Raw genomic sequence first — 55,848 nt, 5'->3', positions numbered from 1 at the left:
GACGGGCCGACCCGTACGGCCCCTGGTCACGACGGTGCGGCCCGGGTCGGCCGCCGGCCTGGCGGAACGGGCCGCCGAACTGATGGGCGCGCAGTTCGACACGGTCGCCGCGGCGGCCGAGGGGTGCGACGTCCTCGTGGCGACCGGGCCGCTGCCCGTCGTCACCGGCGCGCGCTCGGTGGCCGAGAAGCTGGGCATCCGCTACGTGCATGCCGGGCACCAGCCCGTCAGCCTGCCGTCCCCGCACCGCCGCCCGCCCGGCCGGCGGGGCCGGACGCTGCCCGAGGGCGAGAGCGACAACAAGGCGCTCTGGGACGAGGACGCCCACATCGCGGACGAGATGTTCGGCGACATGCTCGCTGCCCGGCGGGCCGCGCTGGGCCTCCCGCCGGTGGAGAACGTCCGCGACTACGCCTTCACCGACCACCCGTGGCTCGCCACGGACCCTGTCCTCTCCCCGTGGCGGCCGACCGGCCTCGGCGTCGTACAGACCGGTGCCTGGCACGTCACCGACGAACGCCCGCTCCCCGCCGACCTGGTGGACTTCCTCGACGCCGGCCCGCGGCCCGTCTACGTCGGCTTCGGCAGCATGCCCGGCGGCGCGGTGGCGGACGTCGCCCACGGTGCCGTCGAGGCCGTCCGCGCCGCAGGCCACCGCGTCGTCGTCCTCAGGGGCTGGGCCGACCTGGCCCCCGCCGACGGCGGGGACGACTGCTTCGTCGTCGGCGAGGTCAACCAGCAGGCCCTCTTCCGCCGGTCCGCCGCCGTCGTCCACCACGGCAGCGCGGCCACGACGACGACCGCCGCCCAGGCCGGCGTACCCCAACTGGTCGTCCCCCGGGGAGCGGACCAGCCGTACTGGGCCGGGCGCGTCACGGACCTCGGCGTCGGCACCTCGTGCGCCGACCCCGAGCCGACCGTCGAGTCGCTGGCCGCGGCCCTTCGGCAGGCCCTCGCCCCCGCACTCCGCACCCGCGCGGCCGCAGTGGCCGGCGCCCTCCGCACCGACGGCACCACGGTCGCCGCGAGGCTGCTGCTCGACGGCACGGGCTGACGGGCCCGAGGGCCCGCCCGCTCACCGACGGGACCGGCGGGCGGACCCCCGTGACCATGGGGACCGGCGGGCGGACCGCCTCCGGCCGACCGCCCTTCCTGTCATCCGAGGACGTCCTTCAGGACCCGAGCCGTCGCCCGGGGGAAGGCGGTGTTCCCGTTGTGCCCGCCGGGGAATTCGACCGGCCGGGTGTCCATCCTGGCCGCCAGGGCCAGGGCGCAGCGGTACGTGTGGACCTGCGGCGGGGTCGTCCGGCCCGTCGCCGGGATGATCCGCGTACCGGCGAGCGCGGCGGCCCGCAGGGGCTCGTCCGGGTGGAGGGTGTCCGAGGTGACGGCGGGGAACTCGGTGCCGATGAAGTGGCCGAAGTTGGCCTGGCGCCGGGGCGTCATCGGCTGGGGGGTGAGGTCGGCCTCGGTGTCCTCGTGGGCCGGGTCGATCCCGAGGTGGCGGGCGATGGCCGGGAAGGCCGCCGCCAGTCCTCCGTCCGCGTAGGCGGTCCGGATGGCGGTCAGCTCGGCGATGTGGTCGTCGCGGTCGGCGTCGGGCAGCAGGTTCGGCATGACGGGCTCGTGGGCGACGAGGGCGCCGAGTACCCCCGGGTGGCGGGCCACGACCTGGAGGCCGATCGCCGCGCCCATGCTGAATCCGGCCATCAGCGCCGGCTCGTCGGTGACCTCCGCGAGCAGCCGGGCGACGTCGTCGGCGTGGTCGGCCATGGTGACGGGCCGGGTGGGGGAGTCGAGCGTGCTGCGGGACAGGCCGCGGCGGTCGTACGTGACGACGGTGAAGCGGTCCGTCAGGTGCGGGACGAGGTCGACCGTGCGGTCCGCGTCGCCTTCGCCGCTCTGCGAGAGGAGGAGCACGGGCCCGCTGCCCTCGACCCGGTAGTGGAGCGTGGCGCCCGGGACGTCGAGCGTGCGGGTGGTGGCGGCGGCCGTGGCCATGGTGGTTCCCCCTTGCCTGCTGTCGTCGGCGTCTCCGACTGACACCACGACAGTAACCCATCTATCTCGATGTATCAATATCGATGCATCGATATTGGTGTAGTCTGGGGTCATGAACGGAGTCGAACTGTTCCTCCTGGGACGCACCCTCATGAAGATCGGCGAACAGGCGATGCCGCAGGCCGAGTCCGGTTCGCGAGGGTCCGTTCGCTCGGTCCTGGTGGTCCTCGGCGACCTGGTGTCCCACCCCGGCACCACGGTCGGCGAGATCGCCACCCGCACCGGCCTGCCCCAGAGCCAGGTCTCCACCGCCGTCGCCCGCCTCCAGGAAGCCGGCTCGGTCGACACCCGCCCCGACCCCGCCGACCGCCGCCGGCGCCTCATCCACCCCGCCGCGAACCCCTCCGCCCGGGTCGCCGAAGTCCGCGCCGGCACCATCGACGACGCCCTGGCCGCCGCCCTCACCGCGCCCGACGGCACCCCGCCCCACCCCGACACCCTCAGGGGCCTCACCGAGGCCCTCGACCTCCTCTCCCGCCACCTCACTCCCGAGGCCGTCGGACGTCATCCGTAAGAAGATCGGATTGATGGGTGTAGGGACGCGTGAGGAGGGGGAGGACGCGTGTGGGTGTCCGTGGAAGGGCGCCCCAGAGGTCCGGCAGAGGACCTCTGCTGAATTGACCAGAGGAACGAGCATGGCCAGCGGCACTGTGAAGTGGTTCAACTCCGAGAAGGGGTTCGGTTTCATCGCCCAGGACGGCGGCGGTCCGGACGTCTTCGCCCACTACTCCAACATCTCGGGCAACGGCTACCGCGAGCTGACCGAGGGTGAGTCCGTCACCTTCGACATCACGCAGGGCCAGAAGGGCCCGCAGGCCGAGAACATCGTCCGCGGCTGAGCTCCGGTCACGACTTCTCCACCGAAGGCGCCCGCACCCCGTGCGGGCGCCTTCGGCATGCCCGGCCGCGCCCGTCAGTCACCGGTCGGCCGCTCCGCCTCCTGCGGGGGCTGGAGGCGGAGCACGACGAGGGCCGTGTCGTCGGTGCTGCCGCCCGGCGGGAGGAGGCTGCCGAGCAGGATGTTGGCCAGCGTCTCGGGCGCGGTGGTGTGGTGGTGCGCGAGGGCGTCGGTGAGCCGGTCCAGACCGGTGTCGATGTCCTCGTGGCGACGTTCGACCAGTCCGTCGGTGTAGAGGACCAGGACGGCGCCGTCCGCGAACGCGGTCCGGGCCTGGGGGCGTGGCGTGTGCTCGGGGTGCGCGCCGAGCGGAGGATCGGTCGCCCGGTCGAGCAGCACCACCGTGCCGTCGGGGTGGCAGAGCGCCGGTGGGGGATGCCCGGCACTGCTGTACGCGAGGGTGCGGCTGTCCCAGTCGATGAAGACGGACACGGCGGTGGTGGACTCGGCGCCGTAGATGTCACGCGCGTACAGGTCGAGCACGTCGAGCGCCTGCGCCGGGCCGTCGGCGACCCGTGACGCCGCCGACAGGGCGCTGCGGAGCTGCCCCATGACCCCGGCGGCGCGCAGCCCGTGGCCGACGACGTCACCGACCGCGACCGCCGTACGGCCGGGCAGGTCGACCAGGTCGTACCAGTCGCCGCAGACGTTCAGCGCACCCGTCGCGGGCCGGTAGCGCACCGCGGCCTGGTGGCGCCCGAGCAGCCGCGGCGTCGGCAGCATCGCCTCCTGGAGATGGAGCGCCACCTCGCGTTCGCGGGCGTGGGCCCGCCGCAGCCGCTCGTTGACCTCCTGCAACTCCCTGGCCCGCGTGTACAGCTCGGACTCGAGCACCTGCGCGCGGTCTCCGCCGCCGCGGGCGCGAATGAGCTCGGTGACCTCCTCCACCCGGTGCAGCAGCAGGGCCACGGAGCCGTCGGGCGCCAGCACCGCCGTGTTGACCGGACTCCAGTACCGCTCCCGCCACTCACCGGGCCGGTCGGGATCCTCGACGTCGTAGCGCTGCACCGCCATGCTGTCGCGCTCCCCGGTCGCCACGACCCGCTCCAGCGAGGCGCGCAGGTTGCGCATGCCCGTCGCCGACGGATCCTGGGGGTTGTCGGGAAACACGTCGAACAGGTAGCGGCCGACGAGCTGCTCCCGCGTACGCCCGGACACCGTCAGGAACGCCTCGTTCACGTCGGCGTACACCAGCGCCGGGGTCAGCAGCGCCAACGCGCCCGGCATCGCCTGGAAGACCACCTGATAGTCGATCCCGGGTCCGCTCACCATCCACCTGTCCCCGTGCCGCCGCTCCCGCCCTGAGGCTGCTCCCACGCTAGGCGCGGGCCCGGGGCGCGGCCTGCGGTGTTACGCCGTTCGGACTCCTGGCCCGCGTACGCCCCCGCAGGTGCTGCGGCACCTGCGACACCCGCGGCACCTGCGACACGTACAGCACCTGCGGCACCGGGCGCACGCCGCACCGCACCCGTGCGGGGCCTTCCTGTGGCCGGCCGACCCAGCGGCCCTATATCGCTTGCGCGTTCTTCCGTTCACCGTCGCGGGTGGTTCATCGGATGACCGCGCCACCCGTGAACCGCGGAGCGCGTTGGGGTTGCCGTGACGCCCGTGCAGTGACGGTTCTGCAATCAGGACCTGCAGGTTTCAGTGCCGACCCGCGGCCTTGGCGGGGCGGCGGCGTCCGGCGACAAGAGCGACGACCTGGATGGTGGGCAGTGCCGGAGATGTGGACTCGCGCCGATGGACACGACACCCGGTTCGTGGACCGCTTCCCGGGCGGTCACGGCCTGGTCGGACGGGACGGCGAACTCGCGGCACTCCGCGACGCCCTCTCAAAGCACCGCCTGGTCACCGTGACGGGAGCGGTCGGCACGGGAAAGAGCAGCCTGGCCCACACGGCCCTCGCCCCGCCGTCGCGCGACCCCGGACGGACGGTCGTCCGCGTGCGCTGGCACGACGGGATTCCCGTGGGCCGCCGCGCCCTGGCGGGGAGGGTCGCCCGATCCCTGAACCCCGGCGTCCCCCCGCCGGACTCGGCGGATACGGACATCACGACCGTCGCGCGCACCTTCCCGCCCGGCCGGGTCCTGCTCTTCCTCGACGACGTCGACCCCGTGCACACCGAATGCGTCGGCCTCGTCCAGGCACTCCTCATGGCCCTGCCGGCCCTGCGGATCCTGGTGACCGCACGCCGCCCCCTCGGGCTCGGCGACGAGAAGGTCGTGCGCCTGGGCCCGCTCCGCTTCGAGGCCGTACGCGTCGAGGTCCCGGCCCAGCCCGCCGGGGCGCGCCGAACCGAGGACGCGCCCGGCCGGGGAGCGGGAACCGAAGGGACACGAGCCGTACGAGCACGCGGCGAAGGCGTACGAGCCGAAGGCGCGCGAGGCGAGGGCCTACGCGCCGACGGGCCGCGAGCCGAGGCGGTACGAGCCGATGGGCTACGCGCCGACGGGCCGCGAGCCGAGGGCGTGCGAGCCGCCGGAGCGAGGTCCACCCCCGCCGCAGAACTCCTCCTGTCCCGCGCACGGGAGCGGGGGTGGACCGGTGAAACCCCCGATCCCGCGGCCGTGGCACGTGTGTGCCGACTGCTCGAAGGAGTACCCCTGGCCCTCGAACTGGCCGCGGCCCGGCTGGGGGAGTGGACCATGGACGAACTGGCCGCCCGCATCGAGGCCGACCAGTGCGGGCTCGCCGACCCGGCGCCGCTCCTCCGACGGCACCGCTCCCTGCGGACCGCCGTCGGAGCCGTGCACGCCCTGTGCGGACCCGCGGCGCGCAGGGTGTGGCGCCGCGCCGGCGTCTTCGCCGGGCCGTTCACGGAGGCGGCGGCGGTGTTCGTCTGCCAGGACTCGGGGCTCGCACCGCACGAAGTGCCCCCCGCGCTGGCGATGCTGAGCGCGGCGGGAGTGCTCCAGGTGCTCGGCGATCCGGGAGGAGTGAGCAGGCCCCGCTACCGCATGGCCCGTTCCGCCCGTGACTTCGCCGCGGAACGGCTGGCCGCGGCGGGCGAACTGCCGGTCACACGGGACCGGCACGCCGTCCACTTCAGAGGTGTCGCCGCGGTCGCCGAGACCCTGTGGAACACGGGCCTCCAGCGGCAGGCACTGCAGACCGTCCAGGACGAGCACGACGACCTGATGGCCCTGGTCCGCCGCGGGGCGGCCCACACCGAATCCGCCCACACCGGAGTCGAGCACTCCAGAGCCGACCATTCCGGAGCCGACCGCTCCGGAGCCGACCCCGGCCGGGCGGGCGGCGACGCCGCGGACCCCACCGGTCAGGCCGAGACCGCGCTGGAGACCACGCTCCACCTCTGGTTCTGGTGGGCGGTCCACGATCACGCCGCGGAAGGCAGCGCCCACCTGCGGGCCCTGCTGCCCCTGTTCCCCTCCGACAGCGTGCTCGTGGCGCAGGGCCGGTGGCTCGAGGCCTGGCTGTGCGCGGCAGCGGACCCCCGTACGGCGCACGACCTGCTCTCCCTCGCCTGGCCGGTCGCCGTCCTGCACGGCGACGACGCGCTGATCGGCCGCATCGCCCACGTCCACGGCACGCTGGCGTGGGAGCGACGGGATCCGGAAGCCGCCGCCGCGTACTACCGCCAGGCCGCCGACACCGTGCCCGGCGGAGCTCCCGGGGGCCCGCCGCCCATGGTCAGCCTCGCCGCCCTCGCCGTCGTCCAGGCCCACCACGACCCCGCGGCCGCCGCCCGCACCGCCCGCCGCGCCCTCGCCCAGCAGAACGGCCGCAACGACGCCTGGGCCGCCGCCCTCGCCCACTACGCCCGAGCCCTCGCCGACCACCGCGCCGGCCGCACCGCGCGCGCCCGCCACCGGGCCCTCCGCGCGCTCGCCGACCTCGAATCCCGACTCGACGCCCCCCGCGCCCGCACCGCCCTCCGCCACCTCCTGACCGCCCTGGACCGCCTCGCACCGCCGCCCGGCACCCCCGTACCCGCGCCCCGTTCCCAGGTGCGCCCGATGGGCGGGCCACTGCCCTGGCCCACGGTCAGGACGACGGTCCCGACGCCGTTCGACCAGGCCGAGTAGCGCGCCCCCGGTCAACCGCGGCCGTCGGCCGTACGCCCGTTCACCGGGCGATCGGGGTGGTGCCGGTCGCCGCGAGGGAGAGTTCCCAGAGCCGTGCGGCGGCGTCGGGGGCGACGGCGTACTCGCGGACGCCGCCGTCGTCCATGGGCTCGTCAGGGGCGGAGACGCGGGCGACGTCGCAGTCCTCCAGGTAGAGCCCGCCGCGTGCGTCGAGGAGGGGGGACGTGGCTGCCCACAGGCCGGTGGCGGCGCCCTGGGAGGGGGTCTTGAAGCCGGCGCCGACCACGGTGCCGTGCTCGTCCACCCACCCGCGGTCCACCTGCTCCTGGAGGCTCATCTCCCGCTGGAGACCCGTGATGATCCTGCCGGGGTGGAGGGCGAACGCCCGGACGCCGTCGTCGCGTCCGAGGGCGTCGAGGTGGACGGCGAACAGGGCGTTGGCGGTCTTGGCCTGGCCGTAGGCCAGCCACTTGTCGTAGCCGGTACGGAAGTGCGGGTCGTGCCAGCGGATGTCGGTCAGGGTGTGCCCGGCGGAGCTGTTGACCACGACGCGCGCGCCGTCCGCGGCGGCCAGGAGCGGGTAGAGCTCGCCGGTGAGCGCGAAGTGCCCGAAGTGGTTCGCGGCGAACTGGCTCTCCCAGCCGGGCCCGACGAGCCGCTCCGGGGTGGCCATGGTGCCCGCGACGGCCATCAGGACGTCGAGCCGGTCGATCCGTTCGCCGATCCGTGCGGCGGCGGCGCGCACGCTGCCGAGGTCGGCCAGGTCCATGGCGACGACCTCGCAGCGCTCCACGTCCCGGAGAACGGTGCGGGCGGTGTCGGGACGGCGTGCCGGAACGATGACGCGGGCCCCGGCGGCCGCCAGGCTCCGGGTGGTCTCCAGTCCGAGTCCGGAGTAGCCCCCGGTCACCACGGCGGTCGTGCCGGAGAGGTCCAGGCCGTCCATGACGTCCTCGGCGGCGGTGGCGGCGGAGAAGGGCGAACCGAGCGGCCGCTGATCAGTAGGGGTCATGCCGCCGACGCTACGATCTGGAGCGAGGTCTAGATCAAGTCCTAGACTGCCCGGCATGACGACCGCCGAGACCCATGAGGAGCCGCTGAGCATCGGCGAGGTGGCCGAGCGGACCGGACTCAGCGTGCACGCCCTGCGCTTCTACGAGCGCGAGGGCCTGCTGGTCGGACCCGTGCACCGCACGTCGGGCGGCCGACGGCGGTACACCTCCTTCGACGTGGACTGGCTGCTGATCTGCGTCAAACTCCGGGAATCCGGCATGCCGCTCTCCGACCTCGGCCGGTTCGCCGACCTGGTGCGGCAAGGTCCCGGCAACGAGGCGGAACGCCTGCGCCTGCTCGACGCCCATCGCCGGCGCGTCGACGCACAGATCCGGGCGCTGGAGGAGTGCCGTTCCGTCATCGCCTGGAAGGTCGGCGTCTACGCCGAGCACCTCGCCCGCGGTGAGGCCGGGGGGCTCTGGGACCCGACCGCCTGAGGCGAGCACGGACAGCCTGTCGGTGTCGGTGTCGGTGTCGGTGTCGGTGCCGGTGTCATCGCCCGGCGTCCGGCCTTCGGGAACCGAAGCGTCGACGGCGGCGGCGTCGACCACGTCCCGGCCCGCTCCGGCCACGGGCCTCTTGCCGATCGTGGCGGCTCAGGACGCCCCCTCGTCCTGCCGGCGCAGTCGCGTGTTGAGCCGGGCGGCCTCGCGTGTCAGGTGGTCGCGTTCGGCGAGGTTCGGTGCTTTGCGTGCGGCCTCGGCGTACAGGCGCGCGGCCGTCGTGAGGTCGCCGGCGCGTTCGTGGAGGTGGGCCGCGACGGCGGTGTGGCGGGGGAGGGAGTCGTCGAGGGCGGAGAGGGCGGCGAGACCGGCACGGGGTCCGTCGGCCTCGCCGACGGCGACGGCGCGGTTGAGGCGGACGACCGGGCTGTCGGTGAGGCGGACGAGTTCGTCGTACCACTCGACGATCTGCACCCAGTCGGTCTCCTCGGCGGTGGGCGCGTCGGCGTGGAGGGCGGCGACGGCGGCCTGGGCCTGGTACTCGCCCAGCCGGTCGCGGGCGAGCGCTGCCTGAAGGATCTCGATGCCTTCGGTGATCGCGGCCTCGTCCCACAGGCCGCGGTCCTGCTCGGCGAGGGGCACCAGGCTGCCGTCGGGCGCGGTCCTCGCGGCGCGCCGGGCGTGGTGGAGGAGCATGAGGGCGAGCAGGCCCGCCACCTCGGGGTGGTCGACGGAGGCCGCCAGCTGCCGGGTGAGCCGGATGGCCTCGGCGGAGAGGTCGACGTCGCCGGAGTAGCCCTCGTTGAAGACCAGGTAGAGGACGCGCAGGACGGTGCCGACGTCGCCGGTGCGGTCAGGCGTTCCCCGACCTTCCGGCTCCGTTCGGGCGGAGGGGAACCCGACGGCGGACACGGTGCGCTTGGCGCGGCTGATCCGCTGGGCCATCGTCGCCTCGGGCACCAGGTACGCCCGGGCGATCTGGCGGGTGGTGAGCCCGCCGACGGCGCGCAGGGTGAGCGCGACCGCCGACGACGGCGTCAGCGACGGGTGGGCGCACAGGAAGTAGAGCCGCAGGGTGTCGTCCACCGCGGGCACGGGCCCGGGCGCCGGCTCCTCGTCCACCCGGTCCTCACGCCGGCGGCGCGCGGTGTCCGCCCGGGTCGCGTCGAGGAACTTGCGCCAGGCGACGGTGACCAGCCAGCCCTTCGGGTCCTGCGGAGGGCCGGCCGGCCAGACGCGTACGGCCTCGACCAGGGCGTCCTGCACCGCGTCCTCGGCCGCCGCGAAATCCGCTCCGCGGCGGACGAGGATCGCGAGGACGACCGGGGTGAGGCGGCGGAGCAGGGCCTCGTCCATCGGCGGGGTCACTCCGTGACGGTGGGCGGCTCGGCCAGGAACGGACGCAGCTCCAGCCATTCGTGGATCGGCTTCCCGCCCGCCCCGGGGGCGGCCGAGAGCTCCCCGGCCAGCTCGACGGCGCGCTCGTAGCTGTCGACGTCGATCACCATCCAGCCGGCGATCAGGTCCTTGGTCTCGGCGAACGGGCCGTCGGTGACCGGCGGGCGTCCCTCGCCGTCGTACCGGACGAACGTCCCCTCGGGGGCGAGCGCCTGCCCGTCGACGAACTCGCCGGTCCCTTCGAGCCGGGTCGCGAAGTCCCGCATGTACCGCATGTGGGCCGAGATCTCCTCCGGCGTCCACCGCTCCATGGGCACGTCGTTCACCGCCGCCGGGGCGCCGCGGTAGTGCTTGAGCAGCAGGTACTTGGCCATCGTCTTCTCCTCGGTGCTCGTGCGACCCATTCTGGTCGCCTTCACACCGGGGACGGAGCGGGCCACGGCTTCTCGACATCACCGCGCGGACTTTTTCGGCGGATCGCCGCCGTCCGGCTCACGAGGGGTTGAGGAGCCGGAAGACGATCACCCGTCCGGCGGGGTCCAACCGGAACTCCGCGTCCTCCGCCGACGCCCCAGAGACCGCCGCCGCCTCGAACGCGGCACTGGTCTGCCACCGGGTGCCCGCGCCGGCGCCCGGCGGGGGCGTCGGCGGAGGCTCGGCCGCCTCGGTCCACGCGTACTGCTTCGTGAGCCGTCGTACGTCGGCCTCCGTCAGGCGGGCGAACCCCTTCAGCTCGAGGTCGGTGGGCCCGGGCACCCTCGGATCGGCGACCCCCAGCGGCTCGTACGTCCACTCGACGCTCTCCACGTCCCCGAGCTGCGGCAGCGACGAGGCGATGGGCGCCTCGTCGTGGCGCACCTTCGGCGGCGCCTTCTCCGGAGCCGCCCCGGACCGCCGCTCCCCGGTGCACCCCACCGCGGTCGTCAGCGACAGCACCACGAGCACTCCGGCGCACGCCTTCCTGGCCCGCATGATCGTTCCCCCTCCGATGCCCAGCCCGCGCGCCCGGTCGGCGCGCTGCTCCACGGGACACGCCCTCCCGGACGGTGACGGTTCCGACCGGGGCTCCGTGACGACGGGCCGGGCTGCAAGGCCGTGGCCGGCCCCGGAGGGCGACGGCCGTCCCCGCGGCGCACTTTCCTGCCCGGATCCCCTTACCGGCAGGGGGGTTTGCCCTTAGCCTCACCCTTGCGCGCAAGTTACCTGCCAGTTAATGAATCTGTGATGGGCGCACCGGGCCCGGAGGTCGACATGAGTTCCGCGCAGTATCCGCTGGAAAGCCGCCCGCACTCGGTGGCGCACCTCTTCCTCTCCAGGGTCGAGGCCACACCCGGCCGGGAGGCGTACCGCTACCCCGTGGCGGGCGCCCCGGGGGCGCACGGCTCCGAGGAGTGGCGGTCCCTGACGTGGGCGCAGACGGCGGAGCGGGTGAACGCCATCGCGGCCGGCCTGCTGGCGCTGGGGCTGCGGCCCGAGGAGCGGGTGGCCATCTCCTCCTCGACGCGTATCGAGTGGATCCTGGCCGACATGGGGGTGATGTGCGCGGGAGGCGCCGCGACCGCCGTGTACCCGAGCACCAACGCCGACGAGACGGCCTACATCCTCGCGGACTCCGACAGCCGGGCGATCTTCGTCGAGGACGCCGCGCAGCTGGCCAAGGTGGCCGAGCACAAGGACCGCCTGCCCGGCCTCGACCACGCGATCCTCTTCGACGCCGAGGCGGACCCGCCCCTGATCGAGGGGATGGAGACGCTGACCCTCGCCGAGCTGGAGCGGCGCGGCGCGGCGCACCTGCGGGACCACCCGGACGCGATCGGGGTGACGGTCCGGGCCATCGAGCCGGACCGACTCGCCACCCTGATCTACACCTCCGGAACCACCGGCCGCCCGAAGGGCGTGCGGCTGGTGCACGACTGCTGGTCCTACCAGGGCGTCGCGCAGGAGGCCACCGGCCTCGTACGCCCCGACGACGTGCAGTTCCTGTGGCTTCCGCTGTCCCACGTCTTCGGCAAGGCCCTGATATCCGGTCAGATCACGTCCGGTCACGTGATGGCCGTGGACGGGCGGATCGACCGCATCATCACCAACCTGCCCACCGTCCGGCCCACCGTGATGGCGTCCGCGCCGAGGGTCTTCGAGAAGGTCTACAACGGCATCGCGTCCAAGGCGAGGGCCGAGGGCGGGGCCAAGCACAAGATCTTCCTGTGGGCGGCGAAGGTCGCCCGCGACCACGCCAGGACCGGGCAGGAACGGATGGTCGCGACCGGGCGCCGCACCGTGCCCCTGTGGCTCTCCGTCCAGCACGCGGTGGCCGACAGGCTCGTCTACGGCAAGATCCGCGCCGCCTTCGGGGGCCGGCTCCGCGGCAGCGCCTCGGGCAGCGCCGCACTCGCCCCCGACATCGGCTACTTCTTCGCCGGCGCGGGCGTGCCCGTACTCGAAGGCTACGGACTGACCGAGACCAGCGCCGCCTGCACCGTCAACCCCGCCGACGACTTCCGGGTCGGCACGGTCGGCAGGACCCTCCCCGGCACCGAGGTCCGCATCGCCGAGGACGGCGAGATCCTCCTGCGCGGCCCCGGCATCATGCGCGGCTACCACAACCTCCCGGACAAGACCGCCGAAGTGCTGGAGGCCGACGGCTGGTTCCGCACCGGCGACATCGGCGACGTCGACAAGGACGGCTTCGTCCGCATCACCGACCGCAAGAAGGACCTCTTCAAGACCTCGGGCGGCAAGTACGTGGCCCCCACCGAGATCGAGGGCCGCTTCAAGGCCGTCTGCCCGTACGTCAGCAACATCCTGGTCATCGGCAACGGCCGCAACTACTGCACCGCCCTGATCACCCTCGACGAAACCGCGATCATGCCCTGGGCGGCGGCCCACGGCCAGGCCGGCCGCGACTACGCCGAGGTCGTCTCCTCCCCGGACACCCACGCCCTGATCGACGGCTTCGTGCAGCGCGTCAACGGCGACCTCCAGCGGTGGCAGACCATCAAGAAGTTCTCCGTCCTCCCCCGCGACCTCGACGTCGAACACGGCGAGCTCACCCCCAGCCTCAAGGTCAAGCGGCCCTTCGTCGAGAAGGAGTACGCCCACCTCGTCGAGGCCATGTACGAAGGTTCCCGCGAGGCCTGACACCCCGGCCGTGCCGCCCCTCCGCCCACCGGGGGAGGCGGCACGACCGCGCCCCCTCGGCCCGTGCCCCGGTCAGGCGCCGTGCGGTGCCACCAGGCCCGACTCGTAGGCGAAGACGACGAGTTGGGCCCGGTCGCGGGCCCGGAGCTTGGTCATCGCCCGGTTGACATGGGTCTTCGCGGTCAGCGGGCTGATGACCATGCGGTCGGCGATCTCGTCGTTGGACAGGCCCTGCGCCACCAGGACGACGGCCTCGCGTTCCCGGCTCGTCAGCTCCCGCATCCCCGCGTCCGTGCCCGTGGGGACGGGCCGGCTGACGTACCGGTCGATGAGTCTGCGCGTGATCGACGGTGCGAGGAGCGCGTCCCCACGGGCGGCGACGCGCACGGCGTGCAGGAAGTCCTCCGGCATGACGTCCTTGACGAGGAACCCGGCGGCGCCGGCCCGCAACGAGTGGAAGACGTACTCGTCGAAGCTGTAGTTCGTCAGGATGACCACGTGCACCCCGGCCAGGTCGGGGTCCGCGGCGATGCGCCGGGTCGCCTCGATGCCGTCCACGGCCGGCATCTGGATGTCGACGAGCGCGACGTCGGGCAGGTGCTTCCTGGCCAGCTCCACGCCCTCACCGCCGTCGGCGGCCTCGGCCACCACCTCGATGTCGTCCTCGAGGTCGAGGAGCGCGCGGAACCCGCTGCGGATGAGGGGCTGGTCGTCGACCAGCAGCACACGGATCACGACGTCCGGTCCACGGGGAGCTCGGCCCGGACGGCGAAGCCGCCGCCGTCACGCGGCGCGGCCCGCAGCCGGCCGCCCAGGGCGGTGACGCGCTCCCGCATCCCGAGCAACCCGAGGCCCGGCATCGGGACGGCACCGGACGCGGCCCTTCCGTCGTCGACCACGGCTATCACGAGGGCGTCCGGACGGCGGTCGATCCGGACCGACGCCGTGGTGGCGTCCGCGTGGCGGGCGACGTTCGTCAGCGACTCCTGCACGATCCGGTACACCGTCCGGTCCACCGCGGCCGACACGTCGAGGGGCGCGCCCTCGACCGTCAGCGTCGCGTCCAGGCCGAACGTACGGGCCCGACGCACCAGTTCCGGGACGTCGTCGAGCCCGCGCGGCGGGGTCGTGTCGTCGTCGCGCAGCGCCTCCAGCGTGGCACGCAGCTCCCGGCTCGCCTCGCGGCCGGCCTCCTGGATCGCGAGGAGCGACGCCGGCACGTCCTCGCCCCGCTTCCGGGCCACGTGCACGGCGACCTCCGCCTGGACCTTGATGACCGAGATCTGATGGGTGAGCGAGTCGTGCAGCTCCCGCGCGATGCGCAGCCGCTCCTCGTCCGCACGGCGCCGCGCGGTCTCCTCCCGGGTCCGCTCGGCCTCGTCCGCCCGCTGCTCCGCCTGCCGCAGCGCCTCTCCCGCGGCGCCCGCCGCGACGAGCCAGGCGATCTCCAGGGCGCCGCGTGCCTGCGCGAACGCCTCGCCCGTGCCGTGCGATCCCGACGCCAGGGCCGCGAGCGGCAGCAGCGCCAGCACGACGACGCTCACCACCACCGCGACCGTACGGTGCCCGGCCCGCACGGCCGCGTACACGGCGAACAGGTACGCCACGGCCGCCACGTCGAAGCCCGCCGCCTGGTACCCGACGGCGCACGCGCCCGTGGCCCCCAGCACGGCGACCGGAACCCTCCTCCGAGCGGCCAGCGCGAGCCCGCCGACCGCGAGCAGCGCGTACCCCGCGACGGCCCGCCCGCCCGAGGCGGAACCCTGCTGGGAGAGCCCGGTGACCACGAGCGTCGCCGCCAGGCCCACCGCGACGACCCCGTCACCGAACCGGGCCCGCAGCCGGGCCGCACCTGCACTCATGCGGGCACCCTAACCGGCCGCCGCCGCGGGCGAGTCAGCCTCGGAGACGAGCCACCCGCTACCACGTGCGCAGTAGTTCCCCGCCGTCTGCGGCATCCGCGGTAGCCGCGTGCCGCGCCTGCGGCAGCGCGAAGTGTCCGCGCCCGGCGGACGACCGGGGCCGCCCCCGCCGGACATGCTCAGGTGACGACGAGCCGTCCGCGAAGGCGACGACGCCCCGTCCAGCGAACGCGACCAATGCCCGGTCCCGCGACCGCGGCCGTGACCGACGCCCGCGACCGTGACCGATGCCCCGTGCCGCGGCCGCGACTGCGGCTGACGCCCCGTGCCGCGACCGCGACCGCCGACCCGCCCCGAGAAAGAGGAGTCCTTCCATGTCCGCTCGACTGCCCGCCCGCCGCCTGCTCGCCGCCGTCTCCACCGTGTGGCTCGCCGGCATCGCGCTCGCCGCACCCGCGACCGCCCGCGCCTCGGCCCCGCCGCTTGCCGCCGCCGTCTACGACTTCGGCCCCGGGCGCGCCGGATCCTCCGTGGGCGCACTGCTGGGACTGGCCGGCGCGGTGATCGGTTGGCTGGCCGTGTCCCGTCCCGCCGGCCGCCTCGGTGTCGCCCGCGGGCAGCTCGGGGCCAGGGCGGCCGTGGCGGCCGGGCTGGTCGCCACGGCCGTCGGCGTCCTGGTCGCGGCCACGGCCGACGGGGGTCTCGGCACCGGCAACGGGCTCGGCGGCGCCTACGTGGCCATCCTCGTGGGACTGGCGAGCACGACCCTCGGCGCACGCGCGACGTCCCGGGCGCGGCGTACCCCCTGACGGCCCCACCGGGCCGGCGGTCCGCGCATCGAGGGCGTGTATCGCGGACGTATCGGAAACCGCATACGCCACCGCAACAGCGCGTCGGCTCCCCTGGGAGCATGAACCCCAACCCACCCCCGTCGACGCCGCCCCGTCGCACGCGCGGGATCGTGCTCCTCGGCGTGGCGATCCTCGCCCTGGCGGGAGCCCTGTTCGCCGTGCGCGGGCCGCTGATGATGTCCGCCCCGCGCTGCATGGCCGGGCGGTGGCACGGGTGCTACGACACGTTCAACGGCGTGGTGCTCATGACGCTGGTCGCGCTGCCCTTGGCCGTACTCGTGGCGTGGGCGCTCGCGCGCCGTCGGCGTGCCGGAGGGGTCGGGTCGGCGTGGCGGCTGTCGCTCGCCGAGGTGGGCATGGTCCACGGGACGGTGCCGTTCCTGTGGCTGACGATGATGCCGGGCGGCGCGGCGGGCACCGCGCCCGCCCGGGTGGCCCTGGTGCCGCTGAGGGACCTGGTCTCGATGGGGGCGCTGGGGATCGCCGGCAACCTGCTGGTCTTCGCGGCGCTGGGGTTCTTCGCCCCGATGAGGTTCGCGGCGCTGGCGTCCCTGCCGAGGATCCTGGCGCTCGGGGCGGGCTGCTCGGCCCTGGTCGAGACCGCGCAGTACGCGCTGCGGCTCGACCGGGTGTCCTCCGTGGACGACGTCCTGGTCAACGCGGCCGGCGCCGTACTGGCCGCACTGGCGTCGCGACGCTGGTGGCGCACCACGCGCGAGGCACCGCGATCGGACCCCCGTCGCCCCGTGCCGGAACCGGTGGGCTGAGGGCGCGCCCGCGGTCGACACGTCCTCGCGCACGCCACCGCATACGGTGGCGATATGCGGTGCTGCTTAGGCTTCGGACATGCGTGTACTGATCGTGGAGGACGAGCCCTACCTGGCCGAGGCCGTCCGTGACGGTCTGCGGCTGGAGGCGATCGCCGCCGACATCGCCGGCGACGGAGACTCCGCCCTGGAGTTGCTGAGCGTCCACTCGTACGACCTCGCGGTCCTCGACCGCGACATCCCCGGCCCCTCCGGCGACGAGGTCGCCCGGCGCATCGTCGCCTCGGGCAGCGGCATCCCGATCCTCATGCTCACCGCCGCCGACCGCATCGACGACAAGGCGTCCGGGTTCGAGCTCGGCGCCGACGACTACCTCACCAAGCCGTTCGACCTGCGCGAGCTCGTCCTGCGGCTCAGGGCACTCGACCGCAGGCGCGCGTACGCACGCCCCCCGGTCCGCGAGATCGCGGGCCTGCGGCTCGACCCCTTCCGCCGCGAGGTCTTCCGCGACGGACGCTACGTCGCCCTCACCCGCAAGCAGTTCGCCGTCCTCGAAGTCCTCGTCGCCGCCGAGGGCGGGGTCGTCAGCGCCGAAGAACTCCTCGAACGCGCCTGGGACGAGAACGCCGACCCCCTCACCAACGCCGTGCGCATCACCGTCTCGGCCCTGCGCAAACGACTCGGCGAACCCCGGCTCATCGCCACCGTCCCCGGCGTCGGCTACCGGATCGACACCGGTGGCGGCACCGCCACCCCGGACGGCGACGCCCCGGACCCCGGTACGACCGCCGGCAGCACGCGTGCGTAGACGCCCGGGGCCCAGCGCCCGCCTCCGCCTCACCCTCAGCTACGCCGGGTTCCTCGCCGTCGCCGGCGCGCTGCTGCTGGTCGTGGTGTGGGTCTTCATCCTGCGCTACGTGCCCGACAACTCCCAGGGCCTCCTCGGGGTCGCCCCCAACCGCTACCTGCTCGTGCGCACCTTCGCACCCGCCGCCGCGGCGGCGATGGCGTTCCTGCTCGTGTTCGGCCTCGTCGGGGGCTGGATCCTCGCCGGGCGGATGCTGGCACCCCTCACGCGGATCACGGACGCGGCGCGGCTGGCCGGGGAGGGCTCGCTGTCCCACCGGATCCGCATGGAAGGCCGCCAGGACGAGTTCCGCGAACTCGCCGACGCGTTCGACACCATGCTCGGACGGCTCGAATCGCACGTCGCCGAGCAGCGCAGGTTCGCCGCGAACGCCTCGCACGAACTGCGCACCCCGCTGGCGATCTCGCGGACCCTCCTGGACGTCGCCCGCAAGGACCCCACGCGCGACCGCGGCGAACTCGTCGCACGCCTGCAGGCCGTCAACACGCGGGCGATCGACCTCACCGAGGCCCTCCTGCTGCTCAGCCGCAGCGACCGCGGGACCTTCACCCGCGAGGGCGTCGACCTGTCCCTCGTCGCCGAAGAGGCCGCCGAGACCCTGCTCCCGCTCGCCGAGCGGCGCGGCGTCACGCTCGACGTCACCGGCGGCACGGCACGGACCAGCGGCTCCGCGGAACTCCTGCTGCGGATGGCGACGAACCTCGTGCAGAACGCCGTCGTCCACAACCTCCCCACCGGCGGCACCGTGTCGGTCCGCACCGAGGCGCATGGCAGCACCGGTGTGCTGCGGGTCGAGAACACGGGCCGCCGGCTTCCGCCGGAACTGGTGCCGACCCTCACCGAACCCTTCCAGCGGGGAACGGAACGCGCCCGCACCGACGAGCACCCCGGCGTCGGGCTCGGCCTGGCCCTCGTCCACAGCATCGTCCGCGCCCACGACGGAACCCTCGACCTCGAACCCCGCGCCGAGGGCGGTCTCGTCGTCACGGTCCGGCTCCCCGCCGCGCCCTGAGGCGAGGTCAGGGAGCGAACGACAGCATGCGGGGCTCGTGCTGGGCGTCGTCGCCGCTCACGCCCGAGGGCGTGAGCACGAGCCGGTCGCCCACGTAGGCGTTCGTCCCGGTGGCTCCCATCCGGAACTCGACCGGCGCGGTGGACGCGGGCAGTTTCAGCACGTCCTTGATCGTGTCCACGCCTCCCGGACCGACCCGGAAGACCCGCCCGGGTCCGCCGAGCGTGCCCACCTGGTAGACGGTCCCCGTCCTGCCCGGTCCCGCGCGCAGCGGGAAGTAGCCGTACGAGGTGCCCTCCGACTTCACGCCCCACACCAGCTTTCCGGTGGCGAGGTCGTACGCGCCGACACGGTCGTCCCCGCCGAGGAGGACGAGGCCCGACCCGACGACGGCCTCCCGGCACGCCTGCGCGTCGCCGCTGGTGTCCACGGAGTCCCCGCAGTGGGTGAATCCCTTCGCCCGGGGGTCGATGGTCCTGCGCGCCCGGCCGTCGGGACCGAGGGCGACGACCCGCCAGTCCGCCCCGCTCGTCTCCTTGCGCACGGTCGTGACCACGACCGGGTCGACGGAGAGCACCTGCCCGATGACGTGGCCCGGCTCGGTCCGGTACCGCCACCGGACCTTGCCGGTGGCCGGATCGATCTCCCGGAGCTGGCTGTACGACTTCTCCAGCGCGGTGATCGCGCAGTCCGCGACGACGAGGAGCCGCTTGCCGCCCGCCACCCTGCCGGGGTGGCACTTCCCGGGGTTCTCCATCGGGATGTCGTACAGCCTGGTCCCGTCCGCCACCCGGTACGCGGCGGCCTTCATGCTCTGGACGATCGCGACGGTGCCGGCGCTCACCGCGCTGTCCACCGTGATCGTGCCGTCGCCGGCCCCCGTCTCGGTCAGCTGCGCGCGCCAGCCCGCCTTCCCGGTGCGCAGGTCGATCATCTGGAGCCGGTTGCACCGGGTGCCGGTCCAGGCCTCCACGTTCTTGAGCACGATCACGACCTTGCCGTCGGGCGTCGGGTCGGCCGGTGTCTCGCAGACGGGGGTCGGGAGCGTGACGCTCCACAGCTCGGCGCCGTCGCCGAGCCGGTGCGCGACGACCTTCTTGTAGACGGCCTGGACCGCGGTGTCGCCCACGATCCACAGGTTGCCCAGGGCGATGTTCCGGCGGGGCAGGTCGGTCCGGTCGTCGACGATCCAGCCGCTCGCCTCGCCGGCCCGGCGCCGTTGCGCGATCTCCCCCGTGCCGGGGATGTGCGAGGCCCGCGCCGCGGGCTCCGTCGACGGGGGAGTGGCCGCCGTTCCGGGAGGGCCGGCCGTCCCCTCCGCGACGGGCCGCGATGTCCCGTCCTCCTCGCCTCCCCGTTGCACCAGGTACCCGCCGGCGCCGGCGAGCAGCAGGAGGACGAGACCCACCGCGACGGCCGGCCACCGGCGCCGGCGCGGCCCCGGCGGCGGTGGTCCGTACCCTTCGGACGCGTACGGGTTGTCCGGCACGGGCCAGGGCGGTGGGCTGTGCCTGTACCAGGGTTCTTGCGACTGCGACATCCGGTTCCCCCGCTGCGGTGTGAACGACCCTGTTCTAGAATAGAGTTCCAGAAATTTGTTCTGATTCCGGGTCAGGTTGGCGACCTCGGGGGAACGGGTGATGCCCCGATGGATGCCAAGCGGCTTGTGTGCCATCGTGTCGAGGGTCGTCGGACATGGGCGCTGAGGTCTGGGGTGGTCGTACGTGGATTGGCTCGATGGGACGGACTTCGGTCACTACGCGCTGTGCCCGGCGCCGTACCTGAAGTCCTGGAACGGCACCGAGGCGGATGCGGTGACCCCGGAACATGTCGGGAAATTCGTACTGCCGGACCATGGGGACGTGCTCACGCTGGGAGGGCAGGGACTCCCGGTGGCCTGTCTGGAGAGGATGATGACCTTTGTCCGGTGGGTCGCCTGTGATGACGACGCCGGGCTGGAGGACGCCGTGGAACAGGCCATGAACTCGCACGAGTGGCAGGACGCGTTCGAGATCACACTGGGCGGCCCCTACGTTCTGCTGGATTCCGGGGCGCTCGGCGCCGAAGTCGGTGAGGACGAGGTGATCCGGGTGAATGTTCCCCACGGGCGCTACCGGGTGCGGTCACTGCTCATCCGTCCCGCCATGGGCGAGTTCTTCCTGGAGAGGCTGATCGCGATCTGAACCCGTCCCGTCCGCCGTCGGGGCGAAGGGACCGCTCAAGGCGGCCCACTGGAGCAGCAGGATGGTCTTGCCGTCGGCGATGCGGCCGTCGTGGCACATGGCGAGGGCGTCGGGGAAGGGCAGTTCGAGCACTTCGATGTCCTCGCCTTCCTCCTCAAGGCCGCCGCCGTCGCCGGTGAGGTCGGCCGGCGTGTAGGGGGCCGCGTAGAAGTGCAGGCGCTCGGTGACCGAGCCGGGACTCATGTAGGCGTCCAGGACGTGGGTGAGCGGGCCCAGCGTGACGCCGAGCTCCTCGGCGCTCTCGCGCCGGATGGCGGAGAGCGGGTCGTCGCCGTCGAGCAGCCCCGCCGCGGCCTCGACGAGCATGCCGTCCGGATGGCCGTTCACGTAGGCCGGGTAGCGGAACTGGCGGGTCAGCAGCACGCGCCCGCGCTCCGCGTCGTACGGCAGGACGACCGCGCCGTTGCCGCGGTCGTACGTCTCGCGCTGCTGGGTGACCCAGCGTCCGTCGCGGCGCCGGTAGTCGAAGGTGGTGCGCCGCAGGACGTGCCACCCCTGGGAGGTGAGCTCCACGTCGCGGACCACGACGTCGGGGTTGCCGTCCAGGTCGCGTCCGGCGCGGTCGAGGCCGGTGCGGCCGCGGTGGTCGGGGGAGTCGATGCCGGGGCGGGTTTTCACACGGCCTCCTGAGGGGCGTGACGGGGGATCTCGGCCACGTCGTGGTGGACGGGCAGGCCGCGGCCGAGGGCGGTGGCGACGTCCTGATCGGCCCCGGTGGACTCACCGGGCAGCCGCAACACGGCGTCGAGTGGGCGCATCGGCTTGTCGGTCATGGCGCGCTACGATACATGCAGAAACGTGCAAGAACAGGAGAGAACGCGAATGCTGGCTGCCGAACGGCGCGACCACCTGCTCGCCCTGCTCGCCCGAGAGGGCAAGATCGTCGCCAAGGACGTCGCTGCCGAACTGGGCATCTCCGAGGACAGCGTGCGGCGCGACCTGCGGGATCTCGCCGCCGAGGGCCTCTGTCAGCGGGTCTACGGCGGCGCGCTGCCCGTGTCGCCCGCGGTGGTCGACTACGCGGCCCGGCAGGCCGTCGCCCCGGACGGGAAGCAGCGGGTCGCCTCGATCGCGGCCGGGCTCGTGCCCCCCGGCGGCGCGGTGATCCTCGACGGCGGGACCACCGCCCTCGCCGTCGCCCGCGCGCTCCCGAACGACCTCGACTGCACGGTCGTCACCCACAGTCCGACGATCGCCGCCGCCCTCCTCGACCATCCGCGGGCGGAGCTCTTCCTGCTCGGCGGCCGCGTTTTCAAGCACTCGGCGGTCACCTGCGGCGCCGCGGCCGTCGAAGCGGCGCAGAACGTCTCCGCCGACCTCTGCCTCCTCGGCGTCACCGGCGTGCACCCCGAGGCGGGACTGACCACGGGCGACGGGGAGGAGGCGGCGATGAAGCGCGCCCTGTCCGCGCGGGCGGCGGAGACGTACATCCTCGCCTCCTCCGAGAAGATCGGCACGGCGTCGCGCTTCCGCGTCCTGCCCTGGGAGGGGGTCAGCGGGTTGATCACCGACGCCGACCCCCGCGACCCGGTCGTCGTGCGACTGAAGGCGCTCGGCGTGGAGATCCTGACGGCCGGCGTCTGAAGGCCCTCGGGCGGGGTCGCGTGGCAGGGGTGCCCGCGGGGCGGGAATTTGTCAACCAAGGTTGACGCGACATTCGCTGTCAACGTAAGTTGACGTCATGACCGATGCGACCGATCTCGCCGCGCGAGCGGGCGACCGCGACCCCCGGGTCGGGCTGCGAGCCGTCTCCGCGCTGCGGCGACTGCTCGAACAGCTGGAAGCCGTCCAAGTGCGCAGCGCGCGCAACCAGGGCTGGTCGTGGCAGGAAATCGCGGCCGAACTGGGAGTCAGCCGACAGGCCGTCCACAAGAAGTACGGGAGGCAGTGATGTTCGAACGGTTCACCCAGGCCGCACGTGCCGTCGTGAAGGGAGCGGTCGAACGCGCGGAGCGCGACGGCGCCGACGTCGTCACCAAGGAACACCTGCTCCTCGCCCTCCTCGACCGGGACGACACCCGGGCCGCCGCCGCCCTTCGGACCCTCTGCCCGCCGGACCGCCGCCCCTCCCTCGTCGCAGCGCTCGCCGACGCCCGGCGCCGGGCAGGACTCTCCCGCGCCGACACGAAGGCCCTCGCGGACCTCGGCATCGACGTCGGCGCGATCGTGGCGCGGGTCGAGGAGACCCACGGCACCGGCGCCCTCGCGGGCGACCGCAAGGGCTCCGGCTGGTGGCCGGGCCGCCGGACCTTCTCCCGGGAGGCCAAGACCGTCCTGGAGAAGTCCCTCCGCGTGGCCGTCTCCCGCAAGGACCGCGAGATCGGCGACGAGCACATCCTGCTGGCCCTCACCCTCACCGGCGGAGTCGTCGCCGAGGCACTGGCCGACCACGGAGTGACGTACGCCGCCGTCGACAGCGCGGTCTCCGGCCCGAAGGTCCCCTGACCAGGAGCCGCCCTCCGGGGCCGCGTACCCACCGCGAGCGAATCCGCTCGACCAGGACACCCCTGCGAAGAGATCATCAGGCATGGAATTCCTCTGCTACCACCGCGACCGGCCCGATTCGCTCCCCCTGCGCGACGCACTCCTCGCCGACCACTGGGCCTACATGGACGGCTTCGAGAAGGAACTGATCGCCCGGGGCCCGACCTTCTCCGACGACGGCACTGTCGTCACCGGCAGCATCCACATCGTCGACCTGCCCGATTCCGCCGCCGCCCGCGCGTTCGCCTTCGACGAGCCCAACTACCAGGCCGGCGTCTACCGGGACGTGCTGATACGCCGGTGGCGCAACCTGCTGGGGCGCACCATGTGGGACTTCCCCGGCGGCCGGACCGGCGGCAACCGCTACCTGGTGATCGGCCTCGGCGAGGGACAGTCCGCCGACCTCGCCCTCCCCTCCGACCTGGACGACCTGATCGCCTACGGTCCGCTGCTGGCCGACGACGGAACCACCTGGCTCGGTACCGCCGCACTGGTCCGGGCACCCGACCCGGACACGGCCCGCGCCCTCCTGACCCAGGACCGGTACGCGGTGATCGAGGTCCACAACTGGCAGTTCGGCGGACGCGCCTGACGCCTCGGAACACAGGAGAAGGCCCCCGGCGCAACACTCCGGGGGCCTTCTCGCCGACAGGGGCCGCTCAGCCGGACGCCGCGATCCAGGCATCGAGCTGCTCCTGCGCGGTGGCCGGATCGACCACCGGCTCGACGAGCGTGCAGCCGGCACCCCGACGGTTCACACGGCCGCTCCACCGCGCTCGCGAAGCCCTCCGACCTCCCGTCACTCGGGCCGGTTGAAGCGGCGGACGGCCCACAGCAGGGCGAGGACGCCGCCCGCCAGGAGCAGTACGGCTTCGAGGAGCAGCGGCGGCGGGTGACCGGCCCACGTGAGACCGGCGGTGGCCGTGTGGTCGGACACCCGCAGGGTGATGCAGCGGCGCAGGAGGTCGACCGCGTAGGCCAGGGGGTTGGCGGCGGCGAGGGCGTGGGCCCAGCCGGGGAGGGCGGTGAGCGGGAAGAAGCCGCCCGAGAGGAAGAGGAGCGGCATCATCACCAGCCCGAGGAGCGTGTGGAACGTCTCCGCCCGGTCCAGGCTGACGGCCAGGGCGAGGGCCAGGGCCGTGATGGTGAAGGAGGCCAGGATCATGCAGGCGAGGAGCAGCGCGAGGAGCACCGGGTCGTAGGGCAGGCCGGCCACCCCGGCCAGGGTGAGGAGCACGGCCCCCTGGACCGCGGCGACCAGCGTGCCCCCCGCGCAGTTCCCGAGGAGCAGCGTCGACCGGTGCACCGGGGCCATCAGGAGCTCGCGCAGGTAGCCGCTCTGCCGGTCGGTGATCAGGCGGACGCCGACCATGATGGCCGGTGTCTGCACCGTCATCATCAGCATGCCGGGGAACAGGAAGGTCTGGTAACCGACGCCCAGTTGGGACCGGGGGATGAGGGAGGCGAGCCCGCCCCCGAGGATGACGAGGTACAGCGCGGGCTGCAGCAGCATCAGCGCGGTGTGGGTGCGCTGGCCGGCCAGGCGCAGCAGATCGCGGTGGACCAGGGCGTGGATCGCGCGCAGCTCGTGCCGCAGCCGCGCGGGCCGACCGGAGCCCGGAGCACCGGGGCTCCCCACGGCGACGGAACCCCCCGTCGAACCACCGGCATCGGCCGTGCCGGAGGCGCTCCGGCTGAACGTGGTCATCGGCCACCGCCGGATGCCGCCGAGCCGTCCGGCACCCCGGGAGGCAGGGGCGCCCGGCCGGGCTGCGCCACGTCCAGACTGCGGCCGGTGTGGTGGAAGAACACGTCGTCGAGCGTCGGCGCGGTGGCGGACGCGGAGTGCACGGCGATGCCGTGCGAGGTCAGCGCCGTGCACAGGCGGGGGATCCAGGCGCTGCCGTCGGGCACCCGCAGGCAGATGCCGCCGCCCGGGTCCGTGGTGACGTCGCGATCGGGCGGCGCGAGCGTACGCACGACGTCGTGGGCCTTCGTGTCGTCGCCGGTGCGCAGGACGATCCGGTCGTCCCCGATCGCGGTCTTCAGCGCGAGGGGCGTGCCCTGGGCCACCAGGCGGCCTCGGTCGATGATGGCGATCCGATCGCAGTTCTCCGCCTCCTCCAGGTAGTGGGTGGTGACGAAGAGCGTGCTGCCGTGCCGCTCGCGGAGGTGCTGCCAGACCTGGGCGCGGGCGTGCGGGTCGAGACCCGTGGTCGGTTCGTCCAGGAACAGCACACCGGGGGCGTGCAGCAGTTGGCGGGCGATCTCCAGGCGGCGGCGCATGCCACCGGACAGGGTGCGTACGAGGGAGCGGTGCCGGTCGCCCAGTCCGGCCGTCTCCAGCACCTCGGCGACGCGTCGACGCGCGTGACGGCGGGAGATCCCGTACAGCCGTGCGTGGATGAACAGGTTCTGCTCGGCCGTCAGGTCCCCGTCCACGGCACTGTGCTGGAACAGCATCCCGACCCGCCGTCGCACCTGATGGGGCTCGGTCAGCACATCGGCCCCGGCCACCGTGGCGCCGCCGGAAGTGGGACGGGCCAACGCGCACAGCAAGGCGATCGTGGTGGACTTCCCGGCGCCGTTGGGCCCGAGGAACGCGAAGGTCTCCCCCTGCGCCACGTCGAGGTCCAACCCGCGCACGGCATGGGTGACGGTGCCCTCCGGCCCCGGGTAGCTCTTGCCCAGGGAACGCGTGCTGATGGCGTACGCGGGCCCCGGCGGGTGCCGGGCGGTGCGCGCACCGGAGGGGGCGGCCGTCAGAAGGGCCGCTGGGGAGAGCTCGGCGTCGCCGGCGGGTGGCTGCATGGGGTCCGGTCCTCGTCTCCTGGTCCACGTCCACGGGTTCGCCGACCGCGGCCACCGGGCGCACCCGCGAGTCGCGGCGCGCGTCCGGTGTGCCGCGGGCGGCACGCCTCAGGTCAGGCGGGGTGTGTGCGGTGGAGGCGCGGCCGCCGGGCGGCCGCGCTGTCGAGCGGGTGGGTGTCCGGCCGGCGGTCGTCCCGGGTCCTGACCGCCGGCCGGATGGTGCTGCACGTCCTACGCGCAGCTGATTCCGATACAGACCGTGTTGAGGAGCGTCAGGAGGCCGACGCACTCGCAGGTGGCGGCGAACGGCGCTCCGTCGACGCCGACCGGGTCGGTCTCCGGCAGGGCGTGGAGCTGGGCGAGCAGTTCGATGTCGTGGTTCTCCATGGTGTTTCTCCTTCTTCTGTGAGGTGGCGACAGGACGTGCTGCCGCGCACACCGGCACATGGACGATCCAGTGCCGGGGGTCGAGGGGACGCGTCCGCGGGGTGAAGACCGGGATTCCGGTGCGGATGCGTCGTTCCAGCGGGACGGGACAAGCCCGTACCCGTGGGGGATCGGTGCGAGAGGCACCTGGGGAGGGCCCGTGCGGGCTCAGGAGGGCGGCTGGACCGTCCAGTGCCGGGAGGTCCCGGGATGGCGGAGCCGCAGGAGGAAGGCGAGGATTCCGGCGGACCCGTCGCTCCAGCTGGTCGACACTTCCCCGTACTCGTTGGGGAAGACCGCGTGGCCGCGGCGGTCGGTCCTCTCGCACACGATGAGGCGGGCCAGGTCCCCGGCCATGGAGCGGTAGACGGGATCACCGGTCGCGTCGGCCATGTCGAGGAGGAAGTCGCCGTTGCCCGCGAGACCGTGGCACTGGGTGAGCGGGGCGCGTGAGGCGCGTTCGGCGACGGCACGCGTACTGCGGCGGGCGAGGTCACCGAACCTGTCGTCCCCGGTCGCCTGCCACAGTCGGACGAGGAAGCCGCCGATACCCGCGGCACCGTGGCACCAGTACGGGGCCGTCGGCACGTCGCCGGCCTGAGCCGGCCACTGCGCCGCATCGCCGGACAGCACGGCACTCGCCAGCAGGTCCTCACCCACCCGCACCGCCAGCTCCCTGTGCGCGGGGCGCAGCGAGAGGGCAGCCGCGCCGAGGAGGAAGCAGCCGATGCCGGCCGTCCCGTGCGCGAAGCCGAGATACCGCTTGCCCTCCCCGGCGGATTCGGCCCCCGCGGAGTCCCCTCCCGGTGGGCCACCCCCCGAAGGGTCGCCCTGCGGAGAGCCGGTCTCCGGCGCGCCGGCCTGACCGGGAACCGCCCAGCCCACGCCGTCCGGCCCGTGCCGCACGGCCGCGGCCAGCCGGTCGGCCGCTTCGACGGCGCGCTCCGCCCACCGCGCGTCCCCCGTGCGCTGCCACAGATGGAGGGCGGCCAGCCCGCTCCCCGCGGAGCCATGGGTGATGTCGTGATGGGGCGTCGCCTGCTGCGGCGCCAGAGCCAGGGCCAACGCCCGCTCCGTCAGCGCGCGGTCGTCGACGGCACGTCCGGCGTCGTACAGCGCCCAGGCCGTCCCGCGACCGCCGAAGTGCAGGCCCGGCCGAGTCGAGCGGGTGTCGACGCGCTCCGCGATCCAGCGGCCCGCCGTGGAGATCACGCCGGGCAGACGCGCGTCGCCCGTGACCTCGAAGTACCGCGTCAGGACCGCCAGCACGCCGGCCGCGCCCTGCTGGACGGTGCAGGGGTCGCTCTCTCCGGCCATCGTCGACACGGGCCACAGCCGCCGGTCGTCGGCCGGAGTCATCGAGCCGATCAGATGCTCCACGAGCCCGGCCACGACGTCAGGCCCCACCGCCGCCTCGGGCCCGGCGGGATCCTCCGCTGTGGCGATCGGTGCCGCTGCGTCCCGAGCCGCTCCGTCGCGTGCCCCGTCCCCCGGTGCGGGGCGGGTGACGGCTCGTGACGTCCGCCGTCCTCGCGTCGCCGTCCGCAGGGCCTCGCGCGCTCGGGCGGGCTCCCACCGCTCGGCGGGATCGTCCCTCATCAGCCCGAGGATCGCCTCCGCCACACCGTCCGGCAGATCCAGCGGCCCGGCGCAGGCCGCGAGCCATGCGGCGAGCCGCTGCTCTGCCGCCTCGCCGGCGGGCTCCTCCGGCAGGAGGTTCGGCACCTTCCCGGCCAGGACGAAGCACACGGTTGCGCCGAGGCTGTAGTAGTCGGCCGTGGCGGACACGGGCGCGTCGGCGAGGCGCTCGGGGGCGCTGAAACCGGGGGTTCCGACGCGGGTCGGCAGGGCGGAGTCATCGGAGTGGACGGCGAGTTCGAGGTCGATGAGGCGGAGTTCACCGTCGGGACGGACCATGACGTTCGCCGGCGTGAAGTCCCTCAGCACGCAGCCGCGGGCGTGCGCCGCCTCGACCAGGTCCACCAGCCGCGCGGCCTGGAGGAGCGCGTCGGCGCGGTAGCGCTCGAATCCCGCGTCGCGGAAGTGCTCGGCCACCCAGGTGCGGAGCGTCACCCCGGGGATCTCGTCCTGGGCGAGGAACAGGTGCCCGGCGTGCTCGAACACGGCCAGCGGCTCCGGAGCCAGTCCCCAGCCCTTCAGCTTCTCCAGCATCCGGGCCTCGGCCCGCAGCCAGTCCCGTACGTCGGACCCGGAGGAATCGGCCTCCACGTGGGGCCTGGCTTCCTTGATGACCACGCGGGAGCCCGTACGCACATCGCTGCCCCGGTACACACCGCCCTTGTTGGTGTGCCGGATCGCCTCCTCCACCGCGAACCGGCCGCCGAGCACCACCTTGCCCCTGCCCGCCTCGCGGCTACGCGATGGAGCGGGTGCCGCGGCGGGGAACGGAGAGACGGCCCAGGAAGGCGGCGCGTACTGACCCGTCCGCTTGTCCTCCACGGGATTGCCGTCCGGGTCCTCGATGAACCACACCAGCAGGCCGTCGTCCGACAGCCGCCGCCGGCCGACGAACGACCCGTAGCGGTAATGCACCAGACTGTGCACGGCGTAGGGCTGGTCCGACAGGATCCGCGGCCCGGCCATCCCCGTTGTCACCTCGTGCAGCTGCCGGGCGAGGGTGGCCGCCTCGGCATCGGAACACGGATAGACGGTGATGAACTTCCCCGAGCTTCCCCGAGGCGTGCCACGGGAGTTGAGCGCGCTCACCTGCTCCAGGGACCGGGCGAACTTGAACCCCGAATCCCCTCGCAGCAGCACCCCCAGGGCCTTGTCGAGAACCGCCGGCGCGGACGCGGTCGTCGCCGACACATGTAACTTCCACCCCTGCTGGCGTCGTGTCCCGGATCCGGTGGCCGCCACCCGGCACCACATCTCGTCCGCCTCGGCCGTCCAGCGCTCACCCGTACCCGTGGCCCGCAGCGCTCGGCGCAGAAGGCCTTCCAGCTCGACTTCCCTGATGTGGCTCGTCATCGTGTGTCCCTCTCAACGGTGAGTACCGCTGGCGAGTAAGTGCCCAGGGGCATAACCACATCAACACACCTCCTGTCATATTCACTTGATTGAGCGAGCGCAGGGAGCTCATCACCCCTCCCAGAGCGCGCCCGGCGCAACACAAGCCGCGCCCAGCGCAATCCGAGACGCCCGCGCACATCCACGCAGCCACGCCGGCCGCCAGGGAAGACGTCCCCGTGCGGGTGTGTCTACGCCCCCGGTTCCGAGGGCGAGGGCGAGGGCGAAGGCGATAGCGAAGGGGACGGGGACGGCGATGCCGATGCGGACGTCGATGTCGACGTCCGCGCCGCGGGCCCGGGTGCACTCCAGCTGCTGAGCAGACGCAGCGCCCCGGCGGTGTCGGAGCCTGGCTCGACGCCGTACACGCACAGGGTCTGGTCGGAATCGCCGGGGACCTGGAAGGACTCGTAGGAGAAGTGCAGGTCGCCGACGAGCGGGTGGTGGTAGTGCTTCGCGCCGTGCGTGCGCCGCAACACCCGGTGATCGTTCCACCATCCCGAGAACTCCGGCGACTTCAGGGTGAGTTCGCCGACGAGATCGGCCAGCCTGCGGTCGTTCGTGTGGCGGCCGGCCTCCAGGCGCAGCATCGCGACCGTCTCGGCGGCGATCCGCTCCCAGTCGCCCACGCGCTCGCGGGCCTCGGGGTCCAGGAGGTAGTACAGGGCCAGGTTGCGGCGGGGCGCGGGCAGCGCGTCGAAGTCGGTGAGGACCGCGCGGGCCAGCCGGTTGGAGGCCAGCACGTCGGTGCGTCGGCCGAGGACGAACGCGGGCACGTGGTCGAGCGTCTCCAGCATCAAGTGCAGCCCGGGACGCACCCGCTGAGGCCCGACCGGCGCACGGCGGCCCGGAGCGGGCCGGGCGAACAGGTCGGTCAGGTGCTCGCTCTCGGAGGGGTCGAGGCGCAGCGTGTCGGCGAGGGCCTGGACGACCTCGGGGGAGGGGTTCTGCGCCCGGCCCTGTTCCAGGCGGGTGTAGTACTCGGTACTGACCCCGGCCAGTCTCGCGACCTCGTCACGGCGCAGCCCGGGAACACGGCGCACCCGGCCGTCTTCGGGTAGCCCCGCCTGCCCGGGTGTCACCCGGGCGCGGCGGGTACGCAGGAAATCGGCGAGCTCGCGACCACGATCATCCATGTCATCCAGTGTGCCGGGCGCCCGAGGCCGAGACGGCGGCGTGGGTGGTACTGCCGGTACCTGCCTCGGCAGTACCGGCCTGGTCAGGGCACTTTACGGCGCTCAATGAGGCATCCGCGGGTGGTGTTCTTGAGAAGGCGCCGACGGGAACCGCACGGCGCCCCGCCCCCCCCAACTCCAGCCCACTCCGCTTTCTTCAGTTCCACCCGGCCCCCGCCACCCACTGGCGCGCTCCTTCACCCGTTCACGCACCTCGAAAGGCGTACCCATGACCACGCACACGACCTCCCACCCCCTCGCCGGCCGCGTCGCGGTCGTCACCGGCGCCTCCAGCGGCATCGGCGAAGCCACGGCCGAACACCTCGCAGAGCTGGGCGCCAGGGTCGTCGTCCTGGCTCGGCGCGCGGACCGTCTCCACGAGCTCGTCGCCAGGATCGAGAAGAACGGCGGCGAAGCCCTGGCCCTCGCGGTCGACGTGACGGACACCGAGGCGGTGCGCGCGGCGGCCGACCGGGTCGCGGCCGAATTCGGCGGCGCCGACCTCCTGTTCAACAACGCGGGCGTCATGCTGCCCGCACCCGTCGAAGAGCTGGCCTCCGACCAGTGGCAGCACCAGATCGACCTCAACATCAGCGGCCTGATGAACGCCATCGGTGCCTTCACGCCGCAGCTGGTCGAGGCAGCCCGCGAGCGAGGCGTCGCGGACCTCGTCAACACCTCGTCGATCGCGGCCCGGAACATCTTCCCGAACTTCGCCGTCTACTCCGCGACCAAGGCGTACGTCACCCACCTCTCCCGCCACCTGCGCGCCGAACTGGGCTCCAAGAACGTCCGCGTCTCGGCGATCGAACCGGGCATCGTCACCACCGAGCTCCAGAGCCACGTCACCGACGAAGGAGCCCTCGCATGGCTGGAGAGCTCCAAGGAATCCATGGAGTGGCTCACCCCCGCCGACATCGCGCGCACCGTCGGCTTCACCGTCGGCCTCCCGCCGCGCGTGAACCTCCAGCAGGTCACCGTCATGCCCACCGGGCAGCCGAGCTGACGCACCCTGCCCCACGCGGAAAAGGGAGCGGGTCCGAGGGCGTAGCCTGCCCCCGGACCCTGTCGATGCCGCTCACATTCACACGCCGGCACAGTTGAGGACCCGGGTCATTCGTCATTGCGTCGCGTCCTGCCATTGGACCACCGCCGATCGAGCTCGGCGGACCAGATTCGAACTGGCATTTCGACGCACCTGGGCCCGGGCCCGGTCGATCCGGCGATGAGCGGCGCATGCTGAGTCTGGAGCAATAGTCTGAGATTGACCGCGGTCTGCCTCTGCCTGTTGGGCCATCCCGGCGCGAAGTGCCGGGAGGAGGACTCGAACCTCCACTGGAACCGCAGATGTCACGACAAGGCTCAGCTTCAGCTTTGCGCTCCTCGCGCACCCCGGCCGTGTTCTGTGGCCGGGGAGTTCATGGTGTCCCCGCTACCCGAAGAGGTAGCCGAAGACGGCGTCGCCGACCCGCTGGTCGGTGACCTCGGCACTGTTCGCCTCCTCACGGGCGAACTTCACCGCCTGCTGCAGCTTCTCCACCCGCGCCAGCAGCTCGTTGACCCGGCGCGCCGGCAGCGCACCCGAGAACTTCACCGTCGTCCAGTACCCGACCGGCACGTCCTCGTAATAGACCTCGACCTGCGCCGGATGCTTGTCCGTCGCCTCCGCCTTCACGTGGTTCCGCGGCACCTTCTTCGTACGCACCGTGCGCACGACCTCCGTCTTCCACGCATCGGTCGACGGGTCCTGCGTCCACGACTCGGCGGCGTCCAGAACCGGAAGCTTGCGGACGAACGTACTCACGTCCGTCAACTGCTTCTCCAGGAAAAGCAGATAAGCAACGGGCACCTGCTCCACGAGCACGCGTCCGTCCACCACGACGTCCGCGCGCGCCTCGCAGTTCGCCCAGTCCTTCGTGGCCGTCACATCGAACAGACGCGTCAACGCCCTTGCCGTGTCCCGCAGTACGTCCTCGGCCTTCACCTGAACCAGCGTCGACTCGGGCGGCAGCTGCTCACCCTCCTCGTCCTTCGGCTGGTACGTGCGCGAGATGCCGGCGAGCAACGCGGGCTTCTGCAGGCCGTGATGAGCCGCCGTCAGGTCCTGGTGCGCCCGGGACTTGACGCCCTTCTCCACTGCGATGATCTGATTGAGTTTCGTTGCCACGTCGCCGACCCTAGACCGGGGGACCGCAGCCGATCGACCCATTTTCCCTCTGCAGGATCATCCTCCGCAGAAGTGCGCCCCCGCCGCCCCTGCCGCTCCCGTCGCTGTCGCCACGGACCTCACCGTCTACCGCACCACCGCAGTCAGGGCCGACCGCACCGCCGCCTTCACGGTCGACCGCACCGCCACCGTCAGGGCCGACCGCCCCGCCAACCGCACCGCCGACGGACACACTGGCCGGCCTCGGAAGGACCTCGGCCGCCCCTGCCCGACCTGCGATGTCAGTGGCGGCTGGAAAGCTGGAGGAATGAACGGCGATGAGCAACTGCTGCGCGGCCGGGTCTACGGCCACGACCACGACGACCCCGACCCGGGCCCGACCCCCGGGCAGAGCTACGCCGTCCTCATAGGCGGGCCCTTGGACGGCCTGCTCCTCGACGTCACCGGCTGGCGGCCCGAGGAGGTCGAGGACGGCGCGGCACTGGCCACCGAGCTGGGGCAGTGGCCCGGCGGACGCTCCCTGTACGACCCGCGCCCCGGCGAGCCCCGTACACCCGGACCCGGCATCGTGTGCCGCTTCCACCATTCGGGGGACACGCCCTGACGTGAGGTGCGCACCGCACGTCAGGGCAGGCTCCGGGAACGACGTGCCCGGAGGTCAGCGGGCGCCGAAGACCTGCGTCCAGTAGGGACCGCCCGAGCTGTGGATCCCGATGCCGATCTCCTTGAAGTCGCAGTTGAGGATGTTCGCGCGGTGGCCCGAGCTGTTCATCCAGGCGTCCATCACCTGCTCCGGGGTCTGCTGCCCCATCGCGATGTTCTCGCCGTACGTCGACCACGGGTAGCCCGCGGCCGTCACGCGGTCCCCGGGGCCCTTGCCGTCAGGGTTCGTGTGGTCGAAGAAGTCCCGCGCGGCCATGTCGTCGGAATGCCCCTGGGCCGCCCGCGTCAGCGTCGCGTTGGCGGTCAGCGGCCCGCAGCCGGCCTTGGCCCGCTCGGCATTGACCAGCGCGATCACCTGATCCGCCGCCGAAGACTGGCCGGTGTCCTGCCGCCCGCCGCCCCCGCCACCGGTATCCGTCCCGCCCGTCGGCGAGGCACTCTTCGACGGCGCGGACTTCGTCGTGGCCGGGGCCGTCGGGCGCCGCGTCGCCGGCGCGGTGGTGGAACGGGGACTCTTGCTGGGCGTGGCCTTCTTGGGGGCGCCCGGGGTCGCGGTGGCGGAGGCCGACGCGGACGCCGAAGGTGACGCGGAGGTCGTGTACGGCGCGGCGGTCAGCGTGCCCGGTTCGTTCGCCAGGGGAAGGTCGAGGTCCGGGGCAGAGGCCCGGTTCGCCTCCAGCCGGTCCTCCCCGTCGCTTCCCGACTGCAGCGAGAAGGCCCCCGCGGTCACCGCGGCGACGGCGATCCCGGCCGCGACGGCGGCCCGTCGGCGCGTACGTTCGTCGGCCTGCTTGCGCCGCCGCCGAGCCGCACGGGTGCCGCGCGCTCCGGCCGCCACGCCGCCGGCGCCCCGTTCCGCGTGAGCGAACGAGTCGACGTCCTGGGGGAGCAGCACGAAGGCCTCAGTGACATCAACGTCATCAGGGATATCAACGGAATAAGCGACATTGGCGGCATTAGCGGCGGCATCGTGGACGGTCGGCACCCCGATCAGACCCGCGGCCGGACCGTGGGAGGGCGCACCCGCGAAGCCTCCGGTGGCGCAATGACCGCACTGCACGGTGTGCCGGGCCAGCTGGTCACGCCAGAGCGCACCAGGCCGCCCGTCCCAGGCGCCCGCCTCCCGGCCCAGGACGGGGCAGCGGGGCTCCCGGGCCAGCGCCGCGGTCACGGACCGGGCCGCGTCCACACGCCCGCGTACGGCCTCCATCCGCATCTCGGTGTCATACGGGGACCAGCTGAGCGCCGCAGCCGTCTCGAACCTGCTCAGGCACCCCTCCTGCTCCAACGACCACAGCGCCGCCATCAGCGCATCCTCGACGTCCAGCCACCGCAGCGCCTCCGCGAAACCGCCCCCCGACACGGCGGCGGCACCCGGATACACCTGGACGGCAGCCGCGTGAGCAAGCGTGCTCTCCACCGCGACCGCGACGATCCACGGACGCAACCCCTCCGCGGACACCACACCGCTCAGCCCGTACTCGACGCGCCCCAGCGTGTCCCCCACCACGCCCCGCACGGCCGCCTCCGCGCCGGCCCTACCCTCCAGCGCGCGAGCCGCCAGCGCCTGGACGAGCGGCTGATATGCGGCGGCGAGCTGCTCACGCACCCAGGGAGCGCCCCACTGCGCCCCCCGTATCAGCTCCGCATCCGTCAGCTGCTCAAAACCCATGGTCCGCTGCACGCTGTCCGTCCTTCACTTGCCTGGTGGAGTTCCTTGCACAGGGGAGAGCCTCGGCCAGGCGCAGCGATAACGGAAAGGCGAAAACCGAAGTCGTGACGTGGGTCACAGGGGCTCCCGGTGGCTCTGATCACGACAAATGCGACGTGCCAGGGGTCATGTGCCGTGCGTCATGGTCCATGCGCCATGTGATCGTCCGGCACTCGGTGCGGCCGCCGTCGTGGCCCCTCCGCGACGGCGGCCGCTTCGCCTCTCAGTCGAGCCGGGCGGCGGCGAAGGCCTCGATGGCGTCGCGCTGGTACGCGGCGAGCCCCGGGGCAATGGCCTCGTAAGCGGTGCGCCACGTCTCGTTGTCGACGACGGCGCGCCCGATGGCCCGATAGTCCTCGGCGGACACAGGCCGCATTTCGGTCAACGTCCTGTACTGGATGTCGATCTCGGCCTGAACGGGATCGGCGTCGGCCCGAAGCCCCGCGGCCATGAACTCGGCCAGCCGGATCATCCGCGCCGTGCGCTCACGGTGCGCGGCGTCGGCATCGGCCTGGCTCATCGTGGCGGCGCGGCGTCCGACCTCCTGAGCGAGCTCGGGGAAGTCGCGCATGTTCTCCTCGTACTGGGAGGGCGTCACGCCCTCGAAGAGGTTCTCCGGTCGGTTGATGCTCACGGCACGGCCGTCCTTCCTGGACTTTTCCAGTTCGGCGATCGTGAGGGAAACGCTGCCCGCCAACACGTCGAGCCGGTCCCGCTCCGCCAGAAGCCGCCGATGGTGGCCACGCAAGGCATCCACCTCGTCGACCTGTTCGGACAGGATCCGCCCGATCTCCGGCACCCCGACGCCCAGCGCCCGCAACACGAGGATCTGCTGCAGCCGCAGCAGCTGCGCCTCCCCGTAGTAGCGGCGCCCACTGGCCCCGATCCGCGCCGGCGGCAGCAGACCGGTCTCGTCGTAGTGGCGCAGCGTCCGGGCCGTAACCCCCGACATCCGGGCCACCTCCGCAATCGACCAGTCCATCACGACTCCCACACCTGTGTCGCCGGGCCGGAGTCTCCGGCCCTGGTCACGACCGTAGAAGCTGCCGCAGCGACAGCTTCAACCCCGAGCCCCGAGATCCTCGCGACCGAACCGCTGCCGCTAGTGGAAACCCTCCAAGCGCAATAGGGCATCCTTGTGCCGGTCAAGATCACTGCGCTTGGCCGTACGACCGCAGACTGGCAGGGCGCGGTGGCCCGAGCGGGCGCCGCGTTCTCGCCGTTGCGACAACACACAGGGGACACCTCACCGTGAACGAACGCGTCATCGAGCCCAAGAGCAGGGGTTTCCTGTTCCTCGACTCCCACCCCGGCGGCTGCCGGAAGCTGGTGGAGGACATGTGGCAGGCCGTCCCGGCGCCGGTCGAGGCCGGCGGGGAGGGGCCCGTGGCGCTGGTCATCGGCTCGTCCGCCGGCTACGGCCTGGCGGCGACCATCGCGGGTCTGGCGCGTGTCGGCATCCGGGGCATCGGTGTGTGCTTCGAGAAGGCGCCCGCGCGGCGGACCGGCACGGCCGGGTGGTACCGGACCGCCGCGACCGCTCGGCTCGCGGAGGAGCACGGGCGGGACATGGTCTTCCTCAACGGGGACGCGTTCAGCGACGCGATGAAGGAGGAGGTCGCGGACCTGCTCGTCGAGCGGTTCGGGGGACGGCTCGACTACCTGATCTACTCGGTGGCCGCACCGCGCCGCACCGACCCGGACACCGGTGACGTGTACGCCTCGGTCCTCAAGCCGGTCGGCTCGCCGTACACCACCAAGACGCTCGTCTTCGACCAGGACGGCGCCCCGGAGGTGAAGGAGGTCACCACCGAGCCGGCCGAGGGCGACGACATCGAGCAGACCGTGGCCGTGATGGGCGGCGCCGACTGGGAGCGCTGGATCACCTTCCTGGCGGACCGCTCGCTGCTGGCCGACGGCTTCAGCACTGCGGCCCTGTCGTACATCGGCTCGCCGCTCACCGCGGAGATCTACCGCCAGGGCACCATCGGCGCCGCGAAGTCCCACCTGGAAGCCACCGCACGCACGCTGGACGAGCGGCTCGGCAAGACCGTGGGCGGCCGTGCCGTGACGTCGGTCAACGCCGCCGCCGTCACCCAGTCGTCCACTGCCATCCCCGGCATCGCCCTGTACGTCGGCCTGCTCCGCGGCGTCCTCGGCGACGCGATGATCGCCCCGATCGGCCAGCTGGTACAGCTGTGGGACCAGCTGAGTGGCGCCCGCCCCCTCGACCTCGACGACGAGGGCCGCGTCCGGCTCGACACGTGGGAACTCGACCCCACCGTGCAGAACGACGTCGCCGAGCGCTGGTCCACCGCCACCAGCGGCACCATCACCGAACTCGCCGACCTCGCATGGTTCAGCGACGAAGTCCGCCGCCTCTACGGCTTCTCCGTCCCCGGCATCGACTACACCGCCGCCGTGGAAACCGACGTCCCCTGGCCCGCCCGGACGGTCTGACCCGAGCTGCGAGCCACGTGTCGCGAGCCACATGTCGCGAGCTACGTGGCACGTGGCACGGGCCACCGGTTCCGTACGGGCCGCCGGTTCCGTACGGGATCCCGAACCTGTACGGAGCCGGCGGCCGGATCGGCTTGTCGTACTGGCAGAGCCGGTGCGGCCTACGAGAGACCTGCCGCCTGTCGCCCGCCGCGCCTCGGCCGGTAGCGACACAGCCGGTCCGGCCGTGGGGCGGCTCAGCCACCCCACGGCCGCGGTCAGGCCTCCAGCGAGACGGCCTGCTTCGCGGCGGCGACGAACGCGCGAATCCGCTGGTGGTCCTTGACGCCCCGAGAGGACTCGACACCGCTGGAGACGTCGACTCCCCACGGGCGCGCCCGACCGATGGCCTCGCCGACGTTCTCCGGCGCGAGCCCGCCGGCGAGGAGCCACTTGCCCTCGGGGCGGCCCGTCTCGAGGAGCGACAGGTCCCACGGCTTGCCGGAACCCGCATCGGGCGAGTCGAGGAGGAGCACTTCCTCGCCGTAGGCGCCGACACGGGTGTCGGGCCGGTCGTTCAGCGACGTGGCCCGCCACAACCGCGGAAAGACGCCGGCCGCTGCGGCGAAGTCCTCCTCGCCGTACGCCGTGCCGTGCAGTTGAAGGGCCCCGAAACCCAGTTCACCGGCGATACGGGCCGCCTCGGCGGCCGGCGTGTCGTTGACCACGAGGACGGACAGAACCTCCGTCGGCACGTGAGCGGCGAGCCGCACCGCCCGATCCCGTTCGAGCCCCCGCACGCTGGTCCCGCTGATCACCAGACCGACGGCGTCCGCGCCCGCCTCGACCGCCACATCGATGTCGTCGGTGGTCCCGAGCCCGCACACCTTGACGAACACTTGCACTCTCCTCTGCTCAACCCGGCGCTGCACCCCGACCCTACTCACCCCGGGCCCCCGCCGACTGCCCGATGGCGTGCAGGGAATCACCGAACAAACCCTGTATGCCGTATGCGATATCCGTATGTGGGTTGCTAGGTTGGCATCATGATGGGTACGGAGGAGCTCCTCAGGCTCACGGTGTCCGCGCTGATGTCGCGGACGGGGGAGCGGCAGCAGGATCTTGCCGCGGCGCTCGGGCAGTCCCAAGCGCAGGTGTCGCGCAAGCAGCGCGGGCAGCAGCACTGGTCGTTGGAGGACATCGACCTGCTCGCCGCCCACTATCGCCTCCAGGTCCTCGACCTCCTGGCCGGACCCACGCACGCGGTAGGCGTTCTGCACGGCGCCGTGTCCGGCCTGCGCCCGTCCGGCGAACCGGCCGTCGTGACGGCGCCGCTGCCGTCACCCGTCGCGCCCGCGGAGCAGCTGCCCAGGACGGCCGCACCGTACGCCCCTGATGGCACCGAGGTCAGCCGCCCTCTGCCCCGGCCGACGGAGGAGCATGCCCCGGAGCCGGAGCCGGAGCCGGAGCCGGAGCCGGAGCCTCAACCTAAACCTCAGCCTCAGCCCCGCCCCGAGCCGCACCCCCAACCGCAACCCCAGCCCCAGCCCCAACCATGCGTGCTCTGTGGTCAGCCCGCCTTGGACGATGTCGACGGCTATCCCCAACACCTCGACCCCGCCGAGTGCGCGGCCGCCATCGCCGCCGCGAGCGCGCCACAGCCTGACCCCACCCCCATCCCCAGCCAAACCGCCACCCCCACCCCCACTCCGGCCGTCGATCGCACCCCCGCCCCAGCCCGAGATCGCACCCCCGCCCCCACCTCCACCCCCACGTCCCGCCTGACCACCACCCCCGGATACGCCTCCGGCACCCTCGTGGAACAGATCACCGACCGGGTCCACGAAGTCCTCGACGAGCACGCCGGCGACGTCGACGCCGCGCAGGCCGCGCTGATCAAGTCCGCGATCCCGGACGTGATGGCTCTTCTGAAGGTTTCGAGGGTCGGTGGCCGCTACGAGCATTCCGAATTCCCGCCGACGCAGGAAATCCTGAGGAAGAAGTCCCAGAAGGGTGCGGACGAGATCTGGGAGGGGCGTCCGAAATGGCGCAATACCGAGCTTCTGGCGGCGGCGAAGCGGGGTGAGCGGATCGAGGTGACGGCGCTCGACATGAATGCCGCGTATCTGTCGGCGCTCAAGGCGTGGTTGCCGATCGGCCAGCTCCGGGAGGACACCAGCGGGGTCCACGACCCGAAGAAGGCGGGCGTGCACCTGGTCACCCCGGCTCCGTGGGACCACACGGACCTGCCGAACCCGCTGGGGAACCGTATGGAGCCGGGCGAGTTGTGGGTGAGCGAGTCGACGCTTCGTCTGCTGCTCGACTGTGCCCGGCAGGGCCTGGCCGAGGCTCCCGTGATGCACCGCTCGCTCGTCTCGGGGGCTTCCGAAGGGCTGCTGGAAAAGCTGCGGCGTGCTCTGGCGGAAACGCGGAAGACGGCTCTCGCCGAGGGCGACGAATTGACCGTGGCCTATGTGAAGGCCATGTACTCTAAATTCGTGTCCACCATCGGCGAGTCCAGTGCGAACCGTGAAATTCGCCGGCCGGACTGGATGCACATCATCCGGGCGAAGGCGTTCGCCAATCTCTGGATGAAGGCCAACAAGGCCCGCAAGGCCGGACTGCAGGTCGTGGAGATCTCGGGTACGGACGAACTCCACGTCGTGGGCGACTGGCGTGCGGTGTTTCCGGAGGGCAGGGACCTGAACGAGGTCAAGGAGAAGTCGACTTACGTGCTCGGAGGTAAGCGCTGATGACCGGATCTCCTGACCTGTGGTCCCGCTGGGGCGAGTGGCAGAAGGCCGATGCCCGCGGACTGAAGGGCGGCGAGGCCCTGATCCTGGAGCTCAACAGAGTCGTCCACGCCTCCGGCATCGTCTCGCCCGTCACCTCGAAGCGCGGCCTCGCCGCCCGGCTGCGCTACCTCGACAGCCCGGCCGGCCGCTCCGCACTGTCCGAGCAGGGCGTCACGTCCCGCACCCTGCGGTCCTGGACCCGTGGCAAGGCCGTCCCGTCGACGGCCAGCCGGGAGCGGATCGACGCCGCCTACTGGGCCCGGCGCCGCGAGAACCTGATCAAATCCGGCTGGCTGACACGCCATCTGGACAACGACGGCCGGGGCAGCCGCATGGAGATCTACCCCGTCGACCAGAGCCACGTCGAAGCCAGGTACCAGCGCCCCAACATCAGCCGGCGGTCCATCACCGTCCGGTACATCTGGAGCGACCTCGTCGACGCCTGGGCCACCCGCAACCAGAACCTCATCGACGAGATCTGGGACGACGTCATCTCCGACCTCGACTCCGACTACGCCGCCTACGCCTACGTCTCCGCCATCGGCATCAGCGCCTGACCCCCGAAGCCCGCGTCCGACCGACGTCCGACCGACGGCGGACCACGTCGGACCGACGTCCGGCCGACGTCCGATCTACGCCCGATCGACATCCGATCGACTCTGCTCCTCGGCGGCGGAGGTCGCGGCCAGCCGGCGCAACCCGTCCTCGGCAGGGCTGTCGGGGGCGGCGGACAGCACGATCAGTTCCAGGCCCGCATCGCCGGGCAGGGCGAAGTTCTCCTGGTGCAGTTCCAGGAGGCCGACGAGGGGATGCCGGTAGGCCTTGCGGCCGTGGGTCCGGGCGCGGACGTCCGCGCGGGCCCAGAGGCGGCGGAAGCGTTCGCTGCGCATGGAGAGCTCGCCGATGAGGGAGGCGAGGCGGGGGTCGTCGGGGTGCTCGCCGGCGGCGAGGCGGAGGTGGCCGACGACGTCGAGGGTGCACGTGTCCCAGTCGGCGTAGAGGCCTTCGTCGGCTTCTTCGAGGAAGAGGTGCCGGGCGATGCTCAGGCCCGGCAGCGGTCGGCCGTACAGGAGCGCGGCGAGGTGGTTCCCGGCGAGCACGTTCAGACGGTGGTCCATGATCAGGGCGGGTGCGTCGGTGACGAGGTCGAGGACGCGCCGCAGTTCCGGCCGGACGCGCCCGCTCGGCGCCTTGGCGCGGCGGCGGTGCTGTCGGGACAGCCGGTGGAGATGGCCGCGTTCGGTCTCGTCGAGGCCGAGGACGCGGGAGAGGGCGTCGAGGACCTGCTCGGAGGGCTGGGTCGCGCGGCCCTGTTCCAGTCGTACGTAGTAGTCGACGCTGACTCCGGACAGATGCGCGACTTCCTCGCGGCGCAGCCCGGCGACCCGGCGGCGGCTGTCGGTGGGGATGCCGACGGCCGCCGGGTCCACGCGGGCACGCCGGGTTCGCAGGAAGCCCGCAAGATCGTCCATGCCGCCAGTATCGCCGCGCCGCCGCCCGTGAACCTGGCCCTGCCAGTACCAGGAAGTCCCGTCCGACGGAAGAGCCGCCCCTGAACGCCCAGAGCCGCGACGCCCAGGATCGAGGGCATCCGATCCGAAGGAGTTCCCGTGAAGACGCTGATCGTCTACGCCCACCCCGAGCCGAAGTCGCTCAACGGCTCGCTGAAGGACCTCGCGGTGGCCACACTCGAAGCCGCCGGGCACGAGGTACGGGTGAGCGACCTGTACGCGATGAACTGGAAGGCGGTCGTGGACGCCACGGACTACGGCCCCGACGCCTCGGACCCGCTCAAGGTCGCCCTCGACTCGGGCCGGGCCTTCGACGCCGGCACTCTCACCCCGGACGTCCGCGCCGAGCAGGAGAAACTGCTGTGGGCCGACACCGTCATCCTCCAGTTCCCACTGTGGTGGTACGCGATGCCCGCGATCCTGAAGGGCTGGGTGGACCGGGTGTTCACCTACCACTTCGCGTACGGGGTCGGCGAGCACAGCGCCACCAAGTACGGCGATCGCTTCGGCGAAGGCACCCTCGCGGGCAGGCGGGCCCTGCTGTCGGTGACCGCCGGCGGGCCCGAGCCGCACTACGCCGCCCGCGGAATCAACGGCCCCATCGACGACCTGCTCTTCCCGATCCACCACGGCATCCTCTACTACCCGGGCATCGAGGTACTCCCGCCGTTCGTCCTCTACGGCACCGACCGCATGACCCGCGACGACTACACGGACGCCGCCAAGGCATGGGAACAGCGCCTGCTCACGCTGGACTCGACCGAGCCGATCGCCTTCCGGCGCCAGAACTTCGGCGACTACGAGATCCCGTCCCTCCACCTCAAGGAAGGCCTGGAGCCCCAGGGCCGCACGGGCTTCGGCCTGCACGTACGCGACTGACTCAGCAGATGTCGCGGTACTCCACATCCGGAATATAGGAGGCCCATTCGTCGCGCGTCAGGGCACCGAAGCGCGTGCACAGGTCGCCGGCCAGGCGCTCGGGGTCGAGGGAGTGCGTACGCGGGCGCGTGTTGCTCCCCTGGACGTGCAGCGACGGGCCGTCCGCCGAGAAGGCGAGGCTTCGCACGTGGTCGCCGCTCGTGGGAAGGGGCGAGCCGATCGCGGCGCGCGTCGGGACGTCCCACAGCCGGACGCCGCCCGCGCGGGTCCCGGCGGCGAGGGTGCGGCCGTCCGGGGAGAACGCGAGCGCGGTGACGGAGACCGGGCTGCCGTCGGGCCCCTCCGGTTCCCCGGCGACGAGGACGCCCAGTGGGGATCTCATGGCGCCGTCGTACAGCAGGATCCGGCCCGACCCGTCGGCGACGGCGAGCACGTCGCCGCCGCCGCCGTACGCCATGGCCTCCCCGATGTCCCGTTCCGTGTGGTCGCGCAGCAGCCGGCCCGTGCCCAGGTCGACGACCGTCCCGTCGTTGAGGGCCAACAGCGGCAGGAGCGGGTGGAGCGCCATGCGCGTCGCGGCGCTGCCTTCCCGGAACGGCGTCAGCCGCCTGGAATGCGTGAGGTCCCAGGCCTCCGGCGAGAGGACGCCGTACACCACGGGAACTCCGCGCGCGTTCGCCACGGCGAGCGCGCCGGGCGGATCCTGGCCCCGACGCAGCGGCACGTCGGCCGCCGGGCGGCGGGCGTCCACGTCCCAGACGGCGACGCGGGGATTCGTCGTGCCCCTCGCCGTGCCGTCGTCGTCGACGATCGACGGAACAGGGGTGAAGGCGAAGAACCTGCCGTCCGGACTGAACGCCGCAACGGAGCCGGGCGTCCGGCCGGGAACGTAACCCACGCTCGGAGTCGTACCGAGCAGGCGGCCGGACCCCATGTCCCACAGCTCGTAGGAGATCTCGCCGCTCCTGCTCCTGGGCACTGCCCGCACGCGCCCGGTGGGGCTGAGCAGGGAAGGAGGGTGCTTCGCGCCGTCCCGGGGCGCACCGAGAACGTCCCGTGCGTTCAGGGTGCGCACGGTACGCCCTCCCACACCCAGGTAGCGGATCACCCCGGCGGCGACATCGATCCGCACGCTGTACGGCTTGTCCTGCGGGGAGACAGGCAGATTCAGCGGCATCATCCCGTCCCACTCGTCGTACCGCGCCGGACGGTCGGACGCGCCGGGGGCATTGCGCCACAGCAGGAGCCGGTCGTTCGTGACGCCCACGACGAACCGGGAGTCCGCACTGAAGGACACCTCGGTGAGCCCCCGCTGCGCCAGCTCGTCCATCGTGTCTCCGGTGACCGTGTCGATGCGCTCGACTCCCTGATCGCGCAAGGCGGTCAGCGTCCTGCCGTCCGGACTGAAGCGCAGAGACCCCGGTCGGCACGTGGGGCGGATCGCCTCGCGAGGAACGTCGAGCGCCTTGAGGGGAACCCGCCGGCCACTGGGGACACGCCAGATCTCGACCCGGACGCCCGTTCCGCAGCGCGCCACCAGACGGCCGTCACGACTCAGGGCGACCGCGCCGTCGCCATTCTGCGCACCCCGCAGCGTCAGCAGCGGCCGCTTGCCGGACTGGTCCCACACCTCCGCGTGGTCCCCCATCGCCAGGGCGACCCGGCGACCCTGCTCGGACATCGAGATGTCCCGGACGAGATGTGTCACGCGAACGGGAAGCGTGCGACGCGTCCCGGCCGGCACGTTCCACAACGTGAGACCGCCCGCGTCGGCGACATCCGCGGCCCAGCGGCCGTCCGGACTCCACGCGGGCAGTCCGGGAAACGAGGCGTACAACTCGTCGTCGCGCGGATCACCCGAGCTGAACAGGGTGGTCAGGCCGGGCACTTTGTACGAGCCCGTCCTGGCACGGGTGGCGGTGTCCCAGAACTGGACGCGCTCGCCCTCCTGGATCCGTACGACCCGGCCGTCCGCGCCCATCGAAGCGTGCGCCGTCCCGCTGACCGGGACCGGCGGCGTGAAGCCCTCCTCGGACCGCTGACCCAAAGCCGCGACGAGCGTGGAGCGCGTCTCCTGCGTCTGCGCGAGCCGCCAGGCCGCGATGCTGAGCCGTCCGGCGAGCACGGGTTCGGTGGCCCGCAGACTGCCGGCCACGGTGGTGGTGCGGCGCGCAGCGTTCTGCGTCCGCTGCTCGTCCCCGGCACGGTTCTGCTGCACGGCGATCACCGTCCCCAGCACCGAAAGGACCACCAGGAGGCTCAGGGCGCCGGTGACGGTGCGCCGCAGCCTGATCCCTGACCGCCGGGCCTGCACGCTCCGGGACAGGAAGTCACGCTCGTCCGGAGTGAGCGCGCCCGCGTCGCCGCCGGCGGGCGCGAACGCCTCGGCGGCCGCCTTCAGCCCCGAGCCCCGCAGCAGCGCCCCCCGATCCCGCCCCAGCGACCTCCACACCCCGGTCGCCTCGGTCAGCCGGCGATGGAGCCGCAGCCGGTCCCGGTCCTCCTCGATCCACCGCGCCAGCCGAGGCCAACCCGCGATCAACGCCTCATGGGCCAGATCGACGTGATCCTCATCGAGAGTGACGAGGCGACCCCGACCGAGGTCGTCCAGAACACCGGAAGCCTCCGGCCCGAGGCCCTCCAGCTCCGCCCGCGCGGTCGGCCGCTTGGTGTCCGGAGTACCTTCCCCCGGCGTGATCAGCCGCAGGATCACGCTGCGGGCCACGGCCCTCCGCCCCTCGTCCAGCCGCGCGTACGCCTCCTCCGCGGCCTGCGCGACCGAACCCCGCAGCCCTCCCGCCTGCTCGTACGCCGCCGACGTGAGCGTACGACCCTGCCGTCGCCGCCACGTCTCCCACAGCACGTGCGACAGCAGCGGCAACGCGCTCCGCTCCGCGGCCACCGCCTCCAACAGGCGTGCGGTCAAAGCCCGTTCCACGACCATGCCCCGCACCCGAGCCGGCCCCGTGATCACCTGCCGCAGCTCCACCTCGGTCATCGGACCGACCGGCAGCGCCGCCTCCCGCATCACCACCGCCAGATCCGGATGCTCAAGACACCGGGCGTAGAAGTCGGCCCGAATCCCGAGCACGACACGCACCCTGCTCTCCTCCGACCGCGCCCTCAGCACCATCTCCACGAACGCCCGACGTTCCCCCGGATCCGCGCACAGCGTGAAGAGCTCCTCGAACTGGTCGACGATCACCCACGTCTCCCCCTCACCGGCCGCCGCCGTGAACGCGGCCCCGTGCCGCGCCACGGGATGCGCCCCGGGGGAGAGAACGCGCACCGCCGCGGGACGGTGGCCTGCGGTCATGGCCCCGGCCCTGCCCTCGACCTTGGCTCCACCGCCCTCCCCGGGCCCGGCCTCGCGCCGCAGACGGGGGATCAGACCCGCCCGCAGCAACGACGACTTGCCGCTCCCGGAGGGACCGAGCACGGCGACCACACGACGGGCCCGCGTCAGAGCCAGAAGATCGTCGCTCAGCGCGTCCCGCCCGAAGAACAGGTCCTCGTCACCGGGCTCGAACCGAGCCAGACCCCGGTACGGCGACGGGGCGTCGTCCATCTGCTCGCGCGCCGCCAGTTCCTCGGACACGGCATGCCAGCGGCCCTCCCACTCCTCGGGGTCCGCACCACAGGCCGCCGCGTAGGCCCGTACGACCGCCAGTGAGGGCAACTGCTCACCCGCCGCCGCCCGCGACAGCGTCGCCACCGAGTAACCGGCCCGGCGCGCCATCACGGCGTACGTCGGCCCACCCGCCTCCCCGCGCAGACGGCGCAGGTCATGCGCCAGTCGTGCCACGGGACCCTGCTCCGGATCGAGCGGCTTCTCCTGACGCCCCACACCCCACCCCCGTCCCGCCAGCAGACTCCTGGCGCCCCCTGACCCGCCGCCCCGCACTCAACAGGTGCCGGGGCGTGCCCGACAAGACGGTTTCACGTCGTACGACAGTTCCGGGGCGGATTGTTTCGTCGCCCGGACCGGGCTGCACAACAACCCACCACCAGCAAAGACTTGAGGCAACGGGGCCCCGAAGGCCCTCACACGGAGAGGACCATGTCATGCCGCTGAGCGACGACGAACTCCGCATCATCGAAGAGAACCGCCGACGCGCCGAACAGGAGCACGCGGACTTCCAGGCCAAGCAGGAGGCCGCCCGCCAGGCCCGCCTCGCCGAGGAGGAGGCCCGCCGCCGCGCGGAGGAACGCCCCCACTCCGGACCCACCTGGTAGCGCACCGCTACAGCCCCGCCCTTCGGCTGGCGTGACCGGCTGCACCGAGCGCGGCCGAGGGCGGGGTCTGGGACGGGCGGGGCGCGGGAGGGGCGTGGGACGGCGGGGCGTAGGAGGGCGGGTCGTCGTGGAGGGGGGTCGGGCCAAGAAGAGAGAGCCGTCACGGCTGCCGCGATTCGGCTGTGGCTCCGCTCACGCACTGTGAGCGGAGACCGCTGTCATCACCCGCCTATACGCTGCGAGTGATCCACGACCAGCTGATCGGAAGACACGATGACGCGCACCCCCAGACCGTCGGTCGACGCGATACTCGCCGCACTTCCCGAACTCGCCCCCCACGCGCGCGACGCAGTCGTGCTCCACCCCGAGCGGGCAGAGCCGGACTGCCGGACCAGTTCGATCGGCGGACCCCTGCTCTGGCCGAGCGATGAACCCTGGCCCGCGTGCTCACTGCCCGACGCCGACAGCCCTGCCGGCGTGCCTGCCACGGCCATGGTGCCGGTCGCACAGATCTTCCAGCACGACGCACCGGGCTCCTGGTGGCCCACGGGCGCCGACCTTCTGCAGATCCTCTGGTGTCCCAACGAACACGGGGATCCTCCGGCCCAGCAGGCCGACTGCAGCCCGGTGATCGAGGTCCGATGGCGTCGGGCCGCTGACGTGACCGGCCAGTTGACGACCCCGCCGCCTCCCTCGCGCTATGACGAGGACGGCTACCTGCCCCAGGCATGCGCCGTCACCGCCGAGCACGTGACCGACTTCCCGTTCCGTGACGAACTCCCCGCAGAACTCCGTCCGCGGCTGGAGGAACTGGTCCGCGAGACCGGCGACGGCGGTGACGTCATCACTCGCCTCGCCGGCTGGAAACTCGCCGGCTGGCCCACCTGGCACCTGACGCAACCCACAGTCATTCCCTGCGGTGACTGCGGCACGGCCATGACGCTCCTCTTCACCGTGGCCAGCGACGACGAGACAGGGGTAGTCGTCGGCCGGTGGGGAGACCTGCGCATCTTCAGCTGCCCCTCCGACCACCGTCACGCCTTCCAGGTGGACCTGCACTGACCTCGGGCCGGCCCATCACAGTGTGGCGGGTACAGCCACCCGTCGACGGCCGATCCACTTTCGACGCACGGCCTAGAACGAGTTCTTCCGCTTGTCCGCTGTGAGACCACGGAGCGTCCAGAGGCCGTACAGGGCGAGCAGCGGTTTGACGGCAATCCACTCGCCCAGGCGGTAGTCGTCCGCCCGCACGAGCCGCTCGGCAAGATCAGGTCGTCGGCGTCGCAAGTACGCGCGGGCCTTCAGCGCGTGAGCCGGCTGGGAGACGATCTTGATGCGGTCGGCGTCCTCGATGAGCGGGATGACGTTCGTGACGTTCTCCCACGTCGTCCCGCTCCGATCTTCGAGAACCACAGTGCCGTCGAACGCGAGCACCGACGTCGCGTAGTCGGCCATCAACCGGGCCTCCGCCACGGCACCGCCGATCGCACCACCACTGAAGACCACACGAGTCCCACGCGAGCCGTCCGCGGCGGCGGAGCGAAGCCCGGCACGAACGCGCCAGCGATTGACGACGTTCGCCGCCGCCTGCGGGTTCCGAAACCCGAGTACGACGACCACCTCGACAGCCCCCTCACCACTCCCCAAGAGGGCTCGGGACCAACGCCAATTCACCCACTCGCTCCAGCCCAGGACCGCCACCACCACCGCCCCGGCCACCACCACTCCGGTCCTCCGTCGCATGCGGCGACTCTAGAGGACCTCTGCATCGAGGCACCGGCAGCGAAGGCCAAGGCCTGGCTCGCGATGGGTTCAATTCGTGAAGCCCGAACCCCCGAAGCCCGAACCCCCGAGGCCCGAACCCCGAACCCCGAACCCCGAAGCTCGAACCCCCGAACCCACCGCCAAGGGCCGTCTTTCACGTCGCAGCCGTGCTGGCCCCTGGGAGCGCTAGGCAAGGGGCAGTGGGTCGAGGGTGAGTTCCCAGTGGTGGCGGCTCTTGTCGATGGCGAGGAGGAGGGGGCCGTTGGGGATGCGGACCTTCTCCTTGACGCGGCGGCCGTTCCAGGCGTGGACGAGCTGTTCGGCGGGGCGGCGCAGGTCGTCGGGGGTGTCGCCCTGGTATTGGTTCAGTTGGAACCAGCCGCTGTGGGGGTCTTTGGCGTGGACTTTCAGGTCGGCGGCGGTGCCTGTGTGGACGAAGATCTCGCGGCCGCTGCCCTGGATGGTTCCGGGGCCGATGGGGAGGGCGGCGGTCAGGGGGAGGAGGGTGAGTTCCCAGGTCCCGGACTGGCGCACCTGCAGCTTGAGCGGGCCGCCCTTGCGCGGGGGATTGAGCAGGGCGCGGCCGTAGTGGTCGGGCAGGTCGTTGCAGAAGACGTCCGTGGAGCGGCCGGTGATCTGGACGCTGAGGAAGCGGTACTGCGGTCCGACCCGGGCTTCGAGGATCACCGGTGCCGAGTCCTGGGGGAACGGCAGGTCCACCGTGACCGTCTTCGCGCCCTTGCCGCTGAAGACGAGCGGCTCGAAGTGGAAGAGGCCGGCGCCCCAGGAGGGCATGGCTCCCGGGGTGACGAGGGTGGCGGCCGGGGTGGCGATGGGTGAGGTCTGCTGTACGGGCACAGGTACGGGCACAACTACGGGCACAGCGATGGGCACCGGCTTCACCATCGGAGGCACGCTCACCCCTCCCGGCGCCGAGCCCGACTTGCCTACCCCCTGCAGCGCCGCAGGTCCCGACGGCGGCGGTGTAACCGAGGCGGTGGGCGGGAGTGGTGATGCCGCCGGCGCCGGGGCCTGTGTCACCTCGACTCCGAAGTCCGTCGCCAGCCCCGCCAGGCCGGAGTCGTAGCCTTGGCCGACCGCGCGGAATTTCCAGGCGCCGTCGCGGCGGTAGAACTCCCCGAGGACGAAGGCGGTCTCGCTGGAGGCGTCCGTGACGTCGTAGTGGGTCAGGATGGTGCCGTCGGCGGAGGTGACCTGGGCGTACAGGCCGGGGACCTGTCCGAAGGTGCCGTCGTCGCAGGAGCCGGCGACGAGGACGCGCTGAACGGCCGGCTCGATGCGGGGGAGGTCCAGTTCCAGCCACTCGGCGAACTGGCCGGCGCCTTCGCCCGTGCCGACGTGGCGCACGGCGCCGGACGGGTGGGCGGGCTGGCCGTGGAAGACGATGTCGGCGTCGCCGCGCACCGTGCCGGCCGCGTCGAGCAGTACGGCGGAGGCTTCGACGGCCGGCACGCCGGGCGCTTGCTGCCGGCCCACGGCGATCCGGAGCGGGGCCGTCGGGACGGGGACGTTGGCGCCTTTGGCGAGGTGCGTCATGGGGCCCATGGTGACAGTGGACGTGGTGTGAAGAAAAGATCTTCGCGACCTAGGTGGGCGTTTCGGCGGGATCGCGCCCCAGGATCACACCTCACCCCCGCGCCGGATCAACGCACCCGTGCAGGCCCGGTCGGCCTCCAGGAGGTCCGGAGAAGCCCCTCCCGCCGACACTTCGAAGCCTCGCCCTTGGCAGCGAACCCTCGGTCAATGTTCAGGAGTTGAGCGCATGAGGGGTTGACTGGGGTCTCCCGCCTCCATAACTTCACACCTTGATGTAAGCCTTGCCGCCTCGCGGTGCGGGCGGCGGGCCGGGTTCGTCGGTCCGCGGTGCCGACGTGGGCGGTCCACAGCGAAGGGGCTGTCAGGTGCATTACAGTTCTTGGTTGTTCGAGCGGCGCGGCGGGGCGCGGCGCCGACGACTTGCCGCACTGGTGAGCGGCGCGCTGCTCGCGAGCGGTCTGGTCATGACCGGTCCCGGCGTCGCGCAGGCGGCAGGTGAGCGCGTCGACGTGTGGCTGACCAGTACGTCCGATGCGGGAGGCCGCACGGTGACGCGGGGGCTCGCCCCGCAGCCGGCAATCGCCTTCGGGCCTGCCGGTGGCAGCGCGGGCCACACGGTCAGCGTCGACGAGGGCACCACTTACCAGCAGTTCGAGGGCGGTGGGGCGTCCCTCACGGACACCACCGCGCACCTCCTGCGGGGTGGCGCGGTGAGCGCCGCCACCCGCGACGACGTGATGCGCAAGCTGTTCTCGCCGACGGAGGGCATCGGGCTGTCCTTCGTCCGCAATCCGATCGGCGCCTCCGACCTCTCCAGGCCGGGGAACGTCTCGCTCGACGACACCTGTTGCGACCTCTCCGACTTCGGAGCGAACGGGTACGACACGAACGTGCGGCTGCTCACGACCCAGGCGAAGCAGCTCAACCCGGCCCTGCGGGTGAAGGGGGTGCCGTGGAGCGCCCCCGGGTGGATGAAGGACAACGGCCGGATGGACCAGATGGGCTGGCTGAAGTGGGAGTACTACCCGCTGTACGCCCAGTACCTGGTCAAGTACGTCCAGAGCTACCAGGCGGCCGGGGTCAAGGTGGACTACCTCTCCGTCCAGAACGAGCCGAACTGCTGCCAGTCGGGCAATCCCACGGCCATGAACTATCCGGGCATGAGCTGGAACCCCGCCGGGCTGGTCGAGTTCACGAAGAACCACGTCTACCCGGCCTTCCGGGCCGCGGGCATCACGACGAAGGTCCTCGTGCACGACTGGAACTACGGCGACTACGCGAACTTCGGCGCGGCGGTCCTCGACGACGCCGGCGTGCGGAACGATCCTCTCTTCGGAGGGATCGCCTGGCACGGCTACGCCGGTGACCCGGCCGTCGGCAGCCAGGTCCACACCCAGTACCCGTCGGTGCGGCAGTTCAGCACCGAGCACTCAGGCGGCACGTGGATCACGAACCAGCACAACGAGGACCTGAAGGACATCGTCAGCTACGCCCGCAACTGGAGCAGCAGCCTGGTGAAGTGGAGCTTGGCCGTGGACCAGAGCATGGGCCCGCACAACGGCGGCTGCGGCACCTGCACCGGACTGATCACCGTCCAGAACGGCGGCGCGCGCGCCGGGCAGGTCGACTACACGATCGAGTACTACACGACCGGACACCTCACGAAGTTCGTCCGGCCCGGCGCGTACCGGATCGCGTCGACCGACGACGCCGGCCTCCCGAACGTGGCCTGGCGCAACCCCGACGGCTCGAAGGCCCTCATCGCCCACAACGCCGGCGGCTCGGCCCAGTCCCTGCGCGTCGACTGGGGCGGCCAGTCCTTCACGTACACCCTGCCCGCCCGTACCACCGCCACCTTCACCTGGTCGGGCACGACCGGCGGCACCCCGCCCACAGGCCCGATGACCGGCCTGGCCGGCAAGTGCCTCGACGTGGCCGGCGCGGCCAGTGCGGACGGCACCCCGGTCCAGCTCTACGCGTGCAACGGGACCACGGCGCAGCGCTGGACCCTCGCCGCCGACGGCACCGTCCGGGCCCTCGGGAAGTGCCTCGACGTCTCCGCCGCCGGAACCGCCGACGGCACGAAGGTGCAGCTCTACACCTGCAACGGGACCGGCGCGCAACGCTGGACGTACGACCCCGGGACACACGACGTCGTCAACACGGCGGCGAACAAATGCCTGGACGTCACGGGCAACTCCTCGGCCGACGGCACCCGCGCCCAGATCTGGACCTGCACGGGCGGCGCCAACCAGAAGTGGACCCACCAGGCGTCCTGAACAACCCTTCCTGACCCAGCCGTCCTGACGACCCGGCCGTGTCCTGACCCAGCCGTCCTGAACCGGCCGTCCTGACCCAGCTGTCCTGAACCGGCCGTCCTGAACGGGCCACATCCACCCGCACCGCACCTCCGAGGAGCCCGCATGCCGCACCCGCGCCATCGAAGAAGGGCGAGCGCCGCCGCGCTCGCCGCCACCGCAGTCCTCGCCGGACTGCTCGCCGGAGCCGTGCCCAGCGCCGCCGCGCCCGCCGCCGACGGAGACCCGGCGCCCCGCGCCGTAGACCGCTTCGAAGGCGAGGTCCCCTTCGAGGGACCGCCCGCCGAAGGCCTCTTCACCTGGGGCAGCGACACCGACGACCACCCCGCCCTCACCCTCGCCGAGCGCGCCGACGCCCCCGAGGGCGCGAAGGTCCTCGAAGGTGACTACGACATCAGCGGCTGGGGCGGATTCACCCACGACTTCGCCTTCGACCGGCCCGCCCAGGACTGGACCGCCCACAAGGGCATCCGCTTCTGGTGGTACGGCCAGAACACCGCCCCGTTGCCGCCGGGCTCCGGAAAGCGGATCAACTTCGAGATCAAGGACGGGGGAGCGAACGGCGAGGCGTCCGAGCTGTGGACGACGTCCTTCACCGACGACTGGGAAGGCTGGCACCTCGTCGAGATCCCCTTCTCCGAATTCCACTACCGCGCCGACTACCAGCCGGTCGGCGGCATCGACCAGGTCCTCGGCCTCGACCGCATGTGGGGGTACGCACTCACGCTGCCGACCGGTGCACCCGGCCGCTTCGCCCTCGACGGCGTCGAGCTGTACGGGAAGGCCGACCCCGCCCTGAACACCCGGGTCGTCACCGGGGCCGTGGTCCACCCCGTCACCGAGGGAGGCACCGCCCGCATCGACGTCTCGGTGGCGACCACCGGCTCCGCGCCGACCGGCGAGCCCGTCACCGTCACGTACACGACGGACGACAGCGGCCCCGCCGAACCGGGCAAGGACTACTCCCCGGTCTCCGGGACCCTGGAGTTCCCCGCCGGGACACCGTCCGGGACGACCCGCTCGATCACCGTGCCGACCCTGAAGGACCGGACCGGCGAGACGGCCGAGACGATCCCGGTCAAGCTGACCGTCGACGGCGCGAAGGCACCCGCCGAGACGCCGGCCGTCGTCGTCAACGCCCACGGGCTGCCCTACCTCGACAAGCGCCTGCCGGTGAAGAAGCGCGTCGCGGACCTCCTCTCCCGGATGACGCTCCAGGAGAAGGCCGGCCAGATGACCCAGGCCGAACGCAACGCGCTCCGCTCGCCCGGCGACATCGCCGGCTACGGCCTCGGCTCCCTGCTCTCCGGCGGCGGCTCGGTCCCCACCCCCAACACGCCCGAGGCATGGGCCCGCATGGTCGACGCGTACCAGCTGCGCGCCCAGGCCACCCGGCTGCAGATCCCGCTGATCTACGGCGTGGACGCCGTCCACGGCCACAACAACGTCGTCGGATCGACGATCATGCCGCACAACATCGGCATCGGCGCCGGACGCGACCCCGGCCTCGCCGCCCGCACCGGAGCCGTCACCGCGAAGGAGGTCCGGGCCACCGGCGTCCCCTGGGACTTCGCTCCCTGCCTGTGCGTGACCCGAGACGAACGCTGGGGCCGCTCCTACGAGGCCTTCGGCGAGGACCCGGCGCTCGTCACCGCCATGGAGACCGTGATCGACGGGATGCAGGGCGCACCCGACGGACGGGACCTCGACCGCGACGACAAGGTCCTGGCGACCGCCAAGCACTTCGTGGGCGACGGCGGCACCGCGTTCGGCTCGTCGACGACCGGCTCGTACACCATCGACCAGGGCGTCACCCGCGTCACCCGCCAGGAACTGGAAGCCGTCCACCTCGCCCCGTTCACCGAGGCCGTGAAGCGCGGCGTGGGCACGGTCATGCCCTCCTACTCGTCGCTCGACATCCTCGGCGACGAGCAGGGCCCCGTGAAGATGCACGCCAACGCCGAGATGATCAACGGCGTACTCAAGGACCGCATGGGCTTCGAGGGCTTCGTCATCAGCGACTGGCAGGCCATCGACCAGATCCCCGGCGACTACCCGAGCGACGTCCGCACCTCCGTCAACGCCGGCCTGGACATGATCATGGTGCCGACCAACTACCAGGACTTCACCCGCACCCTGGTCACCGAGACCGAAGCCGGCCGCATCCCCACCGCCCGCGTCGACGACGCCGTCGCCCGCATCCTCACCCAGAAGTTCCGCCTCGGCCTCTTCGAGAAGCCCTACGCGGACACCACCCACCTGGCATCCGTCGGATCCCCCGAGCACCGCGCCGTGGCACGGGAAGCCGCCGCCGCCTCCCAGGTGCTCCTCAAGAACGACGGCGGCGTACTGCCCCTCAAGCCGACCCAGAACGTGTACGTGGCCGGCTCCAACGCGGACGACCTCGGCAACCAGGCCGGCGGCTGGACCGTCACCTGGCAGGGCGCCTCCGGCCGCACGACCACCGGCACCACCATCCTGGAGGCCATGCGGAAGTCCGCCGCCCCCGGCACCACCCTCACCTACTCCGAGAACGCCACCGCCTCCACCACGGGACACGACGTCGGCGTCGTCGTGGTCGGCGAGAAGCCCTACGCCGAAGGCATCGGTGACGTCGGCAACGGCCACGACCTGGAACTCACCACGGCCGACAAGACGGCCGTCGACCGGGTCTGCGCCGCCATGCCCTGCGCCGTACTCGTCGTCTCCGGCCGACCCCAGCTCATCGGCGACCGCCTCCCCGCCATCGACGCCCTCGTGGCGTCCTGGCTGCCCGGCACGGAAGGCGACGGCGTCGCCGACGTCCTCTACGGACGTCGCCCCTTCACCGGCCAACTCCCCGTCACCTGGCCCAAGTCGGAGAACCAACTCCCCCTGAACGTCGGCGACACCCACTACGACCCCCAGTTCCCCTACGGCTGGGGCCTCACCACCCTCCGCAGCACCCCACAAGGCGGAGAACCGGCCCTGCGAGCCCTCGGCCTCGCCGCCCGGGCCCTCCAGACCGCCGGCCACGGCGACTCCGCCGCCGCCCGCCAACTCGTCGGCCGAGCCCGCCTGATCGTCCAGAACCGCATCGGCCAGAACCTCTCGGAACCCGTGTCCAAGCCCTTCGCCGCAGCAGACCACCTGCTGCTCAGCGGTGACCCGGCCGGCGCCATCGGCAAGCTCACCACAGCCTTCCGCGCGGCGAGCTGACCCACCCCGAATCCGCCGATCCCGGCCCCGCCGCCCATATGGGC

The 55,848-nt window shown here is 72.4% G+C and carries 48 protein-coding genes and 2 pseudogenes (1 of these 50 only partly in view); 25 read left to right on the top strand and 25 right to left on the bottom strand.

Annotation, left to right across the window (positions count from 1 at the left end; all coding sequences use genetic code 11):
* Window positions 1–1,054, top strand: the 3' portion of a protein-coding gene (locus tag ACFCY7_RS07475) for a glycosyltransferase (protein WP_376482182.1). 161 nt of this gene lie to the left of the window's left edge; the window shows 1,054 of its 1,215 coding nt (coding positions 162–1,215); its start codon lies beyond the left edge, outside the window; its stop codon occupies window positions 1,052–1,054.
* 101 nt (window positions 1,055–1,155) lie between these two features.
* Here the strand turns inward: ACFCY7_RS07475 and ACFCY7_RS07470 are convergent, their stop codons facing one another.
* Window positions 1,156–2,001 (bottom strand): alpha/beta fold hydrolase, encoded by an 846-nt coding sequence (locus tag ACFCY7_RS07470; protein ID WP_376482180.1) that lies wholly within the window; start codon window positions 1,999–2,001, stop codon window positions 1,156–1,158.
* A 112-nt stretch (window positions 2,002–2,113) separates the two neighbouring features.
* On the opposite strand from ACFCY7_RS07470, the gene ACFCY7_RS07465 reads away from it, so the two are divergent.
* Together ACFCY7_RS07465 and ACFCY7_RS07460 are read left to right on the top strand one after the other, a co-directional pair.
* Complete coding sequence (locus tag ACFCY7_RS07465) at window positions 2,114–2,575, top strand: MarR family transcriptional regulator (RefSeq protein WP_376482178.1); 462 nt, start codon at window positions 2,114–2,116, stop codon at window positions 2,573–2,575.
* 121 nt (window positions 2,576–2,696) lie between these two features.
* Window positions 2,697–2,900 (top strand): cold-shock protein, encoded by a 204-nt coding sequence (locus ACFCY7_RS07460; RefSeq protein ID WP_376482176.1) that lies wholly within the window; start codon window positions 2,697–2,699, stop codon window positions 2,898–2,900.
* A gap of 74 nt (window positions 2,901–2,974) precedes the next feature.
* On the opposite strand, the gene ACFCY7_RS07455 is transcribed toward ACFCY7_RS07460, so the two are convergent.
* Window positions 2,975–4,231, bottom strand: a complete 1,257-nt coding sequence (locus ACFCY7_RS07455; protein ID WP_376482174.1) for a PP2C family protein-serine/threonine phosphatase — start codon at window positions 4,229–4,231, stop codon at window positions 2,975–2,977.
* A gap of 488 nt (window positions 4,232–4,719) precedes the next feature.
* On the opposite strand from ACFCY7_RS07455, the gene ACFCY7_RS07450 reads away from it, so the two are divergent.
* Complete coding sequence (locus ACFCY7_RS07450) at window positions 4,720–7,005, top strand: AAA family ATPase (RefSeq protein ID WP_376482173.1); 2,286 nt, start codon at window positions 4,720–4,722, stop codon at window positions 7,003–7,005.
* 40 nt (window positions 7,006–7,045) lie between these two features.
* Here ACFCY7_RS07450 and ACFCY7_RS07445 read toward each other — a convergent pair whose 3' ends face one another.
* A complete protein-coding gene (locus ACFCY7_RS07445) occupies window positions 7,046–8,017 on the bottom strand; it encodes an SDR family NAD(P)-dependent oxidoreductase (protein ID WP_376482171.1) in 972 nt (323 codons plus the stop codon).
* 55 nt (window positions 8,018–8,072) lie between these two features.
* On the opposite strand from ACFCY7_RS07445, the gene ACFCY7_RS07440 reads away from it, so the two are divergent.
* A complete protein-coding gene (locus tag ACFCY7_RS07440) occupies window positions 8,073–8,495 on the top strand; it encodes a MerR family transcriptional regulator (protein WP_376482169.1) in 423 nt (140 codons plus the stop codon).
* 159 nt (window positions 8,496–8,654) lie between these two features.
* On the opposite strand, the gene ACFCY7_RS07435 is transcribed toward ACFCY7_RS07440, so the two are convergent.
* The 3 genes from ACFCY7_RS07435 to ACFCY7_RS07425 form a co-directional block, all read right to left on the bottom strand.
* Window positions 8,655–9,857, bottom strand: coding sequence for an RNA polymerase sigma factor (locus ACFCY7_RS07435; RefSeq protein WP_376482240.1), 1,203 nt, complete (start codon window positions 9,855–9,857; stop codon window positions 8,655–8,657).
* Between the two features lie 8 nt (window positions 9,858–9,865).
* Window positions 9,866–10,273, bottom strand: a complete 408-nt coding sequence (locus ACFCY7_RS07430) for a YciI family protein (protein ID WP_376482238.1) — start codon at window positions 10,271–10,273, stop codon at window positions 9,866–9,868.
* Between the two features lie 118 nt (window positions 10,274–10,391).
* Window positions 10,392–10,925: a hypothetical protein gene (locus tag ACFCY7_RS07425; RefSeq protein ID WP_376482167.1), complete on the bottom strand. Its 534-nt coding sequence runs from the start codon at window positions 10,923–10,925 to the stop codon at window positions 10,392–10,394.
* 225 nt (window positions 10,926–11,150) lie between these two features.
* Between ACFCY7_RS07425 and ACFCY7_RS07420 the strand changes: the two genes are divergently transcribed.
* Window positions 11,151–13,037: an AMP-dependent synthetase/ligase gene (locus tag ACFCY7_RS07420; protein WP_376482166.1), complete on the top strand. Its 1,887-nt coding sequence runs from the start codon at window positions 11,151–11,153 to the stop codon at window positions 13,035–13,037.
* A gap of 72 nt (window positions 13,038–13,109) precedes the next feature.
* On the opposite strand, the gene ACFCY7_RS07415 is transcribed toward ACFCY7_RS07420, so the two are convergent.
* Window positions 13,110–13,772 carry a response regulator gene (locus ACFCY7_RS07415; RefSeq protein WP_376482164.1) on the bottom strand — a complete coding sequence of 221 codons (663 nt, stop codon included), beginning with the start codon at window positions 13,770–13,772 and terminating at the stop codon, window positions 13,110–13,112.
* On the bottom strand, window positions 13,769–14,899 hold the full coding sequence (locus ACFCY7_RS07410; protein WP_376482162.1) for a sensor histidine kinase: 1,131 nt from the start codon (window positions 14,897–14,899) through the stop codon (window positions 13,769–13,771). The genes ACFCY7_RS07415 and ACFCY7_RS07410 overlap by 4 nt, the downstream gene beginning before the upstream one ends.
* Window positions 14,900–15,273: 374 nt before the next feature.
* On the opposite strand from ACFCY7_RS07410, the gene ACFCY7_RS07405 reads away from it, so the two are divergent.
* The 4 genes from ACFCY7_RS07405 to ACFCY7_RS07390 all read left to right on the top strand — a co-directional run bounded on the left by ACFCY7_RS07405 (window position 15,274) and on the right by ACFCY7_RS07390 (window position 18,397).
* The gene (locus ACFCY7_RS07405) at window positions 15,274–15,708 is read left to right on the top strand and encodes a DUF6223 family protein (protein ID WP_376482160.1); all 435 of its coding nucleotides are present in this window, start codon (window positions 15,274–15,276) and stop codon (window positions 15,706–15,708) included.
* Between the two features lie 101 nt (window positions 15,709–15,809).
* Window positions 15,810–16,517, top strand: coding sequence for a VanZ family protein (locus ACFCY7_RS07400; RefSeq protein ID WP_376482158.1), 708 nt, complete (start codon window positions 15,810–15,812; stop codon window positions 16,515–16,517).
* Window positions 16,518–16,596: 79 nt separating this feature from the next.
* Window positions 16,597–17,325, top strand: a complete 729-nt coding sequence (locus tag ACFCY7_RS07395; protein ID WP_376482156.1) for a response regulator transcription factor — start codon at window positions 16,597–16,599, stop codon at window positions 17,323–17,325.
* On the top strand, window positions 17,318–18,397 hold the full coding sequence (locus tag ACFCY7_RS07390) for a sensor histidine kinase (protein ID WP_376482154.1): 1,080 nt from the start codon (window positions 17,318–17,320) through the stop codon (window positions 18,395–18,397). The genes ACFCY7_RS07395 and ACFCY7_RS07390 overlap by 8 nt, the downstream gene beginning before the upstream one ends.
* A 7-nt stretch (window positions 18,398–18,404) precedes the next feature.
* Here ACFCY7_RS07390 and ACFCY7_RS07385 read toward each other — a convergent pair whose 3' ends face one another.
* Complete coding sequence (locus ACFCY7_RS07385; protein ID WP_376482153.1) at window positions 18,405–19,886, bottom strand: PQQ-binding-like beta-propeller repeat protein; 1,482 nt, start codon at window positions 19,884–19,886, stop codon at window positions 18,405–18,407.
* Window positions 19,887–20,121: 235 nt separating this feature from the next.
* Between ACFCY7_RS07385 and ACFCY7_RS07380 the strand changes: the two genes are divergently transcribed.
* Window positions 20,122–20,580, top strand: coding sequence for an Imm21 family immunity protein (locus ACFCY7_RS07380; protein ID WP_376482151.1), 459 nt, complete (start codon window positions 20,122–20,124; stop codon window positions 20,578–20,580).
* Here ACFCY7_RS07380 and ACFCY7_RS07375 read toward each other — a convergent pair.
* Both ACFCY7_RS07375 and ACFCY7_RS07370 read right to left on the bottom strand, forming a co-directional pair.
* Window positions 20,521–21,258 (bottom strand): NUDIX domain-containing protein, encoded by a 738-nt coding sequence (locus ACFCY7_RS07375; protein WP_376482150.1) that lies wholly within the window; start codon window positions 21,256–21,258, stop codon window positions 20,521–20,523. The two genes, ACFCY7_RS07380 and ACFCY7_RS07375, sit on opposite strands and share 60 nt — an antisense overlap.
* Window positions 21,255–21,389: pseudogene (locus ACFCY7_RS07370) on the bottom strand (DUF4406 domain-containing protein); the annotation flags it as partial. The gene ACFCY7_RS07375 and the pseudogene ACFCY7_RS07370, both read right to left, overlap by 4 nt.
* Window positions 21,390–21,462: 73 nt before the next feature.
* Here ACFCY7_RS07370 and ACFCY7_RS07365 point away from each other — a divergent pair.
* From ACFCY7_RS07365 to ACFCY7_RS07350, 4 genes are all read left to right on the top strand, one after another.
* On the top strand, window positions 21,463–22,224 hold the full coding sequence (locus ACFCY7_RS07365) for a DeoR/GlpR family DNA-binding transcription regulator (RefSeq protein ID WP_376482149.1): 762 nt from the start codon (window positions 21,463–21,465) through the stop codon (window positions 22,222–22,224).
* Between the two features lie 97 nt (window positions 22,225–22,321).
* Window positions 22,322–22,531 (top strand): helix-turn-helix domain-containing protein, encoded by a 210-nt coding sequence (locus ACFCY7_RS07360; protein WP_026058749.1) that lies wholly within the window; start codon window positions 22,322–22,324, stop codon window positions 22,529–22,531.
* Window positions 22,531–23,085, top strand: coding sequence for a Clp protease N-terminal domain-containing protein (locus tag ACFCY7_RS07355; RefSeq protein WP_376482148.1), 555 nt, complete (start codon window positions 22,531–22,533; stop codon window positions 23,083–23,085). The genes ACFCY7_RS07360 and ACFCY7_RS07355 overlap by 1 nt, the downstream gene beginning before the upstream one ends.
* A gap of 82 nt (window positions 23,086–23,167) precedes the next feature.
* Entirely contained in the window at window positions 23,168–23,716 is a 549-nt protein-coding gene (locus ACFCY7_RS07350) for a YciI family protein (protein WP_376482147.1), read from the top strand.
* A 207-nt stretch (window positions 23,717–23,923) separates the two neighbouring features.
* Here the strand turns inward: ACFCY7_RS07350 and ACFCY7_RS07345 are convergent, their stop codons facing one another.
* From ACFCY7_RS07345 to ACFCY7_RS07325, 5 genes are all read right to left on the bottom strand, one after another.
* Complete coding sequence (locus ACFCY7_RS07345; RefSeq protein ID WP_376482145.1) at window positions 23,924–24,832, bottom strand: ABC transporter permease; 909 nt, start codon at window positions 24,830–24,832, stop codon at window positions 23,924–23,926.
* A complete protein-coding gene (locus ACFCY7_RS07340) occupies window positions 24,829–25,935 on the bottom strand; it encodes an ATP-binding cassette domain-containing protein (protein WP_376482143.1) in 1,107 nt (368 codons plus the stop codon). The genes ACFCY7_RS07345 and ACFCY7_RS07340 overlap by 4 nt, the downstream gene beginning before the upstream one ends.
* A 231-nt stretch (window positions 25,936–26,166) precedes the next feature.
* Complete coding sequence (locus tag ACFCY7_RS07335; protein WP_367825650.1) at window positions 26,167–26,322, bottom strand: VenA family class IV lanthipeptide; 156 nt, start codon at window positions 26,320–26,322, stop codon at window positions 26,167–26,169.
* A 207-nt stretch (window positions 26,323–26,529) separates the two neighbouring features.
* Complete coding sequence (lanL, locus tag ACFCY7_RS07330) at window positions 26,530–29,352, bottom strand: class IV lanthionine synthetase LanL (RefSeq protein ID WP_376482141.1); 2,823 nt, start codon at window positions 29,350–29,352, stop codon at window positions 26,530–26,532.
* 230 nt (window positions 29,353–29,582) lie between these two features.
* Window positions 29,583–30,527 carry a helix-turn-helix domain-containing protein gene (locus ACFCY7_RS07325; protein ID WP_376482139.1) on the bottom strand — a complete coding sequence of 315 codons (945 nt, stop codon included), beginning with the start codon at window positions 30,525–30,527 and terminating at the stop codon, window positions 29,583–29,585.
* A gap of 268 nt (window positions 30,528–30,795) precedes the next feature.
* On the opposite strand from ACFCY7_RS07325, the gene ACFCY7_RS07320 reads away from it, so the two are divergent.
* Complete coding sequence (locus ACFCY7_RS07320; RefSeq protein ID WP_376482138.1) at window positions 30,796–31,572, top strand: SDR family oxidoreductase; 777 nt, start codon at window positions 30,796–30,798, stop codon at window positions 31,570–31,572.
* Window positions 31,573–31,875: 303 nt separating this feature from the next.
* Here ACFCY7_RS07320 and ACFCY7_RS07315 read toward each other — a convergent pair.
* Window positions 31,876–31,963, bottom strand: a pseudogene (locus ACFCY7_RS07315).
* A 35-nt stretch (window positions 31,964–31,998) separates the two neighbouring features.
* Window positions 31,999–32,775, bottom strand: coding sequence for a hypothetical protein (locus ACFCY7_RS07310; protein WP_376482137.1), 777 nt, complete (start codon window positions 32,773–32,775; stop codon window positions 31,999–32,001).
* A 265-nt stretch (window positions 32,776–33,040) separates the two neighbouring features.
* On the opposite strand from ACFCY7_RS07310, the gene ACFCY7_RS07305 reads away from it, so the two are divergent.
* Window positions 33,041–33,337, top strand: coding sequence for a hypothetical protein (locus tag ACFCY7_RS07305; RefSeq protein WP_376482136.1), 297 nt, complete (start codon window positions 33,041–33,043; stop codon window positions 33,335–33,337).
* A 54-nt stretch (window positions 33,338–33,391) separates the two neighbouring features.
* Here the strand turns inward: ACFCY7_RS07305 and ACFCY7_RS07300 are convergent, their stop codons facing one another.
* The gene (locus tag ACFCY7_RS07300) at window positions 33,392–35,080 is read right to left on the bottom strand and encodes a CAP domain-containing protein (RefSeq protein WP_376482134.1); all 1,689 of its coding nucleotides are present in this window, start codon (window positions 35,078–35,080) and stop codon (window positions 33,392–33,394) included.
* Window positions 35,081–35,330: 250 nt separating this feature from the next.
* Window positions 35,331–36,089, bottom strand: a complete 759-nt coding sequence (locus ACFCY7_RS07295) for a MerR family transcriptional regulator (RefSeq protein ID WP_376482132.1) — start codon at window positions 36,087–36,089, stop codon at window positions 35,331–35,333.
* Between the two features lie 269 nt (window positions 36,090–36,358).
* Between ACFCY7_RS07295 and fabV the strand changes: the two genes are divergently transcribed.
* Window positions 36,359–37,567, top strand: a complete 1,209-nt coding sequence (gene fabV, locus ACFCY7_RS07290) for an enoyl-[acyl-carrier-protein] reductase FabV (protein ID WP_376482130.1) — start codon at window positions 36,359–36,361, stop codon at window positions 37,565–37,567.
* Between the two features lie 257 nt (window positions 37,568–37,824).
* Here fabV and ACFCY7_RS07285 read toward each other — a convergent pair whose 3' ends face one another.
* Entirely contained in the window at window positions 37,825–38,445 is a 621-nt protein-coding gene (locus ACFCY7_RS07285) for a phosphoribosylanthranilate isomerase (protein WP_376482129.1), read from the bottom strand.
* 147 nt (window positions 38,446–38,592) lie between these two features.
* Here ACFCY7_RS07285 and ACFCY7_RS07280 point away from each other — a divergent pair, with 147 nt between their 5' ends.
* Together ACFCY7_RS07280 and ACFCY7_RS07275 are read left to right on the top strand one after the other, a co-directional pair.
* Window positions 38,593–40,299, top strand: a complete 1,707-nt coding sequence (locus tag ACFCY7_RS07280) for an acyltransferase (protein WP_376482128.1) — start codon at window positions 38,593–38,595, stop codon at window positions 40,297–40,299.
* Window positions 40,299–40,898, top strand: coding sequence for a hypothetical protein (locus ACFCY7_RS07275; RefSeq protein WP_376482126.1), 600 nt, complete (start codon window positions 40,299–40,301; stop codon window positions 40,896–40,898). Before ACFCY7_RS07280 ends, ACFCY7_RS07275 begins: the two co-directional genes overlap by 1 nt.
* A 75-nt stretch (window positions 40,899–40,973) precedes the next feature.
* Here the strand turns inward: ACFCY7_RS07275 and ACFCY7_RS07270 are convergent, their stop codons facing one another.
* Complete coding sequence (locus ACFCY7_RS07270) at window positions 40,974–41,813, bottom strand: helix-turn-helix transcriptional regulator (protein ID WP_376482124.1); 840 nt, start codon at window positions 41,811–41,813, stop codon at window positions 40,974–40,976.
* A gap of 138 nt (window positions 41,814–41,951) precedes the next feature.
* Between ACFCY7_RS07270 and ACFCY7_RS07265 the strand changes: the two genes are divergently transcribed.
* Complete coding sequence (locus ACFCY7_RS07265) at window positions 41,952–42,731, top strand: NAD(P)H-dependent oxidoreductase (protein WP_376482123.1); 780 nt, start codon at window positions 41,952–41,954, stop codon at window positions 42,729–42,731.
* A 1-nt stretch (window position 42,732) separates the two neighbouring features.
* Here ACFCY7_RS07265 and ACFCY7_RS07260 read toward each other — a convergent pair whose 3' ends face one another.
* Window positions 42,733–46,536, bottom strand: a complete 3,804-nt coding sequence (locus ACFCY7_RS07260; protein WP_376482122.1) for a helix-turn-helix domain-containing protein — start codon at window positions 46,534–46,536, stop codon at window positions 42,733–42,735.
* Between the two features lie 260 nt (window positions 46,537–46,796).
* Here ACFCY7_RS07260 and ACFCY7_RS07255 point away from each other — a divergent pair, with 260 nt between their 5' ends.
* Window positions 46,797–46,967: a hypothetical protein gene (locus ACFCY7_RS07255; protein ID WP_376482121.1), complete on the top strand. Its 171-nt coding sequence runs from the start codon at window positions 46,797–46,799 to the stop codon at window positions 46,965–46,967.
* A gap of 273 nt (window positions 46,968–47,240) precedes the next feature.
* Window positions 47,241–48,029, top strand: a complete 789-nt coding sequence (locus tag ACFCY7_RS07250) for a hypothetical protein (protein ID WP_376482119.1) — start codon at window positions 47,241–47,243, stop codon at window positions 48,027–48,029.
* A 72-nt stretch (window positions 48,030–48,101) separates the two neighbouring features.
* Here the strand turns inward: ACFCY7_RS07250 and ACFCY7_RS07245 are convergent, their stop codons facing one another.
* Both ACFCY7_RS07245 and ACFCY7_RS07240 read right to left on the bottom strand, forming a co-directional pair.
* Window positions 48,102–48,710 carry a YdcF family protein gene (locus tag ACFCY7_RS07245; protein ID WP_376482117.1) on the bottom strand — a complete coding sequence of 203 codons (609 nt, stop codon included), beginning with the start codon at window positions 48,708–48,710 and terminating at the stop codon, window positions 48,102–48,104.
* Between the two features lie 207 nt (window positions 48,711–48,917).
* Window positions 48,918–50,288 carry a TerD family protein gene (locus tag ACFCY7_RS07240; RefSeq protein WP_376482116.1) on the bottom strand — a complete coding sequence of 457 codons (1,371 nt, stop codon included), beginning with the start codon at window positions 50,286–50,288 and terminating at the stop codon, window positions 48,918–48,920.
* Between the two features lie 383 nt (window positions 50,289–50,671).
* On the opposite strand from ACFCY7_RS07240, the gene ACFCY7_RS07235 reads away from it, so the two are divergent.
* Together ACFCY7_RS07235 and ACFCY7_RS07230 are read left to right on the top strand one after the other, a co-directional pair.
* Complete coding sequence (locus ACFCY7_RS07235) at window positions 50,672–52,567, top strand: ricin-type beta-trefoil lectin domain protein (RefSeq protein WP_376482114.1); 1,896 nt, start codon at window positions 50,672–50,674, stop codon at window positions 52,565–52,567.
* Between the two features lie 144 nt (window positions 52,568–52,711).
* Window positions 52,712–55,804 (top strand): glycoside hydrolase family 3 N-terminal domain-containing protein, encoded by a 3,093-nt coding sequence (locus ACFCY7_RS07230; protein ID WP_376482113.1) that lies wholly within the window; start codon window positions 52,712–52,714, stop codon window positions 55,802–55,804.
* Window positions 55,805–55,848 lie beyond the last annotated feature (44 nt).

Origin of the sequence: Streptomyces sp. NPDC056361 (genome assembly GCF_042262805.1) — a bacterium.
Lineage (GTDB): Bacteria > Actinomycetota > Actinomycetes > Streptomycetales > Streptomycetaceae > Streptomyces.
The sequence above is the reverse complement of the archived record's forward strand: the minus strand, read 5'-3'. Positions and strand labels throughout refer to the sequence as shown.

What these genes read in the sequence shown, in the direction of transcription:
- ACFCY7_RS07470 (WP_376482180.1), bottom strand. Translation starts at nt 2,001, where the DNA reads ATGGCCACGGCCGCCGCCACCACCCGCACGCTCGACGTCCCGGGCGCC.
- ACFCY7_RS07465 (WP_376482178.1), top strand. Translation starts at nt 2,114, where the DNA reads ATGAACGGAGTCGAACTGTTCCTCCTGGGACGCACCCTCATGAAGATC.
- ACFCY7_RS07460 (WP_376482176.1), top strand. Translation starts at nt 2,697, where the DNA reads ATGGCCAGCGGCACTGTGAAGTGGTTCAACTCCGAGAAGGGGTTCGGT.
- ACFCY7_RS07455 (WP_376482174.1), bottom strand. Translation starts at nt 4,231, where the DNA reads ATGGTGAGCGGACCCGGGATCGACTATCAGGTGGTCTTCCAGGCGATG.
- ACFCY7_RS07445 (WP_376482171.1), bottom strand. Translation starts at nt 8,017, where the DNA reads ATGACCCCTACTGATCAGCGGCCGCTCGGTTCGCCCTTCTCCGCCGCC.
- ACFCY7_RS07440 (WP_376482169.1), top strand. Translation starts at nt 8,073, where the DNA reads ATGACGACCGCCGAGACCCATGAGGAGCCGCTGAGCATCGGCGAGGTG.
- ACFCY7_RS07435 (WP_376482240.1), bottom strand. Translation starts at nt 9,857, where the DNA reads ATGGACGAGGCCCTGCTCCGCCGCCTCACCCCGGTCGTCCTCGCGATC.
- ACFCY7_RS07430 (WP_376482238.1), bottom strand. Translation starts at nt 10,273, where the DNA reads ATGGCCAAGTACCTGCTGCTCAAGCACTACCGCGGCGCCCCGGCGGCG.
- ACFCY7_RS07420 (WP_376482166.1), top strand. Translation starts at nt 11,151, where the DNA reads ATGAGTTCCGCGCAGTATCCGCTGGAAAGCCGCCCGCACTCGGTGGCG.
- ACFCY7_RS07410 (WP_376482162.1), bottom strand. Translation starts at nt 14,899, where the DNA reads ATGAGTGCAGGTGCGGCCCGGCTGCGGGCCCGGTTCGGTGACGGGGTC.
- ACFCY7_RS07405 (WP_376482160.1), top strand. Translation starts at nt 15,274, where the DNA reads ATGTCCGCTCGACTGCCCGCCCGCCGCCTGCTCGCCGCCGTCTCCACC.
- ACFCY7_RS07400 (WP_376482158.1), top strand. Translation starts at nt 15,810, where the DNA reads ATGAACCCCAACCCACCCCCGTCGACGCCGCCCCGTCGCACGCGCGGG.
- ACFCY7_RS07395 (WP_376482156.1), top strand. Translation starts at nt 16,597, where the DNA reads ATGCGTGTACTGATCGTGGAGGACGAGCCCTACCTGGCCGAGGCCGTC.
- ACFCY7_RS07365 (WP_376482149.1), top strand. Translation starts at nt 21,463, where the DNA reads ATGCTGGCTGCCGAACGGCGCGACCACCTGCTCGCCCTGCTCGCCCGA.
- ACFCY7_RS07360 (WP_026058749.1), top strand. Translation starts at nt 22,322, where the DNA reads ATGACCGATGCGACCGATCTCGCCGCGCGAGCGGGCGACCGCGACCCC.
- ACFCY7_RS07355 (WP_376482148.1), top strand. Translation starts at nt 22,531, where the DNA reads ATGTTCGAACGGTTCACCCAGGCCGCACGTGCCGTCGTGAAGGGAGCG.
- ACFCY7_RS07350 (WP_376482147.1), top strand. Translation starts at nt 23,168, where the DNA reads ATGGAATTCCTCTGCTACCACCGCGACCGGCCCGATTCGCTCCCCCTG.
- ACFCY7_RS07345 (WP_376482145.1), bottom strand. Translation starts at nt 24,832, where the DNA reads ATGACCACGTTCAGCCGGAGCGCCTCCGGCACGGCCGATGCCGGTGGT.
- ACFCY7_RS07340 (WP_376482143.1), bottom strand. Translation starts at nt 25,935, where the DNA reads ATGCAGCCACCCGCCGGCGACGCCGAGCTCTCCCCAGCGGCCCTTCTG.
- ACFCY7_RS07335 (WP_367825650.1), bottom strand. Translation starts at nt 26,322, where the DNA reads ATGGAGAACCACGACATCGAACTGCTCGCCCAGCTCCACGCCCTGCCG.
- lanL (WP_376482141.1), bottom strand. Translation starts at nt 29,352, where the DNA reads ATGACGAGCCACATCAGGGAAGTCGAGCTGGAAGGCCTTCTGCGCCGA.
- ACFCY7_RS07325 (WP_376482139.1), bottom strand. Translation starts at nt 30,527, where the DNA reads ATGGATGATCGTGGTCGCGAGCTCGCCGATTTCCTGCGTACCCGCCGC.
- ACFCY7_RS07320 (WP_376482138.1), top strand. Translation starts at nt 30,796, where the DNA reads ATGACCACGCACACGACCTCCCACCCCCTCGCCGGCCGCGTCGCGGTC.
- ACFCY7_RS07310 (WP_376482137.1), bottom strand. Translation starts at nt 32,775, where the DNA reads ATGGGTCGATCGGCTGCGGTCCCCCGGTCTAGGGTCGGCGACGTGGCA.
- ACFCY7_RS07305 (WP_376482136.1), top strand. Translation starts at nt 33,041, where the DNA reads ATGAACGGCGATGAGCAACTGCTGCGCGGCCGGGTCTACGGCCACGAC.
- ACFCY7_RS07295 (WP_376482132.1), bottom strand. Translation starts at nt 36,089, where the DNA reads ATGGACTGGTCGATTGCGGAGGTGGCCCGGATGTCGGGGGTTACGGCC.
- ACFCY7_RS07280 (WP_376482128.1), top strand. Translation starts at nt 38,593, where the DNA reads ATGATGGGTACGGAGGAGCTCCTCAGGCTCACGGTGTCCGCGCTGATG.
- ACFCY7_RS07275 (WP_376482126.1), top strand. Translation starts at nt 40,299, where the DNA reads ATGACCGGATCTCCTGACCTGTGGTCCCGCTGGGGCGAGTGGCAGAAG.
- ACFCY7_RS07270 (WP_376482124.1), bottom strand. Translation starts at nt 41,813, where the DNA reads ATGGACGATCTTGCGGGCTTCCTGCGAACCCGGCGTGCCCGCGTGGAC.
- ACFCY7_RS07255 (WP_376482121.1), top strand. Translation starts at nt 46,797, where the DNA reads ATGCCGCTGAGCGACGACGAACTCCGCATCATCGAAGAGAACCGCCGA.
- ACFCY7_RS07250 (WP_376482119.1), top strand. Translation starts at nt 47,241, where the DNA reads ATGACGCGCACCCCCAGACCGTCGGTCGACGCGATACTCGCCGCACTT.
- ACFCY7_RS07245 (WP_376482117.1), bottom strand. Translation starts at nt 48,710, where the DNA reads ATGCGACGGAGGACCGGAGTGGTGGTGGCCGGGGCGGTGGTGGTGGCG.
- ACFCY7_RS07240 (WP_376482116.1), bottom strand. Translation starts at nt 50,288, where the DNA reads ATGACGCACCTCGCCAAAGGCGCCAACGTCCCCGTCCCGACGGCCCCG.
- ACFCY7_RS07230 (WP_376482113.1), top strand. Translation starts at nt 52,712, where the DNA reads ATGCCGCACCCGCGCCATCGAAGAAGGGCGAGCGCCGCCGCGCTCGCC.